Origin of the sequence: Streptomyces sp. NPDC051364, from assembly GCF_040682115.1 — a bacterium.
Lineage (GTDB): Bacteria > Actinomycetota > Actinomycetes > Streptomycetales > Streptomycetaceae > Streptomyces.
On record NZ_JBFBAH010000012.1, the window covers coordinates 169,694 to 221,027 of the forward strand.

General features: G+C 71.6%; 50 protein-coding genes, 1 tRNA gene and 1 pseudogene (1 of these 52 only partly in view). 29 read left to right on the top strand and 23 right to left on the bottom strand.

Annotation, left to right across the window (positions count from 1 at the left end; all coding sequences use genetic code 11):
* Both gltB and AB0M76_RS25060 read left to right on the top strand, forming a co-directional pair.
* Nucleotides 1-3,714 carry the 3' portion of a glutamate synthase large subunit gene (gene gltB, locus AB0M76_RS25055; RefSeq protein ID WP_365955025.1) on the top strand. The gene continues 858 nt to the left of window position 1, outside the view, so only the last 3,714 of its 4,572 coding nucleotides appear in the window; the start codon falls outside the window, past its left edge; it ends in the stop codon at nt 3,712-3,714.
* Complete coding sequence (locus AB0M76_RS25060) at nt 3,707-5,167, top strand: glutamate synthase subunit beta (protein WP_365954976.1); 1,461 nt, start codon at nt 3,707-3,709, stop codon at nt 5,165-5,167. The genes gltB and AB0M76_RS25060 overlap by 8 nt, the downstream gene beginning before the upstream one ends.
* A gap of 130 nt (nt 5,168-5,297) precedes the next feature.
* Here the strand turns inward: AB0M76_RS25060 and AB0M76_RS25065 are convergent, their stop codons facing one another.
* Both AB0M76_RS25065 and AB0M76_RS25070 read right to left on the bottom strand, forming a co-directional pair.
* The gene (locus tag AB0M76_RS25065; protein WP_266630196.1) at nt 5,298-6,080 is read right to left on the bottom strand and encodes a GntR family transcriptional regulator; all 783 of its coding nucleotides are present in this window, start codon (nt 6,078-6,080) and stop codon (nt 5,298-5,300) included.
* Nucleotides 6,077-6,619, bottom strand: a complete 543-nt coding sequence (locus tag AB0M76_RS25070) for a GntR family transcriptional regulator (protein ID WP_266633610.1) — start codon at nt 6,617-6,619, stop codon at nt 6,077-6,079. Before AB0M76_RS25070 ends, AB0M76_RS25065 begins: the two co-directional genes overlap by 4 nt.
* A 145-nt stretch (nt 6,620-6,764) precedes the next feature.
* On the opposite strand from AB0M76_RS25070, the gene AB0M76_RS25075 reads away from it, so the two are divergent.
* Nucleotides 6,765-7,154 (top strand): ATP-binding protein, encoded by a 390-nt coding sequence (locus tag AB0M76_RS25075; RefSeq protein WP_365954977.1) that lies wholly within the window; start codon nt 6,765-6,767, stop codon nt 7,152-7,154.
* A gap of 247 nt (nt 7,155-7,401) precedes the next feature.
* Here AB0M76_RS25075 and AB0M76_RS25080 read toward each other — a convergent pair whose 3' ends face one another.
* Nucleotides 7,402-7,749 carry a hypothetical protein gene (locus AB0M76_RS25080; RefSeq protein WP_365954979.1) on the bottom strand — a complete coding sequence of 116 codons (348 nt, stop codon included), beginning with the start codon at nt 7,747-7,749 and terminating at the stop codon, nt 7,402-7,404.
* Between AB0M76_RS25080 and AB0M76_RS25085 the strand changes: the two genes are divergently transcribed.
* Together AB0M76_RS25085 and AB0M76_RS25090 are read left to right on the top strand one after the other, a co-directional pair.
* On the top strand, nt 7,748-8,122 hold the full coding sequence (locus tag AB0M76_RS25085) for a hypothetical protein (protein ID WP_327363031.1): 375 nt from the start codon (nt 7,748-7,750) through the stop codon (nt 8,120-8,122). The two genes, AB0M76_RS25080 and AB0M76_RS25085, sit on opposite strands and share 2 nt — an antisense overlap.
* 235 nt (nt 8,123-8,357) lie before the next feature.
* Complete coding sequence (locus AB0M76_RS25090) at nt 8,358-9,635, top strand: DUF1906 domain-containing protein (protein WP_362635419.1); 1,278 nt, start codon at nt 8,358-8,360, stop codon at nt 9,633-9,635.
* On the opposite strand, the gene AB0M76_RS25095 is transcribed toward AB0M76_RS25090, so the two are convergent.
* The 9 genes from AB0M76_RS25095 to AB0M76_RS25135 form a co-directional block, all read right to left on the bottom strand.
* Entirely contained in the window at nt 9,632-10,306 is a 675-nt protein-coding gene (locus AB0M76_RS25095; RefSeq protein WP_362635416.1) for a contact-dependent growth inhibition system immunity protein, read from the bottom strand. The genes AB0M76_RS25090 and AB0M76_RS25095 overlap by 4 nt on opposite strands.
* A 12-nt stretch (nt 10,307-10,318) precedes the next feature.
* The gene (locus AB0M76_RS25100) at nt 10,319-10,618 is read right to left on the bottom strand and encodes an RNase A-like domain-containing protein (protein ID WP_266630207.1); all 300 of its coding nucleotides are present in this window, start codon (nt 10,616-10,618) and stop codon (nt 10,319-10,321) included.
* Nucleotides 10,619-10,643: 25 nt separating this feature from the next.
* Nucleotides 10,644-11,222 carry a hypothetical protein gene (locus AB0M76_RS25105; protein ID WP_365954981.1) on the bottom strand — a complete coding sequence of 193 codons (579 nt, stop codon included), beginning with the start codon at nt 11,220-11,222 and terminating at the stop codon, nt 10,644-10,646.
* Nucleotides 11,223-11,230: 8 nt separating this feature from the next.
* Nucleotides 11,231-12,934 (bottom strand): RNase A-like domain-containing protein, encoded by a 1,704-nt coding sequence (locus AB0M76_RS25110; RefSeq protein ID WP_365954982.1) that lies wholly within the window; start codon nt 12,932-12,934, stop codon nt 11,231-11,233.
* A complete protein-coding gene (locus tag AB0M76_RS25115) occupies nt 12,934-13,239 on the bottom strand; it encodes a WXG100 family type VII secretion target (RefSeq protein WP_266630212.1) in 306 nt (101 codons plus the stop codon). The genes AB0M76_RS25110 and AB0M76_RS25115 overlap by 1 nt, the downstream gene beginning before the upstream one ends.
* 27 nt (nt 13,240-13,266) lie before the next feature.
* On the bottom strand, nt 13,267-13,707 hold the full coding sequence (locus AB0M76_RS25120) for a WXG100 family type VII secretion target (RefSeq protein ID WP_266630214.1): 441 nt from the start codon (nt 13,705-13,707) through the stop codon (nt 13,267-13,269).
* Nucleotides 13,708-13,818: 111 nt separating this feature from the next.
* Nucleotides 13,819-14,352 carry a pyridoxamine 5'-phosphate oxidase family protein gene (locus tag AB0M76_RS25125; protein ID WP_266630216.1) on the bottom strand — a complete coding sequence of 178 codons (534 nt, stop codon included), beginning with the start codon at nt 14,350-14,352 and terminating at the stop codon, nt 13,819-13,821.
* Between the two features lie 36 nt (nt 14,353-14,388).
* A complete protein-coding gene (locus AB0M76_RS25130; protein ID WP_365954983.1) occupies nt 14,389-15,117 on the bottom strand; it encodes a VWA domain-containing protein in 729 nt (242 codons plus the stop codon).
* Between the two features lie 71 nt (nt 15,118-15,188).
* Complete coding sequence (locus tag AB0M76_RS25135) at nt 15,189-15,815, bottom strand: PadR family transcriptional regulator (protein ID WP_365954984.1); 627 nt, start codon at nt 15,813-15,815, stop codon at nt 15,189-15,191.
* 96 nt (nt 15,816-15,911) lie between these two features.
* Between AB0M76_RS25135 and AB0M76_RS25140 the strand changes: the two genes are divergently transcribed.
* Nucleotides 15,912-16,637, top strand: a complete 726-nt coding sequence (locus AB0M76_RS25140) for a glucose 1-dehydrogenase (RefSeq protein WP_365954985.1) — start codon at nt 15,912-15,914, stop codon at nt 16,635-16,637.
* Nucleotides 16,638-16,678: 41 nt separating this feature from the next.
* Entirely contained in the window at nt 16,679-17,647 is a 969-nt protein-coding gene (locus AB0M76_RS25145; RefSeq protein WP_365954987.1) for an alpha/beta hydrolase, read from the top strand.
* A 3-nt stretch (nt 17,648-17,650) separates the two neighbouring features.
* Here the strand turns inward: AB0M76_RS25145 and AB0M76_RS25150 are convergent.
* A tRNA-Ala gene (locus AB0M76_RS25150) sits at nt 17,651-17,725 on the bottom strand.
* A 68-nt stretch (nt 17,726-17,793) separates the two neighbouring features.
* Between AB0M76_RS25150 and AB0M76_RS25155 the strand changes: the two genes are divergently transcribed.
* The 3 genes from AB0M76_RS25155 to AB0M76_RS25165 all read left to right on the top strand — a co-directional run bounded on the left by AB0M76_RS25155 (nt 17,794) and on the right by AB0M76_RS25165 (nt 19,353).
* Complete coding sequence (locus AB0M76_RS25155) at nt 17,794-18,111, top strand: hypothetical protein (RefSeq protein WP_365954988.1); 318 nt, start codon at nt 17,794-17,796, stop codon at nt 18,109-18,111.
* Nucleotides 18,112-18,161: 50 nt separating this feature from the next.
* On the top strand, nt 18,162-18,542 hold the full coding sequence (locus AB0M76_RS25160) for a hypothetical protein (protein WP_365954989.1): 381 nt from the start codon (nt 18,162-18,164) through the stop codon (nt 18,540-18,542).
* Nucleotides 18,543-18,615: 73 nt separating this feature from the next.
* A complete protein-coding gene (locus AB0M76_RS25165; RefSeq protein ID WP_365954990.1) occupies nt 18,616-19,353 on the top strand; it encodes a class I SAM-dependent methyltransferase in 738 nt (245 codons plus the stop codon).
* Nucleotides 19,354-19,391: 38 nt separating this feature from the next.
* On the opposite strand, the gene AB0M76_RS25170 is transcribed toward AB0M76_RS25165, so the two are convergent.
* Nucleotides 19,392-20,558 carry an acyl-CoA dehydrogenase family protein gene (locus AB0M76_RS25170; RefSeq protein ID WP_365954991.1) on the bottom strand — a complete coding sequence of 389 codons (1,167 nt, stop codon included), beginning with the start codon at nt 20,556-20,558 and terminating at the stop codon, nt 19,392-19,394.
* Nucleotides 20,558-21,703, bottom strand: a complete 1,146-nt coding sequence (locus tag AB0M76_RS25175; protein WP_365954992.1) for an acyl-CoA dehydrogenase family protein — start codon at nt 21,701-21,703, stop codon at nt 20,558-20,560. The genes AB0M76_RS25170 and AB0M76_RS25175 overlap by 1 nt, the downstream gene beginning before the upstream one ends.
* Nucleotides 21,704-21,777: 74 nt before the next feature.
* Between AB0M76_RS25175 and AB0M76_RS25180 the strand changes: the two genes are divergently transcribed.
* From AB0M76_RS25180 to AB0M76_RS25200, 5 genes are all read left to right on the top strand, one after another.
* A complete protein-coding gene (locus AB0M76_RS25180) occupies nt 21,778-22,575 on the top strand; it encodes an SDR family oxidoreductase (protein WP_365954993.1) in 798 nt (265 codons plus the stop codon).
* A gap of 15 nt (nt 22,576-22,590) precedes the next feature.
* Nucleotides 22,591-23,250, top strand: a complete 660-nt coding sequence (locus AB0M76_RS25185; protein WP_365954994.1) for a TetR/AcrR family transcriptional regulator — start codon at nt 22,591-22,593, stop codon at nt 23,248-23,250.
* A gap of 18 nt (nt 23,251-23,268) precedes the next feature.
* Nucleotides 23,269-24,426, top strand: a complete 1,158-nt coding sequence (locus AB0M76_RS25190) for an acetyl-CoA C-acetyltransferase (RefSeq protein ID WP_365954995.1) — start codon at nt 23,269-23,271, stop codon at nt 24,424-24,426.
* 226 nt (nt 24,427-24,652) lie between these two features.
* Entirely contained in the window at nt 24,653-24,859 is a 207-nt protein-coding gene (locus AB0M76_RS25195; protein WP_030707191.1) for a cold-shock protein, read from the top strand.
* Nucleotides 24,860-24,960: 101 nt separating this feature from the next.
* Nucleotides 24,961-26,664 (top strand): DEAD/DEAH box helicase, encoded by a 1,704-nt coding sequence (locus AB0M76_RS25200; protein WP_365954996.1) that lies wholly within the window; start codon nt 24,961-24,963, stop codon nt 26,662-26,664.
* 100 nt (nt 26,665-26,764) lie between these two features.
* Here AB0M76_RS25200 and AB0M76_RS25205 read toward each other — a convergent pair whose 3' ends face one another.
* The 5 genes from AB0M76_RS25205 to AB0M76_RS25225 are packed head-to-tail and all read right to left on the bottom strand — an operon-like array spanning nt 26,765 to nt 31,210.
* A complete protein-coding gene (locus AB0M76_RS25205) occupies nt 26,765-27,697 on the bottom strand; it encodes a tyrosine-protein phosphatase (protein WP_365954997.1) in 933 nt (310 codons plus the stop codon).
* A gap of 31 nt (nt 27,698-27,728) precedes the next feature.
* Nucleotides 27,729-28,841, bottom strand: coding sequence for a nitronate monooxygenase (locus AB0M76_RS25210; protein ID WP_365954998.1), 1,113 nt, complete (start codon nt 28,839-28,841; stop codon nt 27,729-27,731).
* Between the two features lie 10 nt (nt 28,842-28,851).
* Nucleotides 28,852-29,592: a CoA-transferase gene (locus AB0M76_RS25215; protein WP_365954999.1), complete on the bottom strand. Its 741-nt coding sequence runs from the start codon at nt 29,590-29,592 to the stop codon at nt 28,852-28,854.
* Entirely contained in the window at nt 29,589-30,440 is an 852-nt protein-coding gene (locus tag AB0M76_RS25220; RefSeq protein ID WP_266668036.1) for a CoA-transferase, read from the bottom strand. Before AB0M76_RS25220 ends, AB0M76_RS25215 begins: the two co-directional genes overlap by 4 nt.
* Nucleotides 30,437-31,210: an enoyl-CoA hydratase family protein gene (locus tag AB0M76_RS25225; RefSeq protein ID WP_328621757.1), complete on the bottom strand. Its 774-nt coding sequence runs from the start codon at nt 31,208-31,210 to the stop codon at nt 30,437-30,439. Before AB0M76_RS25225 ends, AB0M76_RS25220 begins: the two co-directional genes overlap by 4 nt.
* A gap of 56 nt (nt 31,211-31,266) precedes the next feature.
* Between AB0M76_RS25225 and AB0M76_RS25230 the strand changes: the two genes are divergently transcribed.
* Together AB0M76_RS25230 and AB0M76_RS25235 are read left to right on the top strand one after the other, a co-directional pair.
* Entirely contained in the window at nt 31,267-32,031 is a 765-nt protein-coding gene (locus AB0M76_RS25230) for an SDR family oxidoreductase (protein ID WP_365955000.1), read from the top strand.
* A gap of 1 nt (nt 32,032) precedes the next feature.
* Entirely contained in the window at nt 32,033-32,941 is a 909-nt protein-coding gene (locus AB0M76_RS25235; protein ID WP_365955001.1) for an SDR family oxidoreductase, read from the top strand.
* 28 nt (nt 32,942-32,969) lie between these two features.
* Here the strand turns inward: AB0M76_RS25235 and AB0M76_RS25240 are convergent, their stop codons facing one another.
* The gene (locus AB0M76_RS25240) at nt 32,970-33,443 is read right to left on the bottom strand and encodes a MarR family transcriptional regulator (RefSeq protein ID WP_365955002.1); all 474 of its coding nucleotides are present in this window, start codon (nt 33,441-33,443) and stop codon (nt 32,970-32,972) included.
* Nucleotides 33,444-33,551: 108 nt separating this feature from the next.
* Here AB0M76_RS25240 and AB0M76_RS25245 point away from each other — a divergent pair, with 108 nt between their 5' ends.
* On the top strand, nt 33,552-35,018 hold the full coding sequence (locus tag AB0M76_RS25245; protein WP_365955003.1) for an MFS transporter: 1,467 nt from the start codon (nt 33,552-33,554) through the stop codon (nt 35,016-35,018).
* A 200-nt stretch (nt 35,019-35,218) separates the two neighbouring features.
* On the opposite strand, the gene AB0M76_RS25250 is transcribed toward AB0M76_RS25245, so the two are convergent.
* The gene (locus AB0M76_RS25250) at nt 35,219-36,112 is read right to left on the bottom strand and encodes a hypothetical protein (RefSeq protein WP_365955004.1); all 894 of its coding nucleotides are present in this window, start codon (nt 36,110-36,112) and stop codon (nt 35,219-35,221) included.
* A 134-nt stretch (nt 36,113-36,246) separates the two neighbouring features.
* Here AB0M76_RS25250 and AB0M76_RS25255 point away from each other — a divergent pair, with 134 nt between their 5' ends.
* From AB0M76_RS25255 to AB0M76_RS25280, 6 genes and pseudogenes are all read left to right on the top strand, one after another.
* Nucleotides 36,247-37,029 (top strand): serine protease, encoded by a 783-nt coding sequence (locus tag AB0M76_RS25255; protein ID WP_365955005.1) that lies wholly within the window; start codon nt 36,247-36,249, stop codon nt 37,027-37,029.
* Between the two features lie 232 nt (nt 37,030-37,261).
* Nucleotides 37,262-37,729: pseudogene (locus AB0M76_RS25260) on the top strand (response regulator transcription factor); the annotation flags it as partial.
* 391 nt (nt 37,730-38,120) lie between these two features.
* Nucleotides 38,121-38,459 carry a chorismate mutase gene (locus AB0M76_RS25265; protein ID WP_030292092.1) on the top strand — a complete coding sequence of 113 codons (339 nt, stop codon included), beginning with the start codon at nt 38,121-38,123 and terminating at the stop codon, nt 38,457-38,459.
* A gap of 46 nt (nt 38,460-38,505) precedes the next feature.
* Nucleotides 38,506-41,019 carry an aminopeptidase N gene (gene pepN, locus AB0M76_RS25270; protein WP_365955006.1) on the top strand — a complete coding sequence of 838 codons (2,514 nt, stop codon included), beginning with the start codon at nt 38,506-38,508 and terminating at the stop codon, nt 41,017-41,019.
* A 261-nt stretch (nt 41,020-41,280) separates the two neighbouring features.
* Entirely contained in the window at nt 41,281-42,693 is a 1,413-nt protein-coding gene (locus tag AB0M76_RS25275) for an aminotransferase class V-fold PLP-dependent enzyme (RefSeq protein WP_365955007.1), read from the top strand.
* Nucleotides 42,690-44,099 (top strand): SidA/IucD/PvdA family monooxygenase, encoded by a 1,410-nt coding sequence (locus AB0M76_RS25280; protein ID WP_365955008.1) that lies wholly within the window; start codon nt 42,690-42,692, stop codon nt 44,097-44,099. Before AB0M76_RS25275 ends, AB0M76_RS25280 begins: the two co-directional genes overlap by 4 nt.
* Before the next feature lie 46 nt (nt 44,100-44,145).
* Here AB0M76_RS25280 and AB0M76_RS25285 read toward each other — a convergent pair whose 3' ends face one another.
* On the bottom strand, nt 44,146-45,939 hold the full coding sequence (locus tag AB0M76_RS25285; protein ID WP_365955009.1) for a 5'-nucleotidase C-terminal domain-containing protein: 1,794 nt from the start codon (nt 45,937-45,939) through the stop codon (nt 44,146-44,148).
* 175 nt (nt 45,940-46,114) lie between these two features.
* On the opposite strand from AB0M76_RS25285, the gene AB0M76_RS25290 reads away from it, so the two are divergent.
* From AB0M76_RS25290 to AB0M76_RS25310, 5 genes are all read left to right on the top strand, one after another.
* A complete protein-coding gene (locus tag AB0M76_RS25290; RefSeq protein WP_365955026.1) occupies nt 46,115-47,362 on the top strand; it encodes a family 16 glycosylhydrolase in 1,248 nt (415 codons plus the stop codon).
* A 497-nt stretch (nt 47,363-47,859) separates the two neighbouring features.
* Nucleotides 47,860-48,561 (top strand): SIMPL domain-containing protein, encoded by a 702-nt coding sequence (locus AB0M76_RS25295; RefSeq protein ID WP_365955010.1) that lies wholly within the window; start codon nt 47,860-47,862, stop codon nt 48,559-48,561.
* On the top strand, nt 48,558-49,073 hold the full coding sequence (locus tag AB0M76_RS25300) for a GNAT family N-acetyltransferase (RefSeq protein WP_365955011.1): 516 nt from the start codon (nt 48,558-48,560) through the stop codon (nt 49,071-49,073). The genes AB0M76_RS25295 and AB0M76_RS25300 overlap by 4 nt, the downstream gene beginning before the upstream one ends.
* Before the next feature lie 150 nt (nt 49,074-49,223).
* Nucleotides 49,224-50,651 carry a pyruvate kinase gene (pyk, locus tag AB0M76_RS25305; protein ID WP_266993915.1) on the top strand — a complete coding sequence of 476 codons (1,428 nt, stop codon included), beginning with the start codon at nt 49,224-49,226 and terminating at the stop codon, nt 50,649-50,651.
* A gap of 177 nt (nt 50,652-50,828) precedes the next feature.
* Nucleotides 50,829-51,334: hypothetical protein (locus tag AB0M76_RS25310; protein ID WP_365955013.1), on the top strand; the 506-nt coding region annotated here is incomplete at its 3' end.

Here is a 51,334-nt window from a genome sequence, read left to right on the forward strand (position 1 = left end):
ACCCCGGACGCCTCCGACTCGGCCTCCTTCGACGAGGTCCTGGAGCTCCTGCACCTCGGCGGACGCTCGCTGCCGCACAGCGTGCTGATGATGATCCCGGAGGCGTGGGAGAACCACACCTCCATGGACCCGGCCCGCCGTGCCTTCTACCAGTACCACTCCACGCTGATGGAGCCCTGGGACGGCCCCGCCTGCGTCACCTTCACCGACGGCACCCAGGTCGGCGCGGTCCTCGACCGCAACGGTCTGCGCCCCGGCCGCTATTGGGTCACCGACGACGGCCTCGTCGTCCTCGGCTCCGAGGTCGGCGTGCTCGACGTCGACCCGGCCAAGGTCGTCCGCAAGGGCCGCCTGCAGCCCGGCAAGATGTTCCTCGTCGACACCGCCCAGAAGCGGATCATCGAGGACGACGAGATCAAGGCCGAGCTGGCCGGCGCCGCCCCGTACGCCGAATGGCTCGAGACCGGCGAGATCGAGCTGACGGACCTGCCCGAGCGCGAGCACATCGTGCACACCCACGCCTCGGTCACCCGCCGCCAGCAGACCTTCGGCTACACCGAGGAAGAGCTGCGCGTCATCCTCGCGCCGATGGCCCGTACCGGCGGCGAGCCGCTCGGCTCCATGGGCACGGACTCCCCGATCGCGGCCCTGTCCGAGCGCCCCCGGCTGCTCTTCGACTACTTCACGCAGCTCTTCGCGCAGGTCACCAACCCGCCGCTGGACGCCATCCGCGAGGAGCTCGTCACCTCGCTGCTGTCCTCGCTGGGCCCGCAGGGCAACCTGCTGGAGCCGACCGCCGCGTCCTGCCGCAGCGTCACCCTGCCCTTCCCGGTGATCGACAACGACGAGCTGGCCAAGCTCATCCACGTCAACGCCGACGGCGACATGCCGGGCATGAAGGCCGCCACCCTCTCCGGCCTCTACCGGGTCTCCGGCGGCGGCGAGGCTCTGGCCGCCCGCCTCGAGGAGATCCGCGGCGAAGTCGACGCGGCCATCGCGAACGGCGCCCACCTGATCGTCCTCTCGGACCGCCACTCGGACGCCGAGCACGCACCGATCCCGTCGCTGCTGCTCACCTCCGCCGTGCACCACCACCTCATCGCCACCAAGCAGCGCACCCAGGTGGGCCTGCTGGTCGAGGCCGGCGACGTCCGCGAGGTCCACCACGTCGCGCTGCTCATCGGCTACGGCGCCGCCGCCGTGAACCCGTACCTCGCCATGGAGTCCGTCGAGGACCTGCTGCGCGCCGGTACGTTCCTGTCCGGCCTGGAGCCGGAGCAGGCCATCAAGAACCTGATCTACGGGCTCGGCAAGGGCGTCCTGAAGGTCATGTCCAAGATGGGCATCTCCACCGTCGCCTCCTACCGCGGCGCCCAGGTCTTCGAGGCCGTCGGCCTGAACGACGAGTTCGTCGCCGCGTACTTCCAGGGCACCGCCACCAAGATCGGCGGCGCCGGCCTGGACGTCATCGCCAAGGAGGTGGCCGCCCGCCACGCCAAGGCGTACCCGGCCTCCGGCACCGCGGCCACGCACCGCGCGCTGGAGATCGGCGGCGAGTACCAGTGGCGCCGCGAGGGCGAGCCGCACCTGTTCGACCCGGAGACGGTCTTCCGCCTCCAGCACGCCACCCGCAACCGCCGGTACGACATCTTCAAGAAGTACACGGACCGGGTGAACGAGCAGTCCGAGCGCCTCATGACGCTCCGCGGCCTCTTCGGCTTCAAGACGCAGGACCGCCCGTCGATCTCCATCGACGAGGTCGAGTCGGTCGCCGACATCGTCAAGCGCTTCTCCACCGGCGCCATGTCGTACGGCTCCATCTCGAGCGAGGCGCACGAGACCCTCGCCATCGCCATGAACCAGCTGGGCGGCAAGTCCAATACCGGTGAGGGCGGCGAGGACCCGGACCGCCTGTACGACCCGGCGCGCCGCTCCTCCATCAAGCAGGTCGCCTCCGGCCGCTTCGGTGTGACCTCCGAGTACCTGGTCAACGCGGACGACATCCAGATCAAGATGGCGCAGGGCGCCAAGCCCGGCGAGGGCGGCCAGCTGCCCGGCCACAAGGTCTACCCGTGGGTCGCCAAGACCCGGCACTCGACCCCGGGTGTCGGCCTGATCTCCCCGCCGCCGCACCACGACATCTACTCCATCGAGGACCTGGCTCAGCTGATCCACGACCTCAAGAACGCCAACCCGGCAGCACGCATCCACGTGAAGCTGGTGTCGGAGGTCGGTGTCGGCACCGTCGCCGCGGGTGTCTCCAAGGCCCACGCGGACGTCGTCCTCATCTCCGGCCACGACGGCGGTACGGGCGCCTCCCCGCTGACCTCGCTCAAGCACGCGGGCGGCCCCTGGGAGCTCGGCCTCGCCGAGACCCAGCAGACCCTGCTGCTCAACGGCCTGCGCGACCGCATCGTGGTCCAGACGGACGGCCAGCTCAAGACCGGCCGCGACGTCGTCATCGCCGCGCTGCTCGGGGCCGAGGAGTTCGGTTTCGCGACCGCGCCGCTCGTCGTCTCCGGCTGCATCATGATGCGCGTCTGCCACCTGGACACCTGCCCGGTCGGCATTGCCACGCAGAACCCGGTCCTGCGCGACCGCTTCTCCGGCAAGCCCGAATTCGTCGTGAACTTCTTCGAGTTCATCGCGGAGGAGGTCCGCGAGATCCTCGCCGAGCTGGGCTTCCGTACGATCGAGGAGGCCGTCGGCCACGCCGAGCTCCTCGACACCAGCAATGCCGTCACGCACTGGAAGGCGCAGGGCCTCGACCTCGAGCCCCTCTTCCACGTGCCGGCGCTGCCCGAGGGCGCGGTCCGCCACGCCCTGATCGAGCAGGACCACGGCCTGGAGAAGGCCCTCGACAACGAGCTGATCGAGCTCGCGGCCGACGCGCTGAACGCCGACTCCGCCGAGACGGCCCAGCCGGTCCGCGCCCAGATCGCCATACGGAACATCAACCGGACCGTCGGCACCATGCTCGGCCACCAGGTCACCAAGAAGTTCGGCGGTGCGGGCCTGCCCGACAACACCATCGACCTGACCTTCACCGGCTCGGCCGGCCAGTCCTTCGGCGCCTTCCTGCCGAAGGGTGTCACCCTCCGCCTGGAGGGCGACGCCAACGACTACGTCGGCAAGGGCCTCTCGGGCGGCCGGGTCGTGGTCCGCCCGGACCGCGGTGCCGACCACCTCGCCGAGTACTCGACCATCGCCGGCAACACCATCGGCTACGGCGCCACCGGCGGCGAGATGTTCCTGCGCGGCCGCACCGGCGAGCGCTTCTGCGTCCGCAACTCCGGTGCCCTGGTCGTCTCGGAGGGCGTGGGCGACCACGGCTGCGAGTACATGACCGGCGGCAGCGCCGTCGTCCTCGGCGAGACGGGCCGCAACTTCGCGGCCGGCATGTCGGGCGGCGTCGCGTACGTCGTCGACCTCGACATCAACAACGTCAACGTCGGCAACACGGGCGCCGTGGAAGCCCTCTCCGACGCCGACAAGCAGTGGCTGCACGATGTGGTGCGCCGCCACGAGGAGGAGACCGGCTCGACCGTGGCCGCGAAGCTCCTGGCTGACTGGTCCGTCTCCGCGGACCGCTTCAGCAAGATCATCCCGACCACGTACAAGGCAGTGCTCGCCGCCAAGGACGCCGCTGAGCTGGCCGGACTCTCGGAGTCCGAGACCACGGAGAAGATGATGGAGGCGGCGACCAATGGCTGACCCGAAGGGCTTCCTCACCACCGGGCGCGAGACCGCCTGTTCCCGTCCGGTCGCCGACCGGCTGAAGGACTGGAACGAGGTCTACGTCCCGGGCTCGCTGCTCCCGATCATCAGCAAGCAGGCCGGCCGCTGCATGGACTGCGGCATCCCGTTCTGCCACAACGGGTGCCCGCTCGGGAACCTGATCCCGGAGTGGAACGACTTCGCGTACCGCGAGGACTGGTCGGCGGCCTCCGAGCGCCTGCACGCCACGAACAACTTCCCGGAGTTCACGGGCCGCCTTTGCCCCGCTCCGTGCGAGTCGGCGTGCGTCCTCGGCATCAACCAGCCGGCCGTCACGATCAAGAACGTCGAAGTCTCGATCATCGACAAGGCGTGGGACAACGGCAACGTGACCCCGCAGCCGCCGGAGCGGCTGTCCGGCAAGACGGCGGCCGTCATCGGCTCGGGCCCCGCGGGCCTGGCCGCGGCCCAGCAGCTCACCCGGGCCGGCCACACCGTGGTGGTGTACGAGCGCGCGGACCGCATCGGCGGCCTGCTGCGCTACGGCATCCCCGAGTTCAAGATGGAGAAGGTGCACATCAACCGCCGCATCGAGCAGATGCGCGCGGAGGGCACCAAGTTCCGCACCGGCATCGAGATCGGCCGCGACCTGACCGCGACCGACCTGCGCAAGCGGTTCGACGCGGTCGTCATCGCGGCCGGCGCCACGGTCTCCCGAGACCTGCCGGTTCCCGGGCGCGACCTGCGCGGGATCCACTTCGCGATGGAGTACCTCCCCCTGGCCAACAAGGTCCAGGAGGGCGACTTCATGGCGCCCCCCATCACGGCCGAGGGCAAGCACGTGGTCGTCATCGGCGGCGGCGACACGGGCGCGGACTGCGTGGGCACCGCCCACCGCCAGGGCGCGGCCTCGGTCACGCAGCTGGAGATCATGCCCCGCCCGTCGGAGGACCGGCCCACGGGGCAGCCCTGGCCGACGTTCCCGATGCTGTACAAGGTCACCTCGGCGCACGAGGAGGGCGGCGAGCGGATCTACTCCGTCTCCACCACCCACTTCGAGGGCGACGAGGACGGCAACGTCCAGGCCCTGCACCTGGCCGAGGTGGAGTTCAAGGACGGCCGTCTGGAGCAGAAGCCGGGCACCGAGCGGGTCCTCCCGGCCCAACTGGTCACCCTGGCGATGGGCTTCACGGGCACGGACCAGGCCAACGGCCTGGTGGCCCAGTTCGGCCTGGAGCTGGACGAGCGCGGCAACGTCGCGCGCGACGCGTCGTACGCGACCAACGCCGACGGCGTCTTCGTGGCCGGCGACGCCGGCCGCGGCCAGTCCCTGATCGTCTGGGCGATCGCGGAGGGCCGCTCGGCGGCCCGAGGCGTGGACCGCTACCTGACCGGCACCAGCGCCCTCCCGTACCCGGTCAAGCCGACGGACCGCTCCCTGATGGTGTAACCCACCGCCCCTCCCCGCGGCTTCGCGGGGGAGGACCCCTCATACGGTCCGTACAACGGTGTGCGGCACTCCGACACGGCGCCCGTCATGTCCCCGACCAGGGATGACGGGCGCTGTGGCGTGTGTGGGGTCAGGCCTCGGGCCTGAACTCGTACCGGAGCTCGTAGAGGTGGCCGGCCTTCACCATCACGGTGACTTCGACGGGGCGGTCGCCGTCGCTGTACACCGTGCGGAGGGTGCGCAGGACCGGCAGCTCACCGGGGAGGTGCAGGGCCGCGTACTGCTCCTGCGTCGCCACGCGGGCGGAGATCCGGTCCACGCTGTGGCGCGGCGGGACGCCGAGAGCGGCCAGCAGGGTCGGTGTACCGCCCCGGATCCGGCGCGGCTCGGCAAGGGCCGTGGCGCGCGCGATGTCCAGGGGGTAGTACGAAGTGACCAGCTCGGCCGGTTCGTCGTCGAGGGTGATCAGCTGTCGGCGGCGTACGGCCGACCCGCCGCTGGGCAGGCCGAGGGCCTCGGCCACGTCACCGGTGACCGGCACGTCCTCGACGGACAGCAGGACGCTGCGTACGGACGACCGCCGGTTCGTGGCACTGGTGAGCCAGGGGTACGCCTCCCCGGAGGCCGCCGGAGCGAGGGATTCGGCCGGGCGGACGGTCCGCTGCCGGTTCTCCCGTACCGTCACCGCGGCTCCGGCCCGCCCGACCGCCAGCCCCTCGTCCTTGAGTAGCTGCACCGCCTTCTGGATGGTGGCATTGGAGGCATCGAAGCGGTCCTTCAGCTGCGCGGTCGACGGCAGCTTCGTACCCGCAGCCAGCTCGCCGCTCAGGATCTCCTCGCGGAGATCGGCGGCGATGCGGGCATGGAGCGGTCGCGGGTCGAGTGCGTCGGCTTCGTGGCTGGGCAAGGTCATCCGATCCTGAGCTCGTACCGAAGCTGGTGGCGTCCGGCGGGCATGACCATGATGTCCGCCTGGATGGCCCGGTCGGCAGAGTCGTAGGTGGTGCGGGCGAGTTGCAGAACCGGTTCGGCCGGAGCGAGGCGGAGCTGTGCGCGCTCCTGGTCGTCGGGCATCCGTGCCGTCACGTTCTCGACGACGCGTACACCGACGTGCCCCAGGGCGGCCAGGAGGGTGACGGCGCCGCCGCGGATCTTCGCCGTGCCGGCGAGAGCGGTACCGGCAGCGATGTCCGGGGGATAGTAGGTGTCCGTCAACTCGGTCGCATCGCCGTCGAGTTCGATGATCCTGCGGCGTGTCACGACCGTGCTTCCGGCCGTCAGGCCGAGCATCAGGGCCACGGTGGCGGGGGCTGCCACCTCTCCTGCATGTACGACGCGCTGACCGCCCCGCCGTCCGGCTCCCGAAACCTCGTCCGTCCAGGCGTCCGTTGCGCCGGCCGGGCGGGCGGTCAGATACGGCATCGACCTACTGGTCCACTCGCTGCCGCTCACAATGCCTCCCATGCCTGAAGTCCGCTCCGTCGCCTCCACGTTATGCGACGACGCCCGGCGCACCCACCTCTCTAACCTTGCTGCTTTTCGCGAAAAGCGATACGTTCCGTGGTGTCTTGGAAGCTCACAGTGAGGCGGTGGGTCCGTGCCTTCTTTTCGGGAGCAGCGATTTCCCCGGGCTCGCGTCTCGGCGCGTGCGGTCCGGCAGTTCGTCGGCGACACGCTTGCCGGGTGGGGCGTGTCCGAGCGGCGGGACGACATACGCCTGTGCGCCTCCGAACTGGCAGCGAACGCCGTGCTGCACGGCGCCCCACCAGGGCGTGAGTTCTCGGTGAGGCTGACCCGGGAGCAGGAGGGGCTGTGGATCGAGGTGCGTGACAGCGGCCCGGGTCGCCCGGCGCTACGGCATCCCGGCTCGGAGGCGGAAGGGGGGCGTGGTCTGTGGCTGGTCGGTGCGCTCGCTGACGAGCTGGAGGTCCGCGAGGAGGTGGTGGGCAAGACGGTCAGGGCCGGCTTCAGGTCGGCGCGCGTCTGACGGGGGTGCCGCAGCGCCCGTCATGGCTCCTTCTGGACGACGTGCTCGCGCCGCTCGGCCGCTGGCGGCCTCCCGGGCTTCGCCCGGCTGCGCCGGCCTCCGGCCGTCGGTGCGGACTCCGCGCCCCAGCAAGACCCCTCCCTGCGGGGAGGACCCCTCATACGGTCTGTACAACGGTGTGCGGCACTCCGACACGGCGCCCGTCATGTCCCCGACCAGGGATGACGGGCGCTGTGGCGTGTGTGGGTCATTCGGGCTGGACGACCGTGGCGCCCCAGCGGGTGGACGGGGTCGAGGCCGTCACCCAGGTGCCGAAGCCGCCCTGGAGGCCGGTGCCGAGGGGGACGGTGACGAGGGCCGGGTCGGTCTCGGGGCAGTCGACCGTGAAGGGGGCCGGGTCGCGGTCCGGGTGGTTGTCGAGGTGGAAGGCCACCTCGATGCTGCCGCCGCCCGCGCAGCCGAAGGTGATGAAGGTGTCCAGTCGGGAAGAGAGGCCGCCCGAGACGAAGCCGCTGGAGCCCGTCTGCCCGGGTATCCAGATCAGCCCGTCGGGGCCCGGGTGGCCGACCGACGTCGCGCTCAGCTCCCTCGTCATGGCGCCGGTCGGCGGCGGCGAGGAGTCCGGTGCGCCGAAGGGCGGCTGGAACGGAAACCACGTCCAGCTGAAGGGTTCCGGAGACGGCACCTACCTGAGGGTGGGGGTCCTCAAACCCGGAGTCTGGGTCGTGTCCGATCCCGGTGCGGTGCTCGACCCCTCCGGCAGGGAGGTCCGCGGTGCCCAGGGCTGCGCGGATCCCAAGAAGGACGCCTTCGACTGCTTCGCCACGTCGAACCTCCACATAGAGGTCGACTACCAGCCCGCCGACCGCTACTGGACCTTCCAGTGGATCGAGACCGGGATCTTCCTCGCGCTCTCCGCGCTGCTGGCCGGGTTCTGCTCCTGGTGGCTGCGCCGTCGGACGGCCTGACCGGGACGAGGAGAAAAGGGGCGGCCGAAGCCAACGCAACTGGCTTCGGCCGCCCCTCGACCCTACTCGCCGGCGGCAGCGGGCCCGGCGCCCGTGGTGACGGGCCCGAGCCCGCTTCACTCGTGCAGGTGACGCGCGCCGACGGGCCCGGTCGGGCCGGACTGGGCCGGACGGGCCAACTGCGCTCGAAGCGCGCACAGTTCACGGGGGCCGGAGTCTGGTAACCATCTGGATCATGGCTCCCATCCGAACCCTGCTGAGCGGCTTGCTCGGCGCCGCCCTGCTGATTCCCGTCCAGCCCTGCGCCGCGGACGACGGCCGGATCGTCGAGTACCACGGGCTGCGGCTCACCGTCCCCGGGCAATGGCGGGTCGTCGACCTCGAGCGGAATCCCGACGCCTGTCTGCGGCTGGACCTGCCGACCCTGTACCTCGGGCACGCCGGCACCCAGGGCGAATGCACCGGCCGCGCCGTTCGGAGCCGCGCCGACACCCTGCACCTGGAGCCGCTCGACGGGGCCCCGGCGCGGGCCGACATCCCGACCCTGCGGGTCGAGGGGGCCGGCGGGATCCCCGAGGCGGAGGGGGACAGCCACGAGGTGCGGTACGCCCTGCGGCGGTCCGGGGTGATGGCCACCCTCTCGTACGGGGAAGCGCCCGACGCCGTACGAGAGCTGCTCGCGCGGGCCCGTACCGAGGACGCCGCCGCCCCCGGGGCCCACGGCGCCCCGGCCGAACCGGCTTCGGCCGTCGCCGGCCCGAAGGCCGTCACCGCCCAGGCGCCCTTCACCGGAGCCGGCTTCGACGCCTGCACCGCCCCGACCCAGCGCGCCATGGACGGCTGGCGCTCCGCATCCCCCTTCGGGGCGATCGGCATCTACATCGGCGGCCGGGCCCGGGCCTGCGCCCAGCCGCAGCTCACCGCCGGCTGGGTCCGCAAGCAGGCCGAGGCGGGCTGGCACCTGATGCCGCTCTGGGTCGGCCCGCAACCCTGGTACGGCTCCGGCACCGGCCTGTCCACCGACCCCTCCGAGGCGAACCAGGAGGGCATCGAGGCCGCCGAGGGCGCCGTCCAGGCCGCCCGGGCGCTGGGTCTGGCCGACGGCACGGTGCTCTACAGCGACCTCGAGAACTACACGGACCGCGCCACCTGGGACCCGCCGGTGGTCGCGTACCTCACCGCCTGGACGGTCCGGCTGCACGAGCTCGGCTACCGCGCCGGCTCCTACGTCGCGGCGAGCTCCGGGGCCAAGGCGCTCAGCGTCCACCACGACCAGGCCCCGTGGGCCATGCCCGACGTGCTGTGGATCGCCTCCTGGAACGCCAAGGCCTCGGTCTCCGACGCCGATGTCGGCCTGCCCGCCGGTACGCACCAGTGGGCCGGTCGCCGCCGCGCCCACCAGTACCGCGGCGACCACGACGACACGTACGACGGGGTGACGATCAACATCGACCGCAGCTGGATCGACATCGACCCGTCCACCCTCGCCGTGGTCCGCGGGCCGGAGGTCTAGACGTACTCGGCGCGCGGTCCCGCCAGTCCCCGGGCCACGACGGTCAGCCAGGCGCTCGGCGCGTAGGGGGCCGGCGGATCGACCTCCATGCCCAGCTCGGCGATGCCGACCGCGTAGTCGACCTCCTCAAGGCCGAGGGCGAGCAGTTCGTGCACCTCACCGACGAGGCGCGCCACGACGGCCGGGTCTGCCGAGTCGGCGTAGTCGCGTACGGCGGCGTCGTGGTCGTCGAACTCGTCGGGCATGTCCTGCGAGAACCAGCCGCCCAGGAACTGGCCGAGCTCGGGGAAGCGGGCGTGCCACTCCCAGTGCGTCTCGGGCACCGCCACCGGTGGTGGGACCCGCCCCTCCTCGACGCTCCGCCTGATGTGGTCGGCGAGCAGCAGCAGCCACTGCCGGATCTCGGCCTCGGGGAGGCCGATGTCCGGGACCGGGTAGAACTCGCCGAGGCGGCGGCGCAGTCGGCCGGGCGGATTCTCGGCGTAGGTGCGCAGCTGCTGCTCGGCGACGGACAGGGCCCAGGGCCGGGTGTGCCAGGTGTGGCGCAGGTAGGAGGTGAGGGCCTGACCGGGCCGGTCGGGGGTGTCGTCGGCGGCCAGGCCGGCGTACGCGCTCATCACCTGGTCGAGCTCGCCGTAGCTGCGGTCGAACTCCAAGGGCTTCATGGACATGGGCCTGTGCCTCTACAGGTAGATCGGGAAGGTGCCGTGCACGACGAAGCCGAGCGGACTCTCCGGCTCCCGCCGGAGCACCACCCGCGCGGCCCGCACGTCCACGGCCCCGCGCCCGGCGAGCGCCATGGCCTGGATCAGGACGCGGCCGACCGGCTCCTCGCGCGACGGCCAGGCGGCTTCGACGGTCAGGCGGGGTCGGGTGCCCTGGGCGAGCCAGCGGTGGATGGCCTGCTCGTTGCGAGTGACGACCTGCTGGGTGGCCCACTGGGCGGTTTCCCGGTCGGGGTACGTGGCGGATCTGGTGAGCATGTGGTCTTCCCGGTTCGGGGGCGGATCAGGTGTTCTGGAAGTTCCAGAACACCGCGACTTCGTGGTCGTTCACGGCGATCAGCCCGGCGTCCCAGTCGTACTGGCTGAAGGAGTCGTAACTCCGGGAGGATTGCTTGTAGAAATCGGGACGGTCGCCCTTCCAGCCGAGGTTGGTGTAGAAGCGGGTGCCGTCCGGGAAGCGTGAAAGGAGCACGTCGGCCCGGCGTTCCCGTTCCGGCCTGCGCTCCTCCCAGCCCGGTGACAGGGAGAGATCCGCGCGGGGTGCGGACGCGAGCAGGACGAGCAGCGACCGCACCGAGGATCGGGGGAGCTCGCTCACCCTTGGCCGGTAGCGTGCGGCGTCCGCAGAGGTGGAGGGTGTCTCCAGCCACGGGAACAGCGGGTCTTCCCTGCGCTCGTCTTCTCCCTCGTAGGGGTCGATGGATTCCCAGCCCCGTGGGTCCCGGGTCCCCAGGCGCATGATCGCCCCGACGTCGATCCACCACTCGTCGTGTTCGCGCGGTGCGACGCCGACGAAAGTGCAGAGCCACTGGTACAGCTTGAGCGCGTCCGCCCAGGTTTCCGAGGTCAGGGGTTCCATCATCCGTTCCACTACTCAGGCGCCGACGTGTAGACGACGAACGGCGGGTTGAGGTTGGGGTCGTACCTGAGTTTCGTTGTCACGCCGTGCGTGTTCGCGGCGGGCAGTATCTTCTCGTCCACCACCTGCACGGACCGTCCGGTCACTGCGGGACCAATGAGCGGGCCTTCGATCGGGATCGAGGGGACCTTGACGACCAGGTCCTTCTTGGCAGGCGGTGGGTTCTTGAGCCAGTCCTGGATCTCCGGGGTGTTGTTTCGGATGTTGTACTGAGTGTATTTCTGCGCCGAATCCAGGTCCGCGAAGGTCGAGGAGGAGAGGATGTCGAACTTTCCGTTCGCACGCTGCTCGTCCTTGATCCGCTGCACGAGCTGCTCATCCGTCTTGCCGACGTGCTTGTCGATGGTGTGGGCGCCGTTCAGTCCCTCGTTCGTCGCCAGGTCCAGCGAGTACATGTACGGGAACGGGCTCTCCCCGCCGATCTGCCAGCTGTGTTCCTTCTTGAACTCGTTGAGCGAGCGGGCGCCGAAGCTCTGGGCCCGGGCGATCTCCGTCTGGTAGGTCGGGGCGCTCGTGATCGCGATCTCGAGTTCCGGGAGGAGCGCTCTGAGCTTGCCCGCCGCCTCGGTGAATTCCTCGTGGTAGGTCTCGACGACGGCGTTACACCCCGCCTTGTCCATGTGGGACCGGAAGGAGAGCACGATCCGGCCGACCACCCCGCCGACCGCCATCTTGGTCAGGTTCGACAGGCTCAGGTCGGTCATGTCCGAGGCCGTGGCCTTCGCCGCGTTGATGCCGGCCTGGCTGGTGAACTTCCTGGTCTTCTCACCGACGTCGGAGACGTGTTCCAGCAGGCCCGCGACCTCGTCCGCGGTCTTCTTCAGGACGTCGACGATGGGACGCCGCCCGGACGGCGGGAGGTCCTTGGTGGTGCGCCACTGGCGGCCCGTCTGGCTCCGGTTCCCTTCCGTGTCCAGCTGCCTGCCCCACGCCGTGGTGCCCCAGATGGTCTGGCCGAAGGTTCGCATGGCCGTCTGCCACTCGCCCTTGTCCTTCGGGTCGGTGATCCCGGCGATGGCGGTGTTGAACTCGTCCGAGGCCTTCTCGGCCTCGGAGCCGAGCTTCTTCCAGGCCTTGGCCATGTCCCGGACATCGTCGTCCTTGATGCCCGGGGTGATCTCGTGGACCTTGCCGAGGCGGAGGCCGTGCTCGATGGCGGGCCGGATGACGTCCGCGAGGAAGTCGGGGAACTCGCCGATGACCCCGGAGATCCACCAGGAGTCGACGTCCTCGCCAGTGCCTGTCCATTTGATGGGGTTGACGGGTCCGTAGCGCGGAGGCTGGTTGATGACCACCGGCTCCGGCTGCTGCGCAGGCTGCGCCCCTTTGCGGCCGCCGGCCTCCCATTCGGCCAGTACGTAGTGGTTGGCGGTGTGGTTCAGGCCGACCGAGGCTCCGCCGGCACTGACCACGCTGCGGCCCCATGCTTCGAGGAACTTCGCGGTCACCTTCATGTAGGCGTCCGCGAACGCGTCCGCGCCCCGGCCGGTCCCGGCGGACTGGTTGTACTTGTTCAGCACGTCGACGAGGACGAACGCCCGCTCGGAATGGGCGAACTGGGCTTCCTTCACCAGGTCGGCCGCATGCTGGACGTGCACCGGCTGGACGTCGAAGCCCCCGTTCGCAGCCGGGGAGGGCGGCGTCGGGCCTGCCATCAGGCGGCCCCCCAGCCGCGCAGCACGGCCCGGTGCGCGGCAGCGTAGGTGAGGTGGCCGTTCACCACGATGTCGTGCAGCCAGGCCTGGGTGGCCTCCAGGTCCTGTGCGGACCGGTCCCACTTGTCGAGCTGGTCGACGAAAGTCCGGCGGGCCTCGCCGTCCCAGGTGAGCACAGCCTTCTCGACGCGCCGGTACAGCAGGTCCAGCTGCTCGTTGAGTGTCTTGAGGATCTCCTCGAGATCCCCGGCCGCGCCCTGCAGCGTGGCGAAATCGACCGATATATGGCCGTCGTTCGGCGACATGAATCCCCCTGGTGCCTCTGGTTCTGCTTACAGATCCGCGATGCGGCTGCGCGGGCCCGACGGCGGCACGGCCGCGGCGTTGGGCGTGGACAGCTCGTCGGTCTGCGCCTGGATGTCCGCGTGCGACTGGAGTCGTCTGAAGCCGTCCAGGATTTCGAGCTCCTGTGCCGAGAACCCGTCCTTGCTCAGCCGGATCGCCTTGGCTAAGAGCTTCATCGTCTGCCGGATGTGGACGGCGTCCTCGGCGGCGGCCCGGTGCTTGGCCCGGTACGCCTCCGAGGCCGGTCCGCGCCATCGGGCCTCGATGGCGTCCACGATCCCGTCCATGCGCAGGAGCTGCTTCTTCAGTACTTCCTGCATCGCGTCGAGGTCGTCGGCGAGCTTCTTGAGCGTGTCGCCGTTGACCGCGAGATCTGCTGCGGCGCCGGCCGCGCCGGTCGAACTCGCCGCATCAGGACCTGCGTTCACGGTGTCCCCTCCCCTGCGTGTGCCGTCAAGAGGTCGTCCGGCCGACCGTAGCAAATGCCAAGAACGGTCGAACTCCCGCAGTCCCAGCAGTCGTTACGGCCGGCCGGACCGTCAGCCGGTCGGGGTGCCCGGGGTTTCCGCGGGCGGGTCCTCGCGCGGCGGCTCGTCGTCGTTGCCCCGGCGGATGGTGCGCAGACCGTGCCCCGGGGTCCACGAGCGCACCACCAGGTCGTCGCCCTCGACGCCGATGTGCACCACCTCCGTCAGGTCCGCGTGGAAGAGGTGGAACGGGTGCGGGGTGTCCGTCTCCTCCGCGTACCGGTGCAGCTCGGGCGGGTCCACGAGCTCGATCGCGCGCCCGGAGATCCGCACGTCCCCGTCCGGCATCGTCTCGCCCTCGCCGGGATTGGTGTGCAGCGCGAAGCGCGGGTCGTGCTGCAGGTCCTTGGCCTTCATCGAGCCCGGCATCATGCCGAGCCACAGCTCGCCACCGCGGATGTCGACATTCAGCCCGGCCAGCCGCGGGGAGCCGTCCCTGCGGAGCGTGCCGAGGACGTGGTGCGGGTACTGCGCGAAGCGTGCCTGGACGGCCGCCGCGAATTCCGGTTCCTGTTTCTCGAACACAGCCCAGTTGTTCGTCGTCATACGTCCATCAAAGCGCCTGGCACCGACAGCCGCCGCTCAGGCGCGCAGGATGCCCGCCGCGCGGGCGGACGCCAGCCAGGACGGGAACTCCATGACCAGCCGGTCGAACAGCACTGAGTCCGGCACCGCGCGCGGATCCGGCCCCGCGTGGAAATAGCCCGCATTGTCCACCACCCGCCGGGCCGGCACGGGCAGTTCGTCCAGCCGGCGCAGGAAGTCGAACTGCGTGCTGCGCGTCTGGCCGAAGCCGACGAACTGCCAGAACAGCGGGAGCCGGGCCGCCTTGCACAGGTACCTCTCCGCCGCCAACCTGTTGATCGGGCCGCCGTCCGTCTGGAAGACGACCAGAGCGGGTTTCGCCGACCCCGAATCCAGATAGTGGTCGATCACCGCGTCCATCGCCGCGTGGTACGCCGTCTTGCCCATGTGGCCCAGGCGGGAGGCGATCTCCGCGATCCGGCCCCGGTGCCCGGCGAGCGGGATCTCCTCCACCGCGTCGACATCGGTGGAGAAGAACACCACCGGCACGCGGCCGTCGTCGTCGAGGTGCGCGGACAGGCCCAGCACCCGGTCGGCGAGCGCCTGCACGGTGCCGTCCTGGTAGTACGGGCGCATCGACCCCGAGTAGTCCAGGACCAGGTACACCGAGGCGCGCCCGCCCTCCAGGCCGTGCTTGCGCAGCGAGACCCCTGCGCTCTTGTAGAGGCTCACGAGCGCCGGAGCGGTCGCTTCCATCTTGCGGAGGTCGATCGCGCTGCCCGTCATGGGGCCGAGGTTATGTCAGCCCGTGGCGGCGCAACCCCGGCGTGCGGCAGCGGGCCACGGCGCACCCGCGGCTACGCGCGCTCGTCGGCCGGCGCCGGGAGGTCGCCGCGTTCCGGCGCCGCGAGGCTGCCGGGCTCCAGCGCCGCGAGGTCGTCGAGCATGGCGGCCGCGAGGTCCCGCTCGGAGGCGTGGTAGCGCTCGGCCCACTTGAGGGTGAGGGCCGGGTAGGCCCAGGCGGGCTCGTCCTTCGCGCTCTCCCCGTCGGCCACCGCGCGCAGCCGCATCTGCTCCGCGAACTCCTGGTGATGGAGCAGGACCTCGCGCATCTGTCCGGGCTCCAGCAGGTGGCCCAGCCACAGCCGCAGCATCGGCCCGTGCTTGAGGACGGGCGGGTCGACCGGGGTCTCGCGGGCCCATGCCCGCACGGCCGCCATGCCCTCGGCGGTGATCCGGTACACCCGCTTGTCGCGGGTGCCGGTCTCCTGGGCGACCAGTCGGGAGGAGGCGTAGCCGGCCTTCTCCAGGCGCTTGAGCTCGCCGTAGATCTGGCTGAAGGAGGGGCTCCAGTAGAAGAAGCGCAGCGAGCGGTCCGACCACTTCTTCAGGTCGTAGCCGGAGAGCTCCTGTCCGAAGGAGAGCAGCCCGAGCACCGCCCAACTGGTCGCGGGGAGCGGGTGCTTGTTCGTCTCGTCTGCCACGCACCGCAGTGTACGACCGGTCTCCGCGGCACCCCTTCCTCCCTTCGGATATGACTGCTAGAAGTATTCCTATTAGGGATATGGGAGGGCTGACGGGTGATCTCGCTGGACGGGAAGGTCGTCGTCGTCACGGGCGCCGGACGGGGGCAGGGCGCGGCGGAGGCCCGGCTGTGCGCGGAGGCCGGCGCGCGAGTGGTCGTCACGGACGTACGGGAGGAGGAGGGCCGGGCGGTCGCGTCCTTGCTGGGGGACCACGGGCTGTACGTACGGCACGACGTGGCCGAGGCGGACAGCTGGGCAGAGGTCGTACGGGAGGCCGTGCGGGCCTTCGGCACGCTCTCGGCGCTGGTCAACAACGCGGCGGTGTGGCGCACGGCCCACGTGGAGCGGCAGCGGCCCGAGGAGTTCGAGGCGCTGCTGCGGGTGAACCTGCTGGGGCCGTTCCTGGGGATCCAGGCGGTGGCGCCGGTGCTGCGGGCGGCCGGGGGCGGCTCGATCGTGAACATCTCCTCGACGGCCGGGCTGGTCGGGATCCCGGGCCACGCGGCTTACGGGGCGAGCAAGTTCGGGCTGCGCGGGCTGACCCGGTCGGCGGCGCTGGACCTGGCGGGGGACCGGATCCGGGTCAACTCGGTGCATCCGGGGGCGATCGACACGCCGATGATCTCCGCGGTGTCCGGGCAGGACTGGTCGCACGTGCCGCTGGGGCGGATGGGGCGGCCGGAGGAGGTGGGGGAGCTGGTGCTGTTCCTCTGCTCGGACGCGTCCTCGTACGTGACGGGCACGGAGTTCGCGGTGGACGGGGGGATGACGGCGCGATGAGCGGAGGCGTGGTGGGCGGCGGCGTGACGAGAGGTGGCGCCATGGGCAGCGGTGTGACGAGCAGCGGTGCGACGGGCGAGGGCGCGGCGGGCGGCGGTACGCCGGGCGAGGGCGCGGCGGGCGGCGGTACGGCGGGCGACTCCCTTTCCCCCGCGGCCCGGGCGCTGTGCGAGGCGATGGCGGCGGCGTTCCCGGGGCCGGGGGACGTGACGGCCCTGCGGGCGGCGGCCGTGGGCGGCCGGTCGACGGGCCCGGAAGTGGCCTCGGTGCGGGACGGCGACGCCTCGGGTGTCCCGGTCCGCGTCTACGACCCCGCGCCGGGCTCGGCGGGCCGCCCCCTGGTGGTCTGGTTCCACGGCGGCGGCTGGGTGATGTGCGGGCTCGACACGCACGACGCGGTGTGCCGGTCGCTGGCCGCGGGCTCGGGCGCGGTGGTGGTCTCGGCCGACTACCGCCTCGCCCCGGAACACCCCTGGCCGGCGGCGCCGGACGACGCGCTGACGGTACTGCTGTGGGCGAGGGCGCAGGCGGTCGCGCTGGGCTGCGAGCCGGGCCGGGTGGTGGTGGCGGGGGACTCCAGCGGGGGCAACCTGGCGGCGGTGACCGCACTGCGGGCGCCCGAGCTGGTGGCGGGCCAGCTGCTGGTCTATCCGCCGCTGGACGCGGAGATGGCGTCGGCGTCGGTGTCGCCGTACGGGGAAGGGCACTTCCACACCGCGGCCCATATGGCCTGGTACTGGGAGGAGTACGGCGGCGACCCCGCGCATCCGCACGTCTCGCCGCTGCGGGCCCGCGACCTGTCGGGACTCCCGCGCACGCTGCTGGTACTGGCCGACTGCGACCTGCTGCGGGACGAGGGCCTGGCGTACGCGCGCCGGCTGGGCGCGGCGGGGGTGGACTGCGCGGTCCACCTGTACCCGGGGGTCTTCCACGGATTCCTGGGCCTGCCGTTGCCGGCCGGCGGCGGGGCACTGGCGTCGGCCGCGGCCTGGCTGGGGGCAACGAGTTAGGGGGGCGGGGCGGCCGGATTCGAACCGGCGTCCTCCTCCATGCCGTGTAGGCGCACTACCTCTGTGCTACGACCCCGCCCTTGCGGTGGATCTCAGGCCAGGACCCGGCGGGGGTGCGCGGGGATATCCCACGGCATGATGTGCTCATGTCGATGTTGCTCCGCAACGTGCTCGTCCTGGCCGTGGAGTTCGGTGCCGCGCTGCTGCTGCGCGAGCCGGACGCACCCTGGATCCCGGTGCTGCTGGCCGTGTTCGTCGTCGGCTCGGGCGTACTGCACGGCACCGAGGCCGAGTTCGTGCCCCGCTTCCTGGTCGCGCTGGCCGCGGTCGGCATCGCCGAGCTGGGCAGCCGGGCCTGGGCCTCGCCGGGCGCCCTCCCCACGGCCGGAACGGGGGCCGCGATCCTCCTGGCCGTCCAAACGCTGACCCTGATCCGCTACTCCCTCCGCCGCCGTCGCGCCTGAACCGAAACCTGCTGGTCAGGCGGGTGCCGCTGCGTCTAGGCTCAACCCCCATGTCCCCGACGACCACGACCGCGAACGCGAACGCGAACCCGAGCACGACCACGCTCTGGCGCCCGACGGGCCCGGTGGAGCTGGACCTCGTCCGCGCACTCGACTGGCGGGCCTGGCCGCCGCGACTGCCCGAGCAGCCGATCTTCTACCCCGTCCTGAACGAGGACTACGCGATCCGCATCGCCCGCGACTGGAACGTCAAGCACGACGGCGCGGGCTTCGTGACGCGCTTCGAGGTCGACACCGGGTTCCTGGCCCGGTATCCGGTCCGGCAGGCGGGCGGGGAGACGATCCTGGAGCTGTGGGTGCCGGCGGAGGAGCTGGACGAGTTCAACGCGCACATCGTGGGCCGGATCGAGGTCGTCCGCGAGTTCCGCTGAGGCGGCGGCCCCGCCGCTGCCGAGCCGGGTGAAACGCCTGGCACGGCGGTCGGAGATCGAAAACAATGGCGGTATGACGTCCACGCCGCCCCGCACCCGCGCCCGGTCCTTCGATACCGCCGCCCCGCTGTACTCGGCGAACCGGCCCGGGTACCCCGAGGTGCTGCTCGACGCCGTCGAGGAGCTGGCCGGGCAGGGGCTGCGGGGGGCCAGGGTGGCCGACGTGGGGGCCGGGACCGGGATCGCCACCGGGCTGCTGCACGCCCGCGGGGCGGACGTCGTCGCCGTCGAGCCGGGTGACGGCATGGCCGCCGAGTTCCGGCGCGCGAACCCCGGGATCCCGCTCGTGCGCGGGGACGGCAACCGGCTGCCGCTCGTCACCGCCGGGTTCGACCTCCTCACGTACGCCCAGGCCTGGCACTGGACCGACCCCGCCCGCTCCGTCCCCGAGGCCCGCCGCGTGCTGCGCCCCGGCGGCGCGCTCGCGCTCTGGTGGAACGACATGGACACCGCCGTCCCCTGGATCGCCGCGCAGGACGAGCGGATCCGGGCCCTGTTCGACGCCGACGGGGTCACCTTCCGCGGCCTCCCGGCCGAGCTGGTGTTCACCACCCGCGCAGTGCGCTGGTCGCGCCGGATCCCGCTCGAGGTCCACCTCGCCAACCACGCCAGCCACTCCGCGTTCCTGATGCTCGGCCCCGACGGCACCCGGGAGTTCCTCGACGCGGAGCGGGCCCGGCTGACGCCCCTGTTCCCCGACGGGACGGTCGAGGAGCGCTACGTCGTCACCCTCAGCGTGGCCCGCGTATGAGACGTGTTCGTCCGCGTGAGCACCGCTCTCGCGACGAACTACCGCTCTCGCTGCCGTTCGCATTCCTGAAGCACCGCCGCCCGGCACGCCGACGGTGAGCCCCATGCATCGCGCAGCGGCCGCGCCTTGCGCAGCCACAGGGAGAGATCGAGCTCCTCCGTGTAGCCGACGGCCCCGTGCAGCCGGAGCGCCGTCATGGCCGCCGCGTACGCCGCCTCGCCCGCGGCCAGCTTCGCCGCCGCGACCTCCCACGGCGCCAGGCCGAAGCGGTCTCGGGGAAGTGGGGTGCGTTTGCGCGTCGTGCGGTGCGGTGGATCGCACGGCGGAGCGGCGCCCCCGTACCGGGCGTACTCGGGTGCCGCGACAACGCGGCGAGGCGCCGTGCCGGGCGGCGCGGGGGCGCGGTCCACTTCCCCGAGACCGCTCAGCGCCGCCGCCCACACCAGCGGCCGCGCGAACTCGAGGTCCAGCAGCGTGTCCGCCAGCCGGTGCTTCACCGCCTGGAAGCCGCCGACCGGCGTGCCGAACTGCGTGCGCTGCTTCACGTACTGCACCGTGCTCGCCAGCAGGGCCTCGCCCACCCCCAGGCATTGCGCCGCCGTCAGCAGCCGCGCCCAGCCCAGGGCCGTCCCCGCCGCCGCCAGCACCCGGGGGCCGGCGGCCAGCAGCTCGCCCTCCGCCGCCGGCCGGGACAGCCGTCGCGCCGGGTCCGTGGACCTCAGCAGTCCGCCCGTGCCATCCGCCAGCCGGAGCTCGCCCGCCGCCGACACCGTGAAGCAGTACGCCGCCGCGTCCGCGTCCAGTACGTACGGACCCCCGCCCGGCAGCGTCAGCGTGGCCAGGGCCTCGCCCGCCACCAGTCCCGGCAGGAAGCGTTTCGCCGGCCCCTCCTCCCCGGCCTCCCCGAGCTCCGACAGCAGCACGGCCGCCGCAGCCGTCTCCACCACCGGGCCCGGCATCCCCGCCCGGCCCAGCTCCACGAAGCCGAGGGCCAGCTCCAGCGGCAGCAGCCCTACTCCGTCGTACGCCTCGTCCGCCGCCAGCGCGAACAGGCCCGTCCCCGCGAGCCGGGACCACAGCGCCCGCCCCGGCCCGTGGTCCCCGGCGCCCCAGGACCGTACGGCCGCCGGCACGTCCGCGGCGCCGAGCAGGCCGTGCAGCGTACGGGCGAAGTCCGACTGTTCCGCGGTCGGCAGGAAGTGCATCAGCGGCGGCCCTTCGGGAGGCCGAGCAGGCGCTCGGCGATGATGTCGCGCTGGATCTCGTTCGTGCCCGCGTAGATCGGCCCGGCCAGCGAGAAGATCCAGGGCTCCGCCCATGCGCCCTCCGCCAGCTCCGCGTCCGCGCCCAGCAGGTCCAGCGCCGTCTCGTGCAGGGCGATGTCGTACTCCGACCAGAACACCTTGTTCAGGCTGGACTCGGCGCCGATCCGCTCGCCCGCGGCGAACCGCGAGGCCCCGGCCCAGGTGAACAGCTCGTACGCGCGCGCCCCGACCACCGCGTCCGCCACCCGGTCCCGCAGCGCGGTGTCCGCCGGATCCCCGGCCGCCCGCCACAGCCCGGCCAGCCGGTCCGCCGCCGCGAGGAAGCGCCCCGGCGAACGCAGCGTCAGCCCGCGCTCGTTGCCCGTCGTCGACATGGCGATCCGCCAGCCCTGCCCCGGCTCCCCGATCACGTCCGCGTCCGGTACGAAGACCTCGTCGAGGAAGAGCTCCGCGAAGGCGGGCTTGCCGTCCAGCCGGCCGATGGGCCGTACCGTCACCCCCGGCGCCCGCAGGTCGAACATCAGGTACGTCAGCCCCTGGTGCGGTCTCAACGCCCCCGGGTCCGTACGGAAGATCCCGAACGCCCGGTCCGCGAACGCCGCCCGCGAGGACCAGGTCTTCTGCCCGGACAGCAGCCAGCCGCCGCCGGTGCGCACGGCCCGCGAAGTCAGCGAGGCCAGGTCGGAGCCCGACTCCGGCTCCGACCACGCCTGCGCCCAGATCACCTCGCCGCGCGCCATCGGCGGCAGCACCCGCGCCCGCTGCTCGGGCGTCCCGTGGTCGAAGAGGGTCGGCGCGAGGAGGCTGATGCCGTTCTGGGAGACCCGGCCGGGCGCGCCCGCCGCCCAGTACTCCTCCTCGAAGACCAGCCACCGCTCGATGTCCACGCCCCGGCCCCCGTACTCCTCGGGCCAGGACACCGCCGACCAGCGGTCCGCGTGCAGCTGCGCCTCCCACTCCCGGTGCGCCGCGAAGCCCTCCGCCGTCTCCAGGGAGGCGAGGGGGGAGTCCGGGACGTGGCCGGCGAGCCAGGCGCGCGCCTCGGCCCGGAAGACCTCCACCTCCGGTGCGTGGGTCAGGTCCATCAGCTGTTCGCCTCCGTCGCAGGGGCCTTCGCACATACTTCCCTAACAAGTGTTTGGTAGGTTAACGTACGGCCATGAGCCTGAACACCCCCAACACCCCCGACTACGTGCCGGGTCATGGGCTGCTCCAGGGCCGCACCGCCGTCATCACCGCCGCCGCCGGGGCCGGGATCGGCGGGGCCACCGCCCGCCGCTTCCTGGAGGAGGGCGCCCGCATCGTCATCGGCGACGCGCACGCCCGCCGCCTGAAGGAGACCGAGGACGCCCTCGCGGCCGAGTTCGGCGCAGACCGCGTCGCCTCGCTCCCGTGCGACGTGACCGACGAGGACCAGGTCCGGGCCCTGATCGCGCTCGCCGAGCAGACCCACGGCTGCCTGGACGTCGTCGTCAACAACGCCGGCCTCGGCGGCACCGCCGCCCTCGTCGACATGACCGACGAACAGTGGGGCAAGGTCCTCGACGTCACCCTGAACGGCACCTTCCGCTGCACCCGCGCCGCCCTGCGCTCGCTGAAGGCCTCCCGGCGGGGCGGGGTCATCGTCAACAACGCCTCCGTCGTCGGCTGGCGCGCCCAGACCGGCCAGGCCCACTACGCCGCCGCCAAGGCCGGTGTGATGGCGCTGACCCGCTGCGCGGCACTGGAGGCGGCCGAGTTCGGCGTACGGATCAACGCGGTCGCCCCGAGCCTGGCCATGCACCCGCACCTGGCGAAGGTCACCAGCGAGGAACTGCTGCGCGATCTGACGGCCCGCGAGGCCTTCGGCCGCTACGCCGAGCCGTGGGAGGTCGCCAACGTCATCGTGTTCCTGGCCAGCGGCTACTCGTCGTACATGACCGGCGAGACCGTCTCGGTCAGCAGCCAGCGCGCGTAGGCCGAGAATGGGCGCGTGCCAACGAACCAGCCGACGAGCCATTCGGCGAACCAGCCGACCCGGCCGACACCCAAGAAGAAGCCCCAGGTGACAGCCACGCCCGAGCGCCGACGCGAGCTCCTCGACACCGCCGCCGAGGTCTTCGCCGCGCAGGGCTACAACGCCACCACCGTCCGCAAGATCGCCGACGCCGCCGGCATGCTCGCCGGCAGCCTCTACTACCACTTCGATTCCAAGGAATCGATGCTCGACGAGATCCTCTCGGCCTTCCTGAACGAGCTCTGGCAGGGCTACGACACCGTCCTCGCCGCCGGCCTCGGCCCCAGGGAGACCATCGAGGCCCTCGTCACCGAGTCCTTCCGGGAGATCGACCGGCACCGCGCCGCCGTCGCGATCTACCAGAAGGAATCCCGCGCCCTGTCCACGCAGCCCCGCTTCCACTACCTGTCCGACTCGCAGCAGAAGTTCGAGAAGGCCTGGCTGGGGACGCTGGAGCGCGGGGTTGCCGCCAAGGTCTTCCGGGCCGACCTCGACATCCGCCTCACCTACCGCTTCGTCCGCGACACGGTGTGGGTGGCGGCGTCCTGGTATCGGCCGGGAGGACAGCACAGCCCCGAGGAGATCGCCCGCCAGTACCTCTCGATGGTGCTGGACGGGATCGCCGTGCGTACGTAACCGATCCGAGGAGTCCCGATGCCCGAGGCCTACATAGTCGAAGCCGTACGCACCCCGGTGGGGCGGCGGAAGGGCGGCCTGTCCGCGGTCCACCCGGCCGACCTGGGCGCGCACGTTCTGAAGGCGCTGGTGGAGCGGTCCGGTGTGGACCCGGCCGCCGTCGAGGACGTGGTCTTCGGCTGCCTGGACACGGTGGGCCCGCAGGCCGGGGACATCGCGCGCACGGCATGGCTGGCGGCGGGGCTGCCGGAGGAGGTGCCGGGCGTCACGGTGGACCGCCAGTGCGGCTCCTCGCAGCAGGCCGTCCACTTCGCGGCACAGGGCGTGCTCTCCGGGACCCAGGACCTGGTCGTCGCCGGCGGGACCCAGAACATGTCGATGATCCCGATCGCCTTCGCGTCCCGGCAGGCGGCGGAACCGCTCGGCCTCACGGAGGGCCCGTACGCGGGCAGCGAGGGCTGGCGGGCCCGGTACGGGGACGCTCCGGTGAACCAGTTCCACGGCGCGGAGCTGATCGCGCAGAAGTGGGGCATCACGCGCCGCGACATGGAGGAGTTCGCACTGCGGTCCCACCGGCGGGCCCTGCGCGCGATCGACGAGGGCCGTTTCGAGCGCGAGACCGTCGCGTACGGGGACGTGCGGATCGACGAGGGCCCCCGCCGGGACACCACCCTGGAGAAGATGGCGGGCCTGCGGCCGGTGGCCGAGGGCGGCATCATCACGGCGGCCGTCTCCTCGCAGGTCTCGGACGGCGCGGCGGCGATGCTCATCGCCTCCGAGCGGGCGGTCGCCGAACACGGCCTGCGCCCCCGGGCCCGCATCCACCACCTGTCCGTACGCGGCGAGGACCCGATCCGCATGCTGTCGGCGCCGATCCCCGCGACGGCGTACGCCTTGAAGAAGACCGGAATGTCGCTCGAGGACATCGACCTCGTGGAGATCAACGAGGCCTTCGCCCCGGTCGTCCTGGCCTGGCTGAAGGAGACCGGCGCCGACCCCGAACGCGTGAACGTCAACGGCGGGGCCATCGCGTTGGGCCATCCGTTGGGTGCCACGGGAGTGAAACTGATGACCACGCTGCTCCACGAGCTGGAGCGGACGGGGGGCCGCTACGGCCTGCAGGCCATGTGCGAGGGCGGTGGTCAGGCCAACGTCACCATCATCGAGAGGCTGTGACCGCACGGCCCCGGCGCCGGGAACGGGGGCCGCGCCCCCGGTCCCCGTGCAGGTCGTACGCAGAAGGGGCTGGGAAGCCCGCGCCGAGGTGTGCTAGCTTAGGGGCGTTGCAGTTGTGGTACCCATGAACTTTATGTGCGCCTGACGGGAATGCTCCGCAGGCGCTTTTATTGTTTTGCCGGAATCTCCGGATGGGGCCCTTTGCCGCCTATTCAGGAGATTTAAAATGGCACTTGGCACCGTGAAGTGGTTCAACTCGGAAAAGGGCTTCGGCTTCATCGAGCAGGACGGTGGCGGTCCGGACGTGTTCGCCCACTACTCGAACATCGCCACCCAGGGCTTCCGTGAGCTCCAGGAGGGCCAGCGCGTGTCCTTCGACGTCACCCAGGGCCAGAAGGGCCCCCAGGCGGAGAACATCCTCCCCGCCAACTAAGTACTTCAGCATGCCGGGGTCCGCACCGCGAGGTGCGGGCCCCGGCTTGTCTGCTGTCTCGACCTTTGTTTTACCTGCCGGTTTCAGGAGGGCTTTCTCGCATGACCAGCTCCAGCTCCGCACGACCCAGCCGCCGCCCCACCCGGGGTCGAGGTGCGGCTCAGGGACGTCCGAAGGCTGGCGCGGGACGGCAGAAGTCCGCCCCCGTCGCCCGGCCCCAGGAATTCACCATGCCCGAACCGCTGACCCCGGCCCTGCCGCCGGTGGCCGCGTTCGAGGACATGGGCATGCCCGAGGCGCTGCTGAAGACCCTCGCTGCCCAGGGCGTCACCGAGCCGTTCCCGATCCAGGCCGCGACGCTGCCGAACTCGCTCGCCGGCCGTGACCTGCTCGGCCGCGGCCGTACCGGCTCCGGCAAGACGCTGGCCTTCGGCCTGGCGCTGCTGGCCCGTACCTCCGGCCGCCGCGCGCAGCCGAAGCAGCCGCTCGCGCTGGTCCTCGTACCGACCCGTGAGCTCGCGCAGCAGGTGACCGACGCCCTGGCCCCGTACGCCACGGCCGTCAACCTGCGCATCGCGACCGTCGTCGGCGGCATGTCGATCAACCGGCAGTCCGGGGCCCTGCGCCGCGGCGCCGAGGTGCTCGTCGCCACCCCCGGCCGCCTGAAGGACCTCATCGACCGCGGCGACGCCGACCTCTCGCAGGTCGCGATCACCGTCCTCGACGAGGCCGACCAGATGACCGACATGGGCTTCATGCCGCAGGTCACCGCGCTGCTCAAGCAGGTCGAGCCCGAGGGCCAGACCATGCTGTTCTCGGCGACCCTCGACAAGAATATCGACAAGCTCGTCAAGATGTTCCTGCACGACCCGGTCGCCTTCTCCGTCGACCCGTCCGCCGGTGCGGTCAGCACGATGGAGCACCACGTCCTGTACGTCATGGACGAGACCGACAAGAAGGCCGTGGCGACGCGCATAGCCGCTCGCGACGGCCGGGTGATCATGTTCGTGGACACCAAGCGCGGTGTCGACCGCATGGTCAAGAAGCTCCTGGCGGACGGCGTCCGCGCCTCAGGCCTGCACGGCGGCCGCTCGCAGCCGCAGCGCAACCGGACCCTGGACTGGTTCAAGACGGGCGAGGTCACCGCGCTGGTCGCCACCAACGTGGCCGCGCGCGGCATCCACATCGACGACCTCGACCTGGTCGTCAACATCGACCCGCCGACCGACCACAAGGACTACCTGCACCGCGGCGGCCGTACCGCCCGCGCCGGCGAGTCCGGCAGCGTGGTCACCCTGGTGCTGCCCGACCAGAAGCGGGACATGACCCGCCTGATGTCGGACGCCGGTATCTCCCCGCGCACCGCGCAGATCAAGTCCTCCGACGAGGAGCTCTCCCGGCTCACCGGCGCCAAGGAGCCCTCGGGCATCCCCGTGGTGCTCGAGGTGCCGCAGCAGCCGACCCCGGCGGGCCGGCGGTCCGGCGGCCAGGGCGGCGGCGGCCGCTCCGCCAACCCGCGCCGTCGTTCCGGCGGCTCCTCCGCCGCACAGGGCGGCGCTGCGCCGGCCGGCGGCGGCGAGGGCCGTCCGCGCCGGGCCCGCTCCGGCGCAGGCCAGGTCGGCGGCCAGGGCGGCGCCCGCGGCCAGGGTGGCGGCCAGGGCGGTGCCCGCGGCCAGGGTGGCGGCCAGGGCGGCACCCGCGGTCAGGGTGGCGGCGGCCAGGGCGGTTCCCGCTCCGGCGGTGCTCCGGCCGGTGCGCGTCGCCGCTCGGGCGGCGGGCGTCCCGCGGCGGGGCGTACGAGCTGACGCCCTGGGGTTCCCGACACCCTGAGGTTCTGACAGGCATTCCGGTACGCCGGGCAGCGCGAGGTGCGCTGCCCGGCGTTCCGCTGTCCGGGCTGCCGTACTACCGCACCAGCCTGGTCTGGAGCTTCGAGAGCGTCCGCAGGTCCAGGCCGAGGCCGTCCGTGAGGTAGCCGTAGAAGCCGCCGTAGTCCGCGGCCAGTTGTGCGGTCGCCGCGTCCAGATAGTCCTGGCGGACCTCCTGGAGCGGGATCAGCAGGTCCGGGTTCTGCATCCGCCCGGACTGCTTCAGGCCCGCCCGCACCTGCGCGTCGTACGCGGCGCGGAACGTGTTCGACGCGAGGTAGTCGCGCTCGGCCGTCTCCTCGGGGACGGCCAGGGCGCGCAGCAGCACGTAACTCATCCAGCCCGTCCGGTCCTTGCCCGAGGTGCAGTGGTACAGGAGCGGGCCCTGGCTCCCGTCCGCGATCTCCCGCAGCGTCGCCGCGAACTGCGCCCGGTTCTCGGGGCTGGTCACGAAGGTGCGGTAGATGTCGCGCATGTAGGCCTCGGCGCGGCCGCCTCCGAGCATCTGCTCCTGCGTGGCGGGGTCGCCGCTGGAGATCGCGCCGACGAGCGTCCCGTACAGGCCGAGGTCGCTGACGGGGCGGGAGGTGGCGGTGAGCCCCGCGGGCAGCCGGTCGGCGCCGTCGTACCGGAGCTCCATGGGGATGCGGAAATCGACGACCTTCCCCAGGCCGAGACCGGAGACGGTCGTGATGTCTCCTTGCGTCAGCTTGCTGAGCGCGTCGGAGCGGTAGACCAGACCCTGGCGGACCTGGCCGCCGGTCCAGGTGCGGTAGCCGCCCAGGTCGCGGACGTTGACCGCGCCCTGGAGGGGGATCTGGCGAATCGTTTCCGCCTGCTGGTGGTAGTGGCCGGCGGTGGTGGCGCCCGCCGCCGGCGCGGCGTACGCGGCGGAGGCGGCGGGCAGGGTGCCGATGGCGAGAGCGGAAGTGAGCACCGCGGTCACCAGGCGGATTCTGGCACGGCTCATCGGTGGCGACTCCTGAGGAGGAGAAGGGGGATCACCCTGGTGGTGGCAGGGCGTCGAGCGGGTGCGGGTGTTCCGGGTGCGGATGTTCCCCGTGCAGGTGTTCCAGCCGTGCCAGCACGGTGTGTGCCTCGGCCATGACGCGGGCGACGAGCTCCGCACAGGACGGCAGATCCTCGATCACCCCCGCGACCTGGCCTGATGCCATGACGCCGAGGTCCGTACGGCCCTCGACCATGGACGCCTTGAGAAGCATGGGGGTGTTCGCGGCGAGCAGGACCTGGCTCCAGGACAGGTCCTTGCCGTGCTTCATCGCGAGGCCGTCGCGCACCATCTGCGGCCAGGACAGCCCGGAGAGCTTGCGGAAGGCGGCCGCGTGCCGGACCGCCCGGGCCAGGGCGCGGGTACGGCCCGCCCGCTCGAGGGACGCGACCAGCTCGGTACGCAGCATCCGGTGCGGCAGCCCGTCCACGGCCGTCGTCACGGTGACGTCCTTGACGCCTGCCGCCAGGTACCGCGCCTTGACCGCGTCCGGGACGGTGGAGTCCGAGGTCAGCAGGAAGCGCGTGCCCATGGCGATGCCCGCAGCCCCGTACGACAGCGCGGCGACCAGCCCGCGGCCGTCGTGGAAGCCGCCCGCCGCGACCACCGGGATGTCCACCGCGTCGACCACTTGGGGCAGCAGCACCGTCGTCGCCACGTCACCGGTGTGCCCGCCGCCCTCGCCGCCCTGCACGATCACCGCGTCGGCCCCCCACGCCGCGACCTTCTCGGCGTGCCGCCGGGCCCCGATCGACGGGATCACCACCACACCCGCGTCCTTGAGCCGGCCGATCAGCTCCTTCGACGGGGCGAGCGCGAACGAGGCGACCCGTACGCCCTCGTCGATGATCAGCCGGACGCGTTCGGCGGCGTCCCCCGCGTCCGCGCGGAGATTGACCCCGAACGGGGCGTCCGTACGGGACCTGACCTCGCGGACCGCCGCACGCAGCTCGTCCACGGTCATCGTCGCCGAGGCCAGGATGCCCAGGGCGCCCGCGTTGGCGGCGCCGCAGACCAGCCGCGGCCCGGCCACCCAGCCCATGCCCGTCTGCACGATCGGGTGCTCGACACCGACCAGTTTCGTGAACGGCGTCTGTATCGACATCGCCATCGCCTCAGACCCGCACTTCCCGGTCGCGCAGCCCCTTCGGGTCGATCACCTCGCGGATCAGCCGCAGCTCCTCGGCCGTCGGCTCCCGCGTGTACGGGACCTCGTCGCCGGCGACCGCCAGGTCGAACCCGGTGGCCGCCCGGACCTGTTCGACGGTGACGCCCGGATGGAGGGAGGCCAGGAGCATCGAGTGGTCCGGGCCGGTGAAATCGAAGACGCCGAGATCGCTGACCACCCGCGGGAGCCGGTGGAAGCGGGTCACCCCGGCCGCCTCCGCCCGGTCGTAGCCCACCCCGCTCACCATGTCGACGCGCTCGACGAACACCCGCCGGGAATGCTTCGGCACCCAGTAACTCACCGGATTGTTCAGGGTGTTGACAGGCGCACCGCGCACCCCGAGGAGCTGGCGGGCCGGCCGGGCCCAGTCGCCGATGCAGGAGATGTTCTGGTTGCCGAACCGGTCGATCTGACTGGCGCCCATCATCACGTGCCGCCGCCCGCCGGTGACCATCGTGAGGTGGCGGCGGTACGGGAGCCAGCCCTCGGCCTCGCCCCCGAGGCCGACGAGCAGGGCCTCACCGTCGGTCAGGAGGAGGTCGGGCGAGAAGGTCCGCTTCGCCAGCCGGGCCCCGAACGACGGGATCAGGCCCATCGGGCTGGCGAGCACCTCGCCGTTGCCGCGCCAGGCCTCGGCGCAGGCGATCACGCAGTACTCCGCACGGGAGGCGGCCGTCGCTGTGCTCAATTCTGCTCCTCGTGCCAGGCCTGGACGGCCGACTGGTAGGCGTGCTCGCTGCCGCCGGAGAGGAACCGCGCGCAGAACTCCGGCCAGGGGGTTGTCGCGTACAGCTTCTGGAAGGCCTCGTCGCGCCCGTGGTCGGGGACGCAGGAGGTGAAGTGCGCCCCGTTAGGGGTCTCGACGACACCGGTCACGGAGTGCCGGCTGACCAGCAGGGACTGCGGGGGCCCGGCCTTGGAGAGCTCGGCGGTCTCCACGAGCTGCTCGCAGGAGAGGTACGCGGCGTCGGCGGCCTCGCAGAACAGGTCGTCGAAGTACGGGTCCGGGCCCAGGTACTGGCCGTTGCCGAGGCGGTCGGCACGGTTGAGGTGGACCAGCGCGGCGTCCATGCGCAGGGCGGGGACGGCGACGAGCTCCTCGCCGTCGGCGTAGGGGGAGGTGACGGTCCGCAGCTCCGGGTTGACCCGCATGACGTCGGAGCCGAGGCCGGCGCGGACGGGGAGGAAGGGGAGCCGGTTCGCGGCGGCGTGCAGGCCCCACATGAACATGGCCTCGTCGAGCTCGGTGAGGGTGAAGGCGCCGCTCTCGCGGGCCGCCCGGAAATGCGGCTCCAGCGGGATGGAGTCGAGCGTGGCGAAGGGTGCGACGAGCTTGCGGATCCGGCCGGCGGCCGCGAGCAGGCCGACGTCGGGGCCGCCGTACGAGATCACGGTGAGATCGGTGATCTCGGAACGGAGCAGTGCCCGCACCAGGGCCATGGGCTTGCGCCGCGACCCCCAGCCGCCGATGCCCAGGGTCATCCCGCTGCGCAGCTGCCCGACCACCTCTTCGGGGGTCATCGTCTTGTCGGTCATGAGCGCTCCTTCCCTGCAAGCTCTCCCTCTGCGGGCTCTGCGAAGGTGTCGCGGACCCGGTCGGCCACCCCGCTGAGGTTGGCCTCGAAGGTGAACCCCTGCTCGAAGCGGTAGCTGCGCCGCACGTCGACGGGGTCGATGCCGTTGATGGCCGCCTTGGCCAGCCGGATCAGGTAGCCGTCCTTCTGTGCGATCTCCGCGGCCAGTTCGAGGGCCGCCGCGCGCAGCTCCGTGCGCGGGACCACCCGCCACACCGAGCCGTGCGCGTGCAGTTCGGCGGCGGTGGCGGTGCGCGAGGTGTAGTAGAGGGCGCGCATCAGGTGCTGCGGGACCAGGCGGGCCAGGTGGGTGGCGGCGCCGAGCGCGCCCCGGTCGAGCTCCGGCAGCCCGAAGGTCGCGTCCTCGCTCGCCACGATCGCGTCGGCGTTGCCGACGAGGCCGATGCCGCCGCCGAGGCAGAACCCGTGCACGGCCGCGACGACGGGCACCTCGCACTCGTACACGGCGGCGAAGGCTTCGTAGCAGCCGCGGTTGGCGCCGATGAGGGCGGCGTGGCCGGTGTCGCGCTGCATCTCCTTGATGTCGACGCCGGCGTTGAAGCCGCGCCCCTCGGCGGCCAGCACGACACACCGGGTCCCGGGATCGCGGCCGGCCGCGCGCAGGGCGTCGGCGAGGTCGTACCAGCCCTGCACGGGAAGTGCGTTGACGGGCGGGAAGTCGACCGTGACAAGTGCGATGCCCTTGCCGGGGCTTGAGGTGGAGACACCCATGACAGGATCAGCTACCTTTCCACCAAACATTTGTTAGGTGAGGAAGGTAGCAGCCTATGGAGCTCGACGGGAGGGTTGCCGTCGTCACCGGCGGAACCCGCGGCGTCGGCGCCGGAATCGCCCGGTCGTTCCTCGAGGCGGGCGCCGAAGTCGTCGTCTGCGCCCGCCGCCCGCCGCGCGAACCGGTGCGCGCGGACGGGCGGACGGCCTCGTTCACCGCGCTGGACCTGCGCGATCCGGCCGCCGTGCAGGAGTTCTTCGACGCGGCCGGGCGTCGGTACGGGCGGCTCGACTGCCTGGTGAACAACGCGGGCGGGACCCCGTACCGGCTGTTGGGGGAGGGCGAGGCGCAGCGGCACGCGCGGGTCGTCGAGCTGAACCTGGTGGCGCCGATGACGGCCTCGCTGGCCGCGTACCCGCTGCTGCGCGAGGCGCACGGCTCGGTGGTGATGATCGGCAGCGTCAGCGGGACCCGGCCCTCGCCCGGGACGGCCGCGTACGGGGCGGCGAAGGCGGGGCTGGAGAACCTGGCCCGGTCCATGGCCGTGGAATGGGCGCCCGAGGTACGGGTGAACTCGCTCGTGCTGGGCATGGTGCGGACCGAGCTCGCGCACGTGCACTACGGGGACGAGGCGGGGATCGCGGCTGTGGCCGCGACGGTTCCGCTGGGGAGGCTGGCGGAGCCCGCGGACGTCGGGGCGGCGGCGGTGTTTCTGGCCTCCGGCCGGGCGGGGTATGTCAGCGGGGCGAGCCTGCTCGTGCACGGGGGCGGGGAGCGTCCGGCATTTCTGGATGCGGCAACGGTCAACAAGGAGAACTGAGATGGGACTTGCCGAGGGTCGTGTGGTCATCGTGACGGGCGCGGGGCGGGGGCTGGGCCGGGCCCATGCGCTGGCCTTCGCGGCGGAGGGGGCCAAGGTCGTGGTCAACGACCTGGGCGTGGGCCTGGACGGGCAGCCGGGGGAGGACAGTCCGGCCGGGCAGGTGGTCGCGGAGATCCGGGCGCTGGGCGGCGAGGCGGTGGCGCACGGCAAGGACATCGCATCGCCCGAGGGTGCGTCCTCGCTGGTCGGGGCGGCCCTGTCGGCGTTCGGCCGGCTGGACACGCTGGTCAACAACGCCGGGTTCCTGCGGGACCGGATGCTGGTCAACCTGGAGGAGGCGGACTGGGACGCGGTGATGCGGGTGCACCTGAAGGGGCACTTCCTGCCCCTGAAGTACGCGGCGGCGCACTGGCGGGCCGAGGCGAAGGCGGGCCGGGCGGTGGCGGCGCGGGTGGTCAACACCTCCTCGGGGGCGGGTCTGCTGGGTTCGGTCGGGCAGGGCAACTACAGCGCGGCCAAGGCCGGCATCCTCGGCATGACGCTGGTCGCGGCGGCGGAGATGGGCCGGTACGGGGTCCAGGTCAACGCGATCGCCCCGGCAGCGCGGACACGGATGACGGAGCAGACGTTCGCCGGGACGATGGCGGACCCGGGGGAGGGCGCCTTCGACGCGATGGCCCCGGAGAACGTGTCGCCGCTGGTGGTGTGGCTGGGCTCGGACGCCTCGGCGGGGGTCACGGGCCGGGTCTTCGAGGCGGAGGGCGGCCGGATCACGGTCATGGAGGGCTGGCGCCCCGGCCCGACGGCGGACCGCGGAGCCCGCTGGACCCCGGCCGAGGCGGGCGAGACGGCGAAGAAACTCCTGGCGGAATCCGAACCCCCGCACCCGGTCTACGGAGCCGAGTAGTCCGGGGCGCAGTGGTCCCGGCGCAGGGTCAGGACTCCGACAGGCGGGCCGCCGCACGCAGTTGGCGGGCGTTGGAGCCCTGGAGGAAGCGGATCACGGTTTCCAGTTCCGCCGTGGTGAACTCGTCGCACAGCTCCGCGACCTCACGGGCCCAGTCGTCGAACAGCGGCCGGATCTCCGACAGCCGCTCCGGCAGCGCCTCCACCAGGACCCGCCGCTTGTCCGTCGGGTGCTTGACCCGGCGGACACAGCCCTTGCGCTCCAGCCGGTCGACCAGGCCCGTCACCGAGGCCGGGGCCAGCCCCGAGTGCTGGGAGACCTCCTTCGCCGTCAGCGGGCCGCGCCGCATGAGCAGGTCCAGGGTCTTCGTCTCGGTGGCGCTGAGCCCCTGCTTGGCGGCGGCCGCCTCGTGGAACATCACGGTCGCCGCGCTCGTCTCGCGGCCCGTGCGGTTCAGCTCGGCCAGTACCGCTTCCCGGCGGGGGTCCGTCTCGTCGCTCATGGCATCCACCGTACCAAGTATTTAGTTCGGGCGAACGAAAGAGTTGTGATCACATGCGCCTTCGTGTCAGTCTTTCGTTCGTCCGAACGAAATACTTTGGAGCCCGCCATGCCCACGCCCGCGCCTGTGCCCCTCTCCGTGCCCCCGGCCCCCTACCCACGCCGCTGGGCCGCCGCCGTCGTCATGATGGTCGCCGCGCTCATGGACCTGCTCGACGTGACCATCGTCAACGTCGCCATCCCCTCCATCGGCCGCGACCTGCACGCCTCCCAGAGCGCCCTGCAGTGGCTCGTCTCCGCCTACCTCCTCGGCTTCGCCGCCACCCTGATCGTCTCCGGGCACCTCGGCGACCGGTACGGACGCAAGGCCCTCTTCCTCGCCGGAACCGCCGGCTTCGGCCTCGCCAGCCTCGGCTGCGGCCTCGCCCAGAGCCCCGGCCAGCTGATCGTCGCCCGCGCCGTGCAGGGCGTCATGGCCTCCCTGCTGATGCCCCAGGTGCTCGGCTCGTTCCGCACCCTGTTCCAGGGCAAGGAGCGCGGCGCCGTCTTCGGGATGTACGGGGCCGTCGCCGGCTTCGCCTCCGCCGTCGGACTGCTGCTCGGCGGCCTGCTCACCGACGCCGACCTGTTCGGCTGGGGCTGGCGTTCCATCTTCCTCGTCAACGTGCCGGTCGCCCTGGCCGCCTGCGTGGCCGGAGCCGTCCTGGTCCCCGCCACCCGCGAGCGCGGCGCCGGCCGCCCCGACCTGGCCGGCAGCCTCGTCCTCGCCGGCGCCCTGATCGCCGTCGTGCTGCCGCTCGTCCAGGGCGAGGCCAACGGCTGGCCGCTGTGGGGCTGGCTGTGCCTGGCCGCCGGGGTCCTCGCCGTCATCGGCCTCGGCGTCCTCGAAGCCCGCCGGTGCGGGGCGACCGTACCGCTGCTGCCCGCCCGCGCCTTCCGGCTCCCCGCCTTCTCCGTCGGCCTCGCCGTCCAACTGCTCTTCGCCGTCGGCATGCAGGGCTTCTTCCTGGTCTTCGCGATCTGGCTGCAGGGCGGCGAGGGCTACACCCCGATACAGGCCGGCGTGCTCACCGTCGCCTTCTCCGTCGGCAGTTTCCTGACCGCCCCCGTCGCCGACACCCTCGCCGTCCGCTTCGGCCGCCTCGTGCTCGCCGCCGGCGCGCTGCTGATGGCGGGCGGCTTCGCCGGGGTCTGGTACGCCGTCTCCGCCTCCACCGCCGCGCACACCGGCGCCTGGCCGCTCGTCCCCGGCCTGCTCGTCGCGGGCGCCGGACTCGGCTTTCTGGTCGTGCCGCTGGTCAACGTCGTCCTGTCCGCCGTCCCCGCCGACATCGCGGGCGGGGCCTCCGGAATCTTCTCCACCGCCCAGCAGTTCGGCGGCGCCCTGGGCGCGGCCGTCATCGGCAGCGTCTTCTTCGGCGCCCTCGCCGACGGCGGCCTCACGCACGCACTGACCACCGCCATGCCCTGGGTGACCGCCGGATTCCTGCTCAGCGCAGTGCTCTGCCTGGTCCTGCCGCGCACGGCGGTGTCCCCCGAACCGGCGCCCTCGGACGCCGAGCCGCTGCCGGCGTAACCCCTGCCGGGGGAGCGGCGGCCCGATGCCCCCCACGGGCCCGGCACAGGAAACGGCCCCGGCCCCCTGGCGGGGGGGTCGGGGCCGGGTCCTTCACTCGTGCGATGGGATATCACTACCCACGCAGGCCACGCCTTGAACCGCTCTCAGCCGACATCTTGTCCCTCGTCCGCGCCGCGTTCGCCGGGCTCCGGCTCCGGTCAGGTGTCGCAGTCCAGCACCGTGCGGCACAGCCCGCAGCGGGCGCGCACCGGCCCGCGGACCGGCAGCCGCAGCCGCTGCCCGCACACCGGGCACGGGAAGCTCACCCGCGTCCCCGCCGGGTGCTCCTCGAAGCCGTACGAGGCCCCCGGCGCGGCGGCGCCCGCCCGCCGGTCGCGGGCGTAGCGGCGCCGCTGCGCCCGGTCCGCGGCGGCCAGGGGGGCCCGGCGCAGCTCCCGCCCGGCGAGCGCGCGGCCGCGCACGTACGCCTCGTACGCCTGGGGGCTGGTGAACCAGGTGGAAAGGTCCTCGCTCCCGCCGGGGAGGAGGGCGCGCCGGGCGAGGACGTAGCCGAACTCCTCGGGGGTGAGGTAGCCGAGCTTCTGGTGGGTGAGCTTGTCCTCGCGGTAGGCGTCGAGGAGCAGCCAGCCGGCCCCGAGGTAGGCGGCGGCGGTGTCGGTGAGGATCTCGTTGTCGGCGGTGGCGGGGAAGCGCAGGTCCAGCCGGTGCAGCAGGACGTGCGTGACCTCGTGGGCCAGGGCGGCGGCCAGATCGCGGCGGTGGGTGCGGAAGCGGTCGTTGACCTCGATGAAGTACTCGGGCCCCGCGGCCAGTTCCACGGTCGCCGCCTGCTCCATCGCCCGGAAGCAGATCACCATCCGGGCATCGGGCAGCCGCAGCGCGCGCACGACGGCGGAGGCCACGCGGTGCGCGCCGAGGTGGAGGTCGTCGTCGGTGGTGAAGGCGGCGTCGGCGGGCGCGAAGCTCGTGTCGTACGCCCGGATCCCCTCGTACGAGAGCCGCCGGAACAGAGCGGTGATCGCGGCGCGGACGGTGTCGAGATGGGGAAATCCGTGCTCGATCGGGCTGCTGTGCCTGCCGTTCTGCGTCATGCCGCCCCCCGCGCCGCGCATCGTCCCGCAGATTGTCCGAAAACGCGTTCTTGATGTCCGGTGAGAGGTGGGTGTGACATGTACGTGTCATTCACCCGATGACGCGCACGGCCCAACCCCCCACGAAAGGCAGTGTGTTGACCGTGTCCACCCTTGCCACACTCATCAAGCGCACCCTCGCCGTCGGTGCAGTGGCCCTCGCCGCCGTCAGCCTCCAGCCCGGCGCCGCCAGCGCCTCCCAGGCCCCCGTCGTCGGCGGCACCCGCGCCGCCCAGGGCGAGTTCCCCTTCATGGTCCGCCTCTCCATGGGCTGCGGCGGCGCCCTCTACACCCAGCAGATCGTCCTCACCGCAGCCCACTGCGTCAGCGGCTCCGGCAACAACACCTCCATCACCGCCACCGCCGGAGTCGTCGACCTCAACAGCTCCAGTGCCATCAAGGTCAAATCCACCAAGGTCCTCCAGGCCCCCGGCTACAACGGCAAGGGCAAGGACTGGGCCCTCATCAAACTCGCCAAGCCCATCAACCTGCCCACCCTCAAGATCGCCGACACGAAGGCCTTCGACAACGGCACCTTCACCGTCGCAGGCTGGGGCGCCACCCGCGAGGGCGGCGGCCAGCAGCGGTACCTGATGAAGGCCACCGTGCCGTTCGTCTCCGACGCCAGCTGCCAGAGCTCGTACGGCAGCGACCTCGTCCCCGGCGAGGAGATCTGCGCCGGGCTGCCCCAGGGCGGCGTCGACACCTGCCAGGGCGACTCCGGCGGCCCGATGTTCCGCCGCGACAGCAACAACGCCTGGATCCAGGTCGGCATAGTCAGCTGGGGCGAGGGCTGCGCCCGGCCCAACTTCCCCGGCGTCTACACCGAGGTCTCCACCTTCGCCACGGCCATCAAGAACGCGGCCGAGACCCTCTGAGCCCCATGCCCCGTCCTTCCGGCCGAGCACACCCGGGCCGGAAGGACGAGGCGCGGTGCGCCGTACGCACGCAAGGCCGGCCGGAGCGGCACACGGCCCGAACACCGCCGCCCCGGCCCCGCCCGGTTGCGGGCCCGCGCACCCGCCGGTCCCATGGGAAAGCACAGGCAGCGGGCGACAGCGGGGCAGGCAGCGCACGGCGATCAGGGTGGTCATCGCCGACGACCGGGAGATGGCGAGGACCGGATTCCGGATGATCCTCGAAAGCCGGCCGGACATCGAGGTCGTCGCCGACGTCGTCAACGGCGAAGCCGCGCTCGCGGCCGTCGCCGCACACCGGCCGGACGTCCCCCTCCTCGACATCCGCATGCCGAAGCTCGAGGGCCTCGAGGTCACCCGGCGACTCGCCGGCCGGGACGGTCCGCGCATCGTGATCGTCACCACCTTCGACCTCGACGAGTACGTCCACGCCGCGCTCCACGGAGGAGCATCCGGCTTCCTCCTCAAAGACGCCAGCCCCGCGATGCCGGTTGAGGCGGTCCGCGCGGCGGCCGTCGCAGACTCCCTCGTCTCACCCGCCACCACCGTACGACTGCTGCGCGACATGGCCCCCCGGGCCACCGCCGCCCAGGCCGCCCGCCGGCCCGCCGAGCCCCTCACGGAACGCGAACAGGACGTCGTACGGTGCATCGCCCGAGGGTCCTCGCCCGCCGGCTCCCCGGCGACGTCGCCGCCACCGCCCACCGCATCGTCCTCGAAGCCCTCACCAACATCGGCAAGCACGCCGCCACCGCCACCGCCACCGCCGTCCGCATCACGCTGCGCACCGTCCCCGCAGGACCGGAGATCCGTATCGCCGACGACGGAGGCCGCCCCGCCCGCCTCTCCGACAACGCCCGCGGCGGCTACGGCCTCGCCGGCATGGCCGAACGAAACCCCGGGCGGCTCCCTCACCGCCGGCCCCGCCCCCGAAGGAGGCCGGCTGGTCACAGCCGTCCTCCCGCTCTGAACGGCCAACTCCGGACACCCATCCGTCTCACGGACCGGCTCGCCCACGAACCACACACGAACGCCACGTATTCTCGGGAACCATGAACAACAGCGCCCCCGACGAAGCCGCCGCGACCGGCGCCATCGACGAGAACGTCACCGCCGAGCTGGCCCGCCTGCGCGACAGCATCGACAACATCGACGCGGCCGTCGTCCACATGCTCGCCGAGCGTTTCAAGTGCACCCAGCAGGTCGGCCACCTCAAGGCCAAGCACCAGCTGCCCCCAGCCGACCCGACCCGCGAAGCCAGCCAGATCGCCCGGCTCCGCGAGCTCGCCGAGAACGCCAAACTCGACCCGGCATTCGCCGAGAAGCTCCTCAACTTCATCATCGCCGAGGTCATCCGCCACCACGAGACGATCGCTGCGGGCGAAGAGTAGGCGAGGGCAGACGACCGGGGCCCACCCGTCGGGCAGCATGGGCCCCATGTCCGCACTGACGCGCAACGAAGCGCAGCTCCGAGCACAGCACCTCGACGTCCACCACTACGCCGTCACCCTCGACCTCACCGGCGGCGACGACACCTTCGAATCCACGACCGTCATCCGGTTCACCGCCCGCATTGCCGCGGACACCTTCGTGGAGCTGAAACCGGACGAACTGTACTCCGCCGAACTCGACGGCAGCCCCCTCGACCCGGACGCCCTCGCCGACAACCGCCTCCCCCTCACCGGCCTCGGCGAAGGCCCCCACGAGCTGCGCATCGCCACCCGCATGCGCTACTCCCGCACCGGCGAAGGCCTCCACCGCTTCACCGACCCCGCGGACGGCGAGGCGTACGTCTACACCCAGATGTTCATGGACGACATCCAGCGCGTCTTCCCGGCCTTCGACCAGCCCGACCTCAAGGCCGTCTTCGAGTTCACCGTCACCGCCCCCGCCCACTGGACCGTCCTCGCCAACGGCATCACCGAGCGCGTCGGCAACCGCACGGGACATCCGTCCGGCGACGGCGCCGGCATCTGGAAGTCCGCCCCCACCCCCGTCATCTCCACCTACCTCGCCGCCGTCGCCGCCGGCCCCTGGCACAGCATCCGCACCGAACACGCCGGACTCCCCTTCGGCATCCACTGCCGCCAGTCCCTCGCCCCCCACCTCGACGCCGACGCCGAGGAAATCCTCTCCGTCACCACCGACTGCTACGACCGCTACCACGAGAAGTTCTCCGAGCCCTACCCCTTCGACTCCTACGACCAGGCGTTCGTCCCCGAGTTCAACGCCGGCGCCATGGAAAACCCCGGCCTCGTCACCTTCCGCGACGAATTCGTCTTCCGCTCCGCCGTCACCGACACCGAACGCCAGACCCGCGCCATGGTCATCGCCCACGAGATGGCCCACATGTGGTTCGGCGACCTCGTCACCCTGCGCTGGTGGGACGACATCTGGCTGAACGAGTCCTTCGCCGAGTACATGGGCTACCAGACCCTCACCGAAGCCACCCGCTTCACCGGCACCTGGACCGAATTCGGCGTCAACCGCAAGTCCTGGGGCTACGACGCCGACCAGCGGCCCACCACCCACCCCGTCGCCCCCGACCCCGACGCCGTACCCGACACCGCCAGCGCCCTCCTCAACTTCGACGGCATCTCCTACGCCAAGGGCGCCTCCGCGCTGCGCCAACTCGTCGCCTGGCTCGGCGAGAAGGACTTCCTCGCCGGCATCAACACCCACTTCACCCGCCACAAGTTCGCCAACGCCTCACTCGCCGACTTCGTCGAATCCCTCGCCGCCCACACCGACCGCGACGTCCACGCCTGGGCCGACATCTGGCTGCGCACCACCGGCATCGACACCCTCACCCCCCGCATCGAGGAGAGCCACGGCGGCTGGACCCTCACCGTCGACCACCGCGGCACCCGCCCCCACCACATCGCCGTCGGCCTCTACGACCGCGACCCCGACAACACCCTCGAGCCGCGCGAACTCCTCACCGTCGACGTCCCCTCCGACGAGATCGTCTCCGTCAGCGGCCCCCGCCCCGCCCTCCTCCTCCTCAACGACGGCGACCTCAGCTACGCCAAGGTCCGCCTCGACGACACCTCCCTCGAGACCGCCCTGCGCAAGCTGTCCGCCATCCCCGGCCCCCTCACCCGGGCCGTCGTCTGGAACGCCCTGCGCGACATGGTCCGCGACGGCGAACTCGAACCCGCCGCCTACCTGGCCACCGCCGGCGCACACCTGCCCGAGGAAGCCGACCTGGCCATCGTCCAGGGCGTCCTCGCCTTCGCCCGCCACCACATCGCCGACCGCTACCTCGCCCCCGAAGACCGCACCGAGGCCCTCGCCACCCTCACCCTCATCGCCCGCGGCCTGCTGCGGCGCACCGAGGACGGCTCCGACCCCGGGCTGCGGCTCGCCGCCGTACGCGCCCACATCGACGCCGCCACCCAGCCCGACACCCTCGCCGCCTGGCTCGAGGACGACACCGTGCCCGGCGGCCCCGAACTCGACCCCGAACTGCGCTGGCGCATCCTCGCCCGGCTGTCCGTCCTCGGCGCGGTGGGGGAGCGCGAGATCGACGCCGCCCTCACCGCCGACCCCAGCGCCACCGGCGAGGAAGGCGCCGCCCGCTGCCGCGCCGCCCTGCCGACCGCCGAGGCCAAGGCCGCCGCCTGGGAGCGCCTCTTCCACGACGACTCCCTCTCCAACTACCTCTTCAGCGCCACCGCCCAAGGCTTCTGGCAGCCCGAACAGGCCGACCTCGTACGGGACTACGTACCGCGCTTCTACGCCGACGCCATCTCCCTCGGCGCCCGCCGCGGCCCCGCCATCGCCGAAGCCGCGGGCCGCTACGCCTTCCCCGGCCACGCCGTGGACGAGGACAGCCTCGAGGCCGGCCACACCGCCCTCGCCGACCCGTCCATCGTCCCCGCCCTGCGCCGCAAGCTCGTCGACCAGCTCGACGACCTGGCCCGAGCCCTCCGCGTCCGCGCCTCCTGACGCCGGTCCCACGCCGCGTTCCCCGGCCGCCGCCCCCGCCCTCACCGGCGGGAGCGGCGGCCGGCCGCGTTCGCGGGGACCACCGGCCGCACACGAAAAACAACAAGCCGACAAACTCCGACGGTTACCCCGTTCGGGTCTGATCGTTGTACCCGTCGGGCCCCCAGGCTGTCACCGCAGCAGCGCCCGCCGCCAAGCCCCCTCGGCACCCCACGACAGGGCCGGCCCCCTGCCGCAGACCCGTTCCCGTGAGGACACCGCATGACCGCGCCGCCCGGCAGCCCGCCCCCGCCGCCCGCACCCCCCGCGCACCCGCTCGCCGGCGGCCGCCTCGGTGCCGAAGCCCTGCGGCCGCTCCTCGACACCGTCCTGGAGGCCCTGCTCACCGGAGCCGCGGAGCGCGGCGGGCCGATTCCGGCAGGCGGCCCCGACGCCCTCGCGGCCCGCGTCCAAGCCGCACTGGGCGACGTACTGCCCGAAAAGGGCCACGGCGATCACGAGGCGCTCCGGACCCTCGTCCACACCCTCGCCGCCGGCGCCGCCGACCCCGCCGACCCCCTCTGCGCGGCCCACCTCCACGGCCCGCCCCTCGCCGTCGCAGCCGCCGCAGACCTCGCCGCCTCCGCCCTCAACCCCTCCCTCGACTCCTGGGACCAAGCCCCCGCCGCCTCCGCGATCGAAGCCCTCCTCACCCGCACCCTCGCCGCCGAGTTCTACGACACCCCGGCCCCCGACGCCCTCGTCACCACCGGCGGCACCGAAGCCAACCAACTCGCCCTGCTCCTCGCCCGCGAACGCCACGGACCCGGCCTGACCGTCCTCCACGGAGCCAACGCCCACCACTCGATCCCCCGCGCCGCCTGGCTCCTCGGCCTGCCCCCCGCCACCACCCTCCCCACCCCCGCCGGCACCCTCGACCCCGCCCGCCTCGCCGAAGCCCTCGCCGCCACCCCCGGGCCCGTCCTCGTCACCGCCACCGCCGGCACCACCGACGCCGGCCTCATCGACCCGCTCCGACCCATCGCCGACCTGTGCGAGCAGTACGGCGCCGACCTCCACATCGACGCCGCGTACGGGGGCCTCCTCGCCCTCAGCCCCCGCCACCGCACCCGCGTCGCAGGCCTCGGCCGCGCCCACTCCCTCACCATCGACCTGCACAAACTCGGCTGGCAACCCGTCGCCGCAGGCCTCCTCGCCGTCCCCGACACCACCCTGCTGGCCCCCCTCGCCCACCAGGCCGACTACCTCAACGCCACCGACGACACCGAAGCCGGCCTCCCCGACCTCCTCGGCCGGTCCCTGCGCACCACCCGCCGCCCCGACGCCGTCAAGATCGCCACCACCCTGCGCTCACTCGGCCGCGACGGCCTCGCCCACCTCATCGACCGCACCTGCGAACTCGCCCACCACCTCGCCCGCCTCCTCGACGCACACCCCCGCTTCGAACTCCACGCACCCCCCACCATCAGCACCGTCCTCTTCCGCCCCACCGACACCGACGACACCCACCTCGCCGCCCTGCGCCGCACCCTCCTCCTCGGCGGTCACGCCGTACTCGGCCGCGCCACCGCCGACGACCGCCTCTGGCTCAAAGCCACCCTGCTCAACCCCCACACCACCGCGCGGGACCTGGACACCCTCGTCACCCTCCTGGAAGGCAGCACCCACCGATGACCGCCCAGCTCGATGCACCCCACGACCTCGTCGGAATCGGCATCGGCCCCTTCAACCTGTCCCTCGCCGCCCTCGCACACGGCCTCCCCCACCAAGGCGCAGGCGAACTCGCCACCGCCTTCTACGACCAGTGCCACGACTTCCGCTGGCACCCGGGACTCCTCATCGACGGCACGACCCTCCAGGTCCCCTTCCTCGCCGACCTCGTCACCCTCGCCGACCCCACCAGCCCCTGGACGTTCCTCAACTACCTCAAGCACAGGGAACGGCTCTTCCCCTTCTACTTCGCCGAGCAGTTCCACATCCAGCGCGCCGAATACGACGCCTACTGCCGCTGGGTCGCCGGCCGCCTCCCCGGACTCCACTTCGGCCACCAGGTCGACGCCGTCCGCTGGAACCCCGAACGCGACCTCTTCGAAGTCGACTACACCCAACTCGACACCGACGGCGAAGCCGAAGCCCTCGGCCGCACCTACACCCGCAACCTCGCCCTCGGCATCGGCACCGCCCCCTACATCCCCGAACCCCTGCGCCCCCTCGCCGAAGCCCCCACCGTCCCCGTCATCCACTCCGCCGACTACCTCGACAACCGCCTGCGCATCCTCGGCGCCGACCACGTCACCGTCATCGGATCAGGCCAGTCCGGAGCCGAGGTCTTCCTCGACCTGCTCCGCTCCCGCCCCGCCGGCCGCGAGCGCCTCACCTGGCTCGCCCGTACGCCGTCCTTCGCCCCCATGGAGTACTCGAAGCTCGGCCTCGAACACTTCACGCCCGACTACACCCGCTACTTCCACGCCCTGCCCGAGCCCGTACGCGAGCAGCTCGTCCCCGCCCAGTGGCAACTCCACAAAGGCATCGACGCCACCACCATCACCGCCATCCACGACGAGCTCTACCGCCGCACCCTCCACGGAGGCTGGCCCGACGCCGTCCTCACCCCCGGAGTCAGCGTCCGCACCGCCGGCCGCGTCGCCACCACCAAGGTCGAACTCCACCTCGAACACGCCCAGCAAGGCACCCGCTCCCGCCTCACCACCGACGCCGTCGTCCTCGCCACCGGGTACAAGGAGCGCCCCCTCACCAGCCTCCTCGCAGGCCTCGACCCCTACCTGCGCAAGGACTCCTCCGGCCGCCCCCGCATCGACGAACGCCACCGCATGACCCTCGACCCCTCCGTCACCGGCAGCATCTTCGTCCAGAACGGCGAACGCCACACCCACGGCGTCGGAACCCCCGACCTCGGCCTCGCCGCCTGGCGCAGCGCCGCCATCCTGAACACCCTCACCGGCAAAGAGCCCTACCCCCAGCCCACCCGCACCGCCTTCACCACCTTCGGCCTCGAACAGCGGGAGCACACCCGACCCGCCCCGACGGTCGAGCTTCTCCCGCTGGTCGAACACCCTTAGGCACGGGCGTAGGCGTAGGCGCAGGCGCAGGCGTACGGAGACCCGGCTAGAACACCGGAACCCCGGCCCGGGTCAGCCGCCAGTCCACCGACGCGAACTGCGCCGGGTCGATCGTCCCCTTCGCCTTCACCCACTGGATGATCGTGTTACGGATCTCCTCCGAATTCGCCCACAGCTGCTTGGCCTGCGGCACGTGCGGGAAGTTCCCGCCACCCGACGCCCGGTAGTTGTTCACCGCCAGCACGAACTCCGCAGCCGGATCCACCGCCTTCCCCTGGAACGACAGCCCCGAGATCCGCGAACCCACCGGCTGCGCGACGTCGATGTCGTACGCCAGCCCGTACACCGCGTCGTAGTTGTAGTCCGGGATGCTCTCGGAGTTCGTCAGCTTCGCCGGGTCCACCGGAGCACCCGGCGCCGTCTGCACGTAGTACCGCGCCGAGTACTCCAGATAGTCCTTCAGCTGCGCGCCCGTCAGCAGCCGCGCCTCCATCGTGTTCTCGAACGGGTACAGACCCGCCGCATCCTTGATCGTCACCTGCCCGGCCGGAATCGACGCCGTACGCGAGAAGCACGACGCCTGCGACAGCACCGGCAGCGCCGCCCACTGCGTACCCGCCAGCGCCCCCTTCACCGTGTCCGCCTGCACATGGTTGATCAGGTCGATGATCGCGACGTCCTTGACCGGGCCCTCCGCCGAAGACATCGCCTGCGTGGACGTACCGATCACCTGGTTCACGTACGCCACGACCTTGCGGTGCTCGTCCGACAGCAGCCCCACGATCTTCGGGTCCTCGACCGCCGTGTTCGAGTTCAGCACCTTCGCCGACACCTTCGCCACCGACCAGCAGCCCTTCGACCACGTCAGCTCGAAGTCGAACAGCGTCAGGCGCTGCCCCCACTTCAGCGGCTCCGACAGCACCACGTCCTTGCCGGTCGCCTTGTTCTTCACCCGGTACTCCGGGATCTCCGTGTGCGCGTGCCCCACCAGGATCGCGTCGATCCCCGGCACCTGCTCCGCCACCAGGCCCGCCGCGTTCTCGATGTACGGCAACTGGTCACCGTACGAGGACGTACCGCTCGAACCGGAGTGCGCGGACACGATCACCACGTCCGCGCCCATCGAGCGGAGCTTCGGCACGTACTTCGCCGCCTGCTCCTCCAGACCCGGGAACGTCATCTTCCCCTGCACGTTCGCCTTGTCCCAGATCGCGATCCCCGGGTTCGTCAGCCCCAGCACCGCCACCTTCACATCCCGCCCGTACGGAGTCCGCAGGCAGTGCATGCTGTACGGCGCGAACGCCGGCCGCAGCGTCGTCGCATCCAGCGCGTTCGCCCCCAGCAGCGGGAAATCGCACTGCTCCTCGAACTTGCGCAGCACCGGTATGCCGTAGTTGAACTCGTGGTTCCCCAGAGCCGCCGCGTCATAGCCGATCGCATTCATCGCCTGCGCCATCGGGTGCACCGGACCACGCCGCGCGGTGATCGGATCCACCTTCGCGTAGTAGTACGACAGCTGCGTGCCCTGGATCGTGTCACCCGCATCGATCAGCAGCGTATTGCGGCGCCCCTTCTCCGCCCGCACCTGGTTCACGAGCGTCGAGATCTTCGCCAGGCCGACGTCGTTGTGCGCCTTGTCGTCGAACTCCTTGTCGGTGAAGTAGTCCCAGTTGAAAACGTTTCCGTGCAGGTCGGTCGTACCCATCACCGTGAACGAGTACGTCCGCTGCCGGGCGGTCGCTTCGGCTGCGGCGGCCGGAGAGCCCGCGGCCCCCGTCAGCGCGACGGCCGCACCCGTGGCGGCCGAAGTACCCAGAAACGTCCTGCGGTCGAACGCCATGCCATCTCCCTAGTAGGCGTGAACAACGCGCGTAGATTCTGACCGATGGGTAACAGGAGCAACACCCCTGCCGGGTGGACGTCTTGACGCGGCACGGCCATGAGCCTTCAATCAAGGCTTGAACAAAGGAAGTTGAGGCGAGTCCCCCCACCTGAAGTGATGTGATGTCATGACCATGCGCACCACCTGGCGCCGCCACACCGTACTCGGCGCCCTCGCCCTGCTCTGCTGGAGCGGCCTCGCCGCCCCACCCACCGGCGCCGCGGAAACCCCCACGGCCACAGCCGCCGCAGCCACCTTCTCCGATGAATTCGACGGGCCGGCCGGAGCCGCCGCCGACCCCGGGAAATGGCAGACCGAGACCGGCGACAACGTCAACAACCACGAACGGCAGTACTACACGGCGGGCAATCAGAACGCCGCCCTCGACGGCCAGGGCCACCTCGTGATCACCGCCCGCCGAGAGAACCCCGGCAACCACAACTGCTGGTACGGGCGCTGCGAGTACACCTCCGCACGACTCAACACCGCCGGCCGCTTCACCCAGGCGTACGGACACGTCGAAGCCAGACTCAAAGTCCCGCGCGGCCAGGGAATGTGGCCCGCGTTCTGGATGCTCGGCAACGACATCGGCCAGGTCGGCTGGCCGAACTCCGGCGAGATCGACGTCATGGAGAACGTCGGATTCGAACCCTCCACCATCCACGGAACGATCCACGGACCCGGATACTCCGGCTCCGGCGGCATCGGCGCCGCCTACACCCTCCCCGGCGGCCAGGCCTTCGCCGACGCATTCCACACCTTCGCCGTCGACTGGGCCCCCGACTCCATCAGCTGGTCCGTCGACGGCACCGTCTACCAGCGCCGCACCCCCGCCGACCTCGGCAGCCGCACCTGGGCCTTCAACAAGCCGTTCTTCCTGATCCTCAACCTCGCCGTCGGCGGCTACTGGCCCGGCGACCCCGACGCCGGCACCGCCTTCCCCCAGCAACTCGTCGTCGACCACGTACGGGTCACCACCTCCGACACCGGCACCGGCCGCACCGGCCCGATCACCGGCCTGGCCGGCAAATGCGTCGACGTCGCCGGCGCCAACCCCGCCAACGGCACCCCCGTCCAGCTGTACGACTGCAACGGCACCCCCGCCCAGCAGTGGACGATCGCCGCCGACGGCACCCTGCGCGCTCTCGGCAAATGCCTCGACGTGACCGGCGGCGCCACCACCGACGGCACCCCCGTCCAGCTCTACGACTGCAACGGCACCCCCGCACAACGCTGGGCCCTGCCCGCAGCCCGCGACATCGTCAACCCGCAAGCCGACAAATGCCTCGACGTCACCGGCAACAACACCGCCAACGCAACCCGCCTCCAGATCTGGACCTGCGGCGGCGCCCCCCACCAGAAATGGAACCTCCCGAACTAAGCGGCCCCCGCGCCGCCCGGCACGCCCCTGCGCCGCCCGGCACGGTGCCTCGCCGCGTTGTCGCAGCACCCTGGTACGTCCAGTACAAGCGTGCCGCTCCGCCTTGCGATGCACCGCACCGGACGACGCGAAAACGAAACCCCACATCCCCGAGGCCGCTCAGCGCCGCGCCGTTGCTGCCGGACCCGCGCAGGTCGGCGTGGGCCCGGCAGCGGAGGCTACGCGCCGCGCTCACCGCCCCCGGCCCACAGCCACGCGAACGTTCCGGAGAGCGCTCCCCACCCCCGGCACCGACCACCGGCCCACGACCGCCCCCGCGCCCGGCTCGCCCACGGAGAACACCTCCGCCGCGCACGAGCCGCCACCCAAGCCCGCACCCACCTCACCGACACACTCGACACCCTCCAACGCCTCGGCGCCCGCCCCTGGGCCGCCCTCCGCGACGCGCTGGCAGAACCCACACGCCACACCCCGGACGACAATGCGACAGTGAAACCATGACCCAGGACTCCGCACCCCAGCCCTACGGAACCCCCGAAGTCCCCCGCGTCGCCGTCCGCGGCGAAGCCCGCCTCGAAGTCGACCCCGAAATCGCCCGCATCGGCATCACCGTCACCGCCCGCGGCACCGACCGACGCACCGCACTCGAAGACCTCACCCGCCGCAACAACACCGTCCTCGAGCTCGTCAAAAGCTACGGCGACGCCGTCGAAAAACTCGAAACCGGCGCCTTCTCCATCAACCCCGAACTCACCCGACACGGCCGCGCCGAACGCATCCGCGCCTACCACGGCCGTGTCCACATCACCGCCGAACTCGCCGACTTCACCGCCCTCGGCGAACTCACCACCCGCCTCGCCGACCTCGAACTCACCAGCGTCGACGGCCCCTGGTGGGCCCTGCGCCCCACCTCACCCGCCCACGGCGAAGCCCGCCGCCAAGCCGTACTCGAAGCCGTCCAACGCGCCCGCGAATACGCCGCCGCCCTCGGCGCCGACCTCTCCGCCCTCGTCGAACTCGCCGACCTCGGGGCCGAAAACGCCCTCCCCTTCCAAGCAGCCGCCCCCGGCACCGGCATGCGCACCATGGCCTTCAGTACCACCGAAGAAACCGCCCCGCCCCTCGACCTCGAACCCCAGCGCCAAACCGTCTACGCCCAGGTCAACGCCCGCTTCACCATGACCCCTCCCCAACTGTGAACACCACCACCCCGGCCGACGCATGGACCCTGGAACGCCTCCGCGCCGACCACGCCCCCGCCCTCCTGGACTTCGAACGGGACAACCGCGCCTACTTCGCACGGACCGTCCCCGACCGCGGCGACGCCTACTTCACCGAGTTCGCCACCCGCCACCGCGCCCTGCTCGCCGAGCAGGACACCGGCCTGTCCCGGTTCCACGTCCTCATCACCCGCCAGGGCACCCTGGCCGGCCGCGTCAACCTCATCGACATCGAGGACGGCAGCGCCGAACTCGGCTACCGCATCGCCGAACACGCCACCGGCCGCGGCACGGCCACCGCCGCCGTCGCCGACATCTGCCGCCTCGCGCGGAGCACGTACGGGCTCTCCCGCCTCACCGCCGTCACCACCCTCGACAACCCGGCGTCCCTGACCGTCCTCCGGCGCAACGGATTCACCCAGGTCGGGACCACCACCGTCGACGACCGCCCCGGCATCCGCCACGAGCGCCCGCTCACCCCCGAGAACTGATCAAAAACGCGTACGCACGACGCCCCGGGGGTGCTCATCAGAGCACCCCCACGCACATTCAACAATTGTCAACAACCTTTTGCCCAACGGTTGTTGAGTGGACACCCGGAACCAATTTCCTACTGCCTGGTAGGGGCATACGCTCGCCCCATGCGCCGAGCAAAAATCGTATGTACCCTGGGCCCCGCCACCGACTCATACGACCAGATCAAAGCCCTGGTCGAAGCCGGAATGGACATCGCCCGCCTCAACCTCAGCCACGGCACCTACGCCGAACACGAGGACCGCTACCAGCGCGTACGCAAAGCCTCCGACGAAACCGGCCGCAGCGTCGGCATCCTCGCAGACCTTCAAGGCCCGAAGATCCGCCTCGGCCGATTCACCGAAGGCCCCGTACTCCTTGAACGCGGCGACGAATTCACCATCACCGTCGAAGACCTCGAAGGCGACCGCCACACCTGCGGCACCACCTACAAAGGCCTCGCCGCCGACGTCACCACCGGCGAACGCATCCTCGTCGACGACGGCCGCGTCACCCTCGAAGTCACCGGCATCGACGGCCCCCGCGTCCACACCCTCGTCATCGAAGGCGGCATGGTCTCCGACCACAAAGGACTCAACCTCCCCGGAGTCGCCGTCTCCGTCCCCGCCCTCTCCGACAAGGACATCGACGACCTCCGCTGGGCCCTGCGCACCGGCGCCGACGTCATCGCCCTCTCCTTCGTCCGCAGTGGCCACGACATCCAAGACGTCCACCGCATCATGGACGAAGAAGGTCGCCGCCTCCCCGTCATCGCCAAAATCGAAAAGCCCCAAGCAGTAGAAAACATCGACGACATCGTCGCCGCATTCGACGGCATCATGGTCGCCCGCGGCGACCTCGGCGTCGAAATGCCCCTCGAACAAGTCCCCATCGTCCAAAAGCGCGCCGTCAAACTCGCCAAGCGCAACGCCAAACCCGTCATCGTCGCCACCCAGATGCTCGACTCGATGATCGACAACTCCCGGCCCACCCGCGCCGAAGCCTCCGACGTCGCCAACGCCGTCATCGACGGCACCGACGCCGTCATGCTCAGCGGCGAAACCAGCGTCGGCAAATACCCCGTCGAAACGGTCAAGACGATGTCCCGCATCGTCGAAGCCGCCGAAGAAGACATCCTCGCCAAGGGCCTCCCCCCACTCACCGAACGCAGCAAGCCCCGCACCCAAGGCGGAGCCGTCGCCCGCGCAGCCGCCGAAATGGGCGACTTCCTCGGCGCCAAATTCCTCATCGCCTTCACCCAGAGCGGCGACACCGTCCGCCGACTCTCCCGCTACCGCTCACCCATCCCCCTCCTCGCTTTCACCCCCGACCCCGCCACCCGCTCCCAGCTCAACCTCACCTGGGGCGTCGAAACCTTCCTCGGCCCCCACGTCGACTCCACCGACGCCATGGTCGCCCAAGTCGAAGAAGAACTCCTGCGCATCGGCCGCTGCGTACCAGGCGACGTCGTCGTCATCACCGCCGGCTCACCCCCCGGAGTCACCGGATCCACCAACCTGGTCCGCGTCCACCACATCGGCGACCCCGTACGCTGACCCCGCTCCGCACCACCCCCGCGTCGGGCGCCTCATCTGCCCGACGCGGCCACGCAGGCTCCGCCGCCCCACCGGCCTCGCCGCACCCCAACTCTCCGAAGACCCAGGCGAAATCGACGGCCGGCCCCTCCACGACACCTTGACCTCAACTTAACTCGAGGTCCTACGGTGGCGCGCATGACGACGATCAAGACCTACCCCCAGGACCGCCTCGCCGCCCAGCCCATCGGCTACTGGAGCCGCGAAGCCGCCACCCTGGTCATCGGCGCCCTCCGCGCCTCCCTCGCCGAGGAACACCTCACCCAGCCCCACTGGTGGACCCTGGGCCACGTCGCCGGCGCCCCCGGAACCTGGACCCGGACGGCCCTCACCGAGAAGCTGACCCCCTTCGACGACCAGAACACCGACTTCACCACCGTCTACGACGACCTCAGCGCCCGTGGCTGGCTGAAGGAATCAGAGGACGGCACCCTCACCCTGACGCCGGCAGGTGAAGAAGCCCGCCTCCGCGCCCACGCCCGCAACGCCGAAGTCCACACCCGCTACCGCCGGGGCATAGACGACACCACGTACGCGGCCACCATCGACGGGTCCGTAAAGTTAACGGTGGTTTTGGGGTTGTTGGGGGTTCAGCGGCGGGCGGCTGAGAGCCGACCGTCGAAGGTGATGTCGAAGGCGTTCAG

Excerpts from the sequence above, each read along its gene's own strand:
- AB0M76_RS25060 (WP_365954976.1), top strand. The coding sequence starts at position 3,707 with ATGGCTGACCCGAAGGGCTTCCTCACCACCGGGCGCGAGACCGCCTGT.
- AB0M76_RS25065 (WP_266630196.1), bottom strand. The coding sequence starts at position 6,080 with ATGACCTTGCCCAGCCACGAAGCCGACGCACTCGACCCGCGACCGCTC.
- AB0M76_RS25085 (WP_327363031.1), top strand. The coding sequence starts at position 7,748 with ATGGCGCCGGTCGGCGGCGGCGAGGAGTCCGGTGCGCCGAAGGGCGGC.
- AB0M76_RS25080 (WP_365954979.1), bottom strand. The coding sequence starts at position 7,749 with ATGACGAGGGAGCTGAGCGCGACGTCGGTCGGCCACCCGGGCCCCGAC.
- AB0M76_RS25090 (WP_362635419.1), top strand. The coding sequence starts at position 8,358 with ATGGCTCCCATCCGAACCCTGCTGAGCGGCTTGCTCGGCGCCGCCCTG.
- AB0M76_RS25095 (WP_362635416.1), bottom strand. The coding sequence starts at position 10,306 with ATGTCCATGAAGCCCTTGGAGTTCGACCGCAGCTACGGCGAGCTCGAC.
- AB0M76_RS25100 (WP_266630207.1), bottom strand. The coding sequence starts at position 10,618 with ATGCTCACCAGATCCGCCACGTACCCCGACCGGGAAACCGCCCAGTGG.
- AB0M76_RS25105 (WP_365954981.1), bottom strand. The coding sequence starts at position 11,222 with ATGATGGAACCCCTGACCTCGGAAACCTGGGCGGACGCGCTCAAGCTG.
- AB0M76_RS25110 (WP_365954982.1), bottom strand. The coding sequence starts at position 12,934 with ATGGCAGGCCCGACGCCGCCCTCCCCGGCTGCGAACGGGGGCTTCGAC.
- AB0M76_RS25115 (WP_266630212.1), bottom strand. The coding sequence starts at position 13,239 with ATGTCGCCGAACGACGGCCATATATCGGTCGATTTCGCCACGCTGCAG.
- AB0M76_RS25125 (WP_266630216.1), bottom strand. The coding sequence starts at position 14,352 with ATGACGACGAACAACTGGGCTGTGTTCGAGAAACAGGAACCGGAATTC.
- AB0M76_RS25130 (WP_365954983.1), bottom strand. The coding sequence starts at position 15,117 with ATGACGGGCAGCGCGATCGACCTCCGCAAGATGGAAGCGACCGCTCCG.
- AB0M76_RS25145 (WP_365954987.1), top strand. The coding sequence starts at position 16,679 with ATGGGCAGCGGTGTGACGAGCAGCGGTGCGACGGGCGAGGGCGCGGCG.
- AB0M76_RS25155 (WP_365954988.1), top strand. The coding sequence starts at position 17,794 with ATGTCGATGTTGCTCCGCAACGTGCTCGTCCTGGCCGTGGAGTTCGGT.
- AB0M76_RS25160 (WP_365954989.1), top strand. The coding sequence starts at position 18,162 with ATGTCCCCGACGACCACGACCGCGAACGCGAACGCGAACCCGAGCACG.
- AB0M76_RS25165 (WP_365954990.1), top strand. The coding sequence starts at position 18,616 with ATGACGTCCACGCCGCCCCGCACCCGCGCCCGGTCCTTCGATACCGCC.
- AB0M76_RS25170 (WP_365954991.1), bottom strand. The coding sequence starts at position 20,558 with ATGCACTTCCTGCCGACCGCGGAACAGTCGGACTTCGCCCGTACGCTG.
- AB0M76_RS25175 (WP_365954992.1), bottom strand. The coding sequence starts at position 21,703 with ATGGACCTGACCCACGCACCGGAGGTGGAGGTCTTCCGGGCCGAGGCG.
- AB0M76_RS25180 (WP_365954993.1), top strand. The coding sequence starts at position 21,778 with ATGAGCCTGAACACCCCCAACACCCCCGACTACGTGCCGGGTCATGGG.
- AB0M76_RS25190 (WP_365954995.1), top strand. The coding sequence starts at position 23,269 with ATGCCCGAGGCCTACATAGTCGAAGCCGTACGCACCCCGGTGGGGCGG.
- AB0M76_RS25195 (WP_030707191.1), top strand. The coding sequence starts at position 24,653 with ATGGCACTTGGCACCGTGAAGTGGTTCAACTCGGAAAAGGGCTTCGGC.
- AB0M76_RS25200 (WP_365954996.1), top strand. The coding sequence starts at position 24,961 with ATGACCAGCTCCAGCTCCGCACGACCCAGCCGCCGCCCCACCCGGGGT.
- AB0M76_RS25205 (WP_365954997.1), bottom strand. The coding sequence starts at position 27,697 with ATGAGCCGTGCCAGAATCCGCCTGGTGACCGCGGTGCTCACTTCCGCT.
- AB0M76_RS25210 (WP_365954998.1), bottom strand. The coding sequence starts at position 28,841 with ATGTCGATACAGACGCCGTTCACGAAACTGGTCGGTGTCGAGCACCCG.
- AB0M76_RS25220 (WP_266668036.1), bottom strand. The coding sequence starts at position 30,440 with ATGACCGACAAGACGATGACCCCCGAAGAGGTGGTCGGGCAGCTGCGC.
- AB0M76_RS25225 (WP_328621757.1), bottom strand. The coding sequence starts at position 31,210 with ATGGGTGTCTCCACCTCAAGCCCCGGCAAGGGCATCGCACTTGTCACG.
- AB0M76_RS25230 (WP_365955000.1), top strand. The coding sequence starts at position 31,267 with ATGGAGCTCGACGGGAGGGTTGCCGTCGTCACCGGCGGAACCCGCGGC.
- AB0M76_RS25235 (WP_365955001.1), top strand. The coding sequence starts at position 32,033 with ATGGGACTTGCCGAGGGTCGTGTGGTCATCGTGACGGGCGCGGGGCGG.
- AB0M76_RS25240 (WP_365955002.1), bottom strand. The coding sequence starts at position 33,443 with ATGAGCGACGAGACGGACCCCCGCCGGGAAGCGGTACTGGCCGAGCTG.
- AB0M76_RS25245 (WP_365955003.1), top strand. The coding sequence starts at position 33,552 with ATGCCCACGCCCGCGCCTGTGCCCCTCTCCGTGCCCCCGGCCCCCTAC.
- AB0M76_RS25250 (WP_365955004.1), bottom strand. The coding sequence starts at position 36,112 with ATGACGCAGAACGGCAGGCACAGCAGCCCGATCGAGCACGGATTTCCC.
- AB0M76_RS25265 (WP_030292092.1), top strand. The coding sequence starts at position 38,121 with ATGAACAACAGCGCCCCCGACGAAGCCGCCGCGACCGGCGCCATCGAC.
- pepN (WP_365955006.1), top strand. The coding sequence starts at position 38,506 with ATGTCCGCACTGACGCGCAACGAAGCGCAGCTCCGAGCACAGCACCTC.
- AB0M76_RS25275 (WP_365955007.1), top strand. The coding sequence starts at position 41,281 with ATGACCGCGCCGCCCGGCAGCCCGCCCCCGCCGCCCGCACCCCCCGCG.
- AB0M76_RS25280 (WP_365955008.1), top strand. The coding sequence starts at position 42,690 with ATGACCGCCCAGCTCGATGCACCCCACGACCTCGTCGGAATCGGCATC.
- AB0M76_RS25285 (WP_365955009.1), bottom strand. The coding sequence starts at position 45,939 with ATGGCGTTCGACCGCAGGACGTTTCTGGGTACTTCGGCCGCCACGGGT.
- AB0M76_RS25290 (WP_365955026.1), top strand. The coding sequence starts at position 46,115 with ATGCGCACCACCTGGCGCCGCCACACCGTACTCGGCGCCCTCGCCCTG.
- AB0M76_RS25295 (WP_365955010.1), top strand. The coding sequence starts at position 47,860 with ATGACCCAGGACTCCGCACCCCAGCCCTACGGAACCCCCGAAGTCCCC.
- pyk (WP_266993915.1), top strand. The coding sequence starts at position 49,224 with ATGCGCCGAGCAAAAATCGTATGTACCCTGGGCCCCGCCACCGACTCA.